This window comes from Nocardia sp. NRRL S-836 (genome assembly GCF_001279525.1).
Taxonomy (GTDB): Bacteria; Actinomycetota; Actinomycetes; order Mycobacteriales; family Pseudonocardiaceae; genus Lentzea.
This window is the reverse complement of the sequence record NZ_LGDY01000089.1, coordinates 1-56,866: the sequence shown is the minus strand read 5'-3', so window position 1 is coordinate 56,866 and position 56,866 is coordinate 1. Positions and strand designations below refer to the sequence as shown.

The window sequence follows — 56,866 nt, the reverse complement described above, 5'->3', positions numbered from 1 at the left end:
CTGCCGCGCGCCGAGGTGGACGTGGACGCGGTGCTGCATCAGGTGCGCCCGATCGTGGCGGCGGTGGCCGAGCGCGGCGTCGAGGCCGTGCAGGAGTACACCGAGAAGTTCGACCGCGTTCGTCTCAGTGCTGTCCGCGTGCCCGCTTCCGAACTTTCGTCCGCTTTGTCGTCTCTGGACCCGGCCGTGCGCGAGGCGCTGGAGGAGTGCATCACGCGCGCCCGCCGCGTGCACTCCACGCAGCGGCGCGAGGACAAGACCGTCGAGGTCGTGCCGGGTGGCACGGTCACCGAGCGGTGGGTCCCGGTCGCGCGCGTCGGCCTGTACGTGCCCGGCGGCCTGGCGGTGTACCCGTCGTCGGTCGTGATGAACGTGGTGCCCGCCCAGATCGCCGGTGTCGAGTCGCTGGTGGTGTGCTCGCCGCCGCAGGCCGAGTTCGGTGGCCTGCCGCACCCGGTGATCCTCGCCGCCGCCGCGCTGCTGGAGGTCGAGGAGGTCTGGGCCGCGGGTGGCGCGCAGGCCGTGGCGCTGCTGGCGCACGGCGGCGTGGACACCGACGGCGCCGAGCTCGCACCGGTCGACATCGTGACCGGGCCGGGCAACGTCTACGTGGCCGCCGCCAAGCGCCTGCTGCGCGGGCTCGTCGCCATCGACGCCGAGGCGGGCCCGACCGAGATCGCGATCCTCGCCGACGAGACCGCCGACCCGGTGCACGTGGCCGCCGACCTGATCTCCCAGGCCGAGCACGACCCGCTGGCCGCCTCGGTGCTCGTGACCACCTCGGCCGAACTGGCTGACGCCGTGGACGTCGAGCTCGCCCGCCAGGTCGACGCGACCAAGCACCACGAGCGGGTGCGCACGGCGCTGGGCGGCAAGCAGTCCGGCGTCGTCCTGGTGTCCTCCGTGGACGAGGGCGTGCGGGTCGTCGACGCCTACGCCGCCGAGCACCTGGAGATCCAGACCGCCGACGCCCGCGCCGTGGCCGCGCGGATCCGGTCCGCCGGAGCGATCTTCGTCGGCGCGCACTCGCCGGTGTCGCTGGGCGACTACTGCGCGGGCTCCAACCACGTCCTGCCGACCGGTGGCTGCGCGCGGCACTCGTCCGGGCTGTCCGTGCAGACGTTCCTGCGCGGCATCCACGTGGTCGACTACTCCGAGGAAGCCCTGCGCGAGGTCGCAGACAAGGTCGTCGTCCTGGCCAACGCCGAGGACCTGCCCGCGCACGGTCAGGCCGTGACGGCGAGGTTCCCCCGATGAAGCCCGTCGTCGGCGCACGCGTGGAGCTGTCCGACCTGCCTCTGCGCGAGGACCTCCGCGGCCGCACGCCCTACGGCGCGCCGCAGCTCGACGTGCCGTACCGCCTGAACACCAACGAGAACCCGTACGCGCCCACGGACGCCCTCGCGGCCGACGTCGTCGCGGCCGTCGCGGAGATCGCCGGTGAGCTGCACCGCTACCCCGACCGCGACGCCGTGGCGTTGCGCGAGGACCTGGCCGCCTACCTGACCGAGGCGACGTCGGTGACGCTGACGTCGGAGAACGTCTGGGCGGCCAACGGGTCGAACGAGATCCTCCAGCAGGTCCTGCAGGCGTTCGGCGGCCCCGGACGGGTGGCACTCGGCTTCGAGCCGTCGTACTCGATGCACCCGATCATCGCGGCCGGCACGCGCACCGAGTGGTCGCCGACGCCGCGCCGCCCGGACTTCTCGCTGGACGTGGAGAAGGCCGCGGCGGTGATCGCCGAGCTGCGGCCGGACGTCACGTTCGTGACCTCGCCGAACAACCCGACCGGCCAGTCGATCCCGCTGGAGGACCTGCGCCTGCTGATCGCGTCGGCGCCCGGCATGGTCGTCGTGGACGAGGCCTACGCGGAGTTCTCCTCGCAGGAGAGCGCGATCGGCCTGCTCGACGAGTACGGCTCGCGGCTGATCGTCTCGCGCACGATGTCGAAGGCCTTCGCGTTCGCCGGCGGCCGGCTGGGCTACCTCGCGGCCGCCCCCGCCGTCGTGGACGCGCTGCAGCTGGTGCGCCTGCCGTACCACCTGTCGCAGCTGACGCAGGCCGCCGCACGGGCCTCGCTGCGGCACGCCGCGGAGACGCTGGGCTCGGTGGCGCTGCTGGCCGCGGAACGCGAGCGCGTGATGGCCGCGTTGACGGAGCTGGGTTTCCAGGTCGTGCCGTCGGACGCGAACTTCGTGCTGTTCGGCTGGTTCTCCGACGCCCGGTCGACGTGGCGGTCCTACCTCGACCACGGCGTGCTGATCAGGGACGTCGGAATCACCGGTCACCTGCGGGTGACCATCGGAACGCCCGAGGAGAACGACGCCTTCCTCGCGGCCAGCAAGGAGGTCAGCCGGTGAGTCGCGTTGGCAAGGTCGAGCGCACGACCAGGGAGTCGTCGGTCTACGTCGAAATCGACCTGGACGGCACCGGCCAGGTGGAGATCAGCACCGGCGTGCCGTTCTACGACCACATGCTCACCGCGTTCGGTGTGCACGGCTGCTTCGACCTGATCGTCCGCGCCACCGGTGACACGCACATCGACGCCCACCACTCGGTCGAGGACATCGCGATCGTGCTCGGCCAGGCACTGCGCGAAGCGCTGGGGGACAAGAAGGGCATCCGCCGCTTCGGCGACTGTTGGATCCCGATGGACGAAACCCTCGCGCACGCGGCGGTCGACGTGTCGGGCCGCCCGTACACCGTGCACCGCGGCGAACCGGAGCAGTTCAACAGCTTCGTGATCGGCGGCAACTACCCGTTCGTGCTGAACCGGCACGTGTTCGAGTCGCTGGCGTTCCACGCGCAGATCGCGCTGCACGTGCGCGTCGAGTACGGCCGCGACCCGCACCACATCGCCGAAGCCGAGTACAAGGCCATCGCCCGCGCACTGCGCGCGGCCGTGGAACCCGACCCGCGCGTCGGCGGCGTCCCGTCGACCAAGGGCGTGCTCTGATGCCGAAGGAGGTCGTCGTCATCGGCCTGCTGGCGTTGGCGGGCTTCCTGGGCGGTGGCGTCTACTCGACGTGGAAGACGGCGCGGTTCCTGGCCGTGGTGCTCCTGGTGCTGGCCGTGGTGGCGGTCGGCGGCGCGGTGCTCTGGCTGATCTAGGGCCGAGTTCGGGTTCGGGGTGGGTCGTGCGGGCTGTCCGCTGGTTGCGGCTCGTGCGGTGGTTGCGGCTCGCGCTGTCCACTTCGCTCTTTCACGCCTGCCGTTCCTTCACGCCTGCCGGAGGTAGTCGGCCGGTACGTGCCGCGTGAGCCACACCCCGTTCGCGCTGACCCGGAACTCGTGGCCGTCCTCGTGCATCCTCTTGGCGTCCACCACGAGGATCAACGGCCGTCCGCGGCGCGCCCCGACCCTGCGGGCGGTCTCCCGGTCGGGCGACAGGTGCACGTCGTGCCGCGACATCGGCCGTAGCCCGTCGCGCTCGATGTCGTCCAGGTACCGCTGGACCGTGCCGTGGAACAGCTCGTCCGGCGGTGCGGTGGGCTCCAGGGCCAGGTCGATCTCGACGCTGTGGCCCTGGTTGGCGCGGATGCGGTCCTCGTCGATCGTGAAGCGCTGCTTGTCGTTGCGGCGGACGACCTCTTCGAGGTCCTCGCGGGTGATGCCGAGTGCGGCGAGGAGGTCGGCTGTCCTCACCCAGCCCTGCGGGTCGAGGGTGAGGCCGACGCGTTCCGGCTGGTGCCGGAGGGCCTTCGACATCCGCTTCGACAGGCGGATCATTCTTTCTTCTTCCATGGACCTCAGGAAAGCACAGGGGGTCGAGCGGTTTTCTCTGCTTCCCCGGGCTTGGGGCTTGCGGGGTGTCTGCCCAGGTGGGGGCGGTGTGGGTCAGTCGGATGGGTGAAGCTTGTCCGGATCCGCGGGTGGCGGCGTCTTGTACATGTGGGTCGATCGCACATGTCCGGAACACATGGTCATCTTCGCCCCGGAAATAGGAAACGCGGGAGGGCGGACCTCGGTGGGCACGGGCTGGGGCGGTGGGAGGGCGGTCTGCGGAGTGAAGTGGGGATGGGAGGAGAGGCGGGCGGAGGCCCTGAGAGCGGAGGCCCTGAGAGTGGCGGCCCTGAGAACGGCGGAGGACGTCCGCAGACAGGAGGGAGTGTGTGGACATCGCGGTCGAACGGAACCGCGGCCGGACGAAACCGGCGAGCGGAGCCGCCGAGCGGAACCGGTGAGCGGAACCGGTGAGCGGAACCGGTGAGCGGAACCGGTGCACGGAATCGCGGCCGCACGGAGCCGCCGCACGAAACCGCCGAATGCCACCGCTGCAAGGAATCGCGGCCGAACGGAACCGCCGGCCGAACCTCGCCCGCCCGAACCTCGCCCGCCCGAACCACGTGCGGTCAATCCGAAGCCCCCTAAGCAGACCCACCCTCCAGCACGGGCTTCAGCCGCGGCGCGCCGGGCCCGAGCTCGGCCTGCTCGTCGTCGATGTTCTGCAGCGCGCAGCTGCGCAGCGAGAGGCAGCCGCAACCGATGCAGCCGGTCAGGCGGTCGCGGAGGCGGTGGAGGGCGTCGATGCGGGCGTCGAGCTCGGTTTTCCAGGAGCGGGAGAGGCGTTCCCAGTCGGATTTCGTGGGGGTGCGGTTGTCGGGGAGTTGGGCGAGGGCGGCGCGGACGTCTTCGAGGGTGAGGCCGACGCGTTGGGCGGTGCGGATGAAGGCGAGGCGGCGCAGGACTGAGCGTTGGTAGCGGCGTTGGTTGCCGGCGGTGCGCACGGAGCCGATGAGGCCGCGGTCCTCGTAGAAGCGCAGTGCGGTGTGGGGGACGCCGCTGCGTTCGGCGACCTGGCCGATGGTCAGCAGTTCGGGCAGCTTGCTCACCCGATCATCGTAGCCGCTTGACCTCCAGCATGGTCGAGGTTGGAGAGTTGGTGGCATGCAGCGGATACCAGGGCTCTTCGCGAGGATGACCGGGGACGAGAAGCACGGGTGGGCGGCGGCCTCCACGATCGACGTGCTCTGGGTCCTCTACGACCGGGTGCTGAACGTGACGCCCGCGACCGTCGACGATCCCGGCCGGGACCGGTTCCTGTTGTCCAAGGGGCACGGGCCGATGGCCTACTACGCGGTGCTCGCGGAGAAGGGGTTCATCGACGAGTCCACTTTGGACGACTGGACGTCGTGGGACAGCCCGCTCGGGCAGCACCCGGACCGCGTGCTCGTCAACGGGGTCGAGATCAGCAGCGGGTCGCTCGGGCACGGGTTGCCGATCGCCGTGGGGACGGCGGTCGGGCAGCGGATCGCCAAGAGCGCGGGGCGGACGTTCGTGCTGGTGGGCGACGGGGAGTTGGACGAGGGCAGCAACCACGAGGCCATCGCGGTCGCGGCGCGGCTGGGGCTCGGCAACCTCACCGCGATCGTGATCGACAACCAGTCCGCGTGGTACGGCTGGCCCGGCGGGATCGCGCGGCGGTTCGAGGTCGAGGGATGGGCGGCGGCCACCGTCGACGGGCGTGACCACGAGGCCATCTTCGAGGCGTTGACCGCGCGGCACGACGGGCCGGGCGTCGTGGTGGCCAGGACGGAGAAGAGCTACTGATGACCATGCGCGAGGCGTTCATCAAGACGGTCAACGAGGCGTTGCGGAACGACCCGAGGGTCGCCGTCGTGACCGCGGTGATCTCGGCGGCCAACTTCCCGCAGGACCACGAACGGGTCGTGGACGTCGGCATCCGCGAACAGACGATGGTCGGCGTAGCGGGTGGGTTGGCGCTCACGGGGTTGCGGCCGGTCGTGCACAGCTACGCGCCGTTCCTGGTCGAACGGCCGTACGAGCAGATCAAGCTCGACATCGGCCATCAGGACGTGGGTGCGGTGTTCGTGAGTATCGGTGCCTCGTATGACGATCCGGTGTGGGGGCGCACGCACCAGTCGCCTGGGGACATCGCGTTGTTCGACACGTTGCCGGGATGGGAGGTGCACGTACCCGGTCATCCGGAGGAGGTCACGCCACTGCTCGAACAGGCCCTCAGGAAGGACAACCGGGTCTACATGAGGCTTTCGCTGCACGAGAACGCACGGGCGTATCCGGTGGGTGAGGGGTTCACCGCGCTGCGTCACGGAAAACGCGGTGTCGTGCTGGCCGTGGGGCCGGTGCTCGACCGCGTGCTGCGGGCGGTCGAGGCGGAGAACGCCGACGTCACCGTGTTGTACGCGTCGACCATCCGACCGTTCGACTCGGACGGTCTGCGCAGGGCGGTGGCGGACACCGACCACGCGGACGTCATGGTCGTGGAACCGTACCTGGAGGGAACTTCGGCCCATCTGGTTTCCGAAACCTTGCAACAAATCCCGCACCGCATTCGTTCTACGGGTGTCAAACGACACGCAGAGCTCCGCAACTACGGCACGGCCGAGGACCACGACGCTGCGCACGACCTCGACGTGGTGGGGCTGGGGAGCGCTGTGCGGAGTTTCTTCAGGGGGTGAAGGAACATGTTCGCAGTCATGGGGGATGACTGGACCGGCGCGCCTTCTCGCGCCGTTTAGCGGGAACGGGGGGCACGATCGGGCCAGATGCCCGGTCGTGCACACCCCTCGTGTGGTCACCTGGACCACAGCAGACGCGGAGTCGACACGAACGGTGCTCAACCGGCGCGGCGCCCGGCCCAGGTTGCCGGTACCCGTGCCGCACGGCACCTTCGTGCTCGGCCCCGCGCCGCACCCGTCCGTGTGGGACGACCTGCGGCTGCTCCGCATCCAGGGCAGCGCCGCCACCGGTCTGCTGTGGACGGACACCACCGCGTGGCTCGTCCACTTCGACGGCAGGCTGCGCGGCTGGCGGTTCGGACCGGACACCTCGTTCGAGCCCGCACGGCCGGACCGGCTGCCCGAGGGGCTCGGCTGGCTCACCGAAGCCGTTGCGGCCGCTGAACAACAGGGCCTCACCGCGCTCGAAGGAGCCGGGTTCCACGCGGAAGCCGCCGCCGTGCGCGGGATCGACGCCGGCGAGACCGACGACGCCGTGCCGCACCACGAGAAGAAGTGGTGGGAGGCGGTGGCCGGCGAACGGCGCGGCGCGGCCGAGGCGCCCGGCCGGCCCTTCGCCGCGGGCAACCAGGCCGTCCTGGGCATGTCGGCCTGGGCTCGCGCGGCCGAGGAGGAATGATGGCGCGCGTGAGAATGCTGATCTGGACCCCGTTGAACGCCGCCGAGCTGCAGTTGTCCATGCACGGCGCCAGCCTCGGCCCCGCGGCGCTCATCCCGGTGCAGTCCGGCACCGTGCTCCTGTTCTCCCCGAGGTCCCGTCAGCTCGACGCGCTCGGCGTGGTGGTGAAGGTGTGCAAGACCGCCGGCACGCGTGCGGTGGCGGCCGTGTGGAACTCCGACGCCGCGATCGTCTACCCCGCCGTCGGCCGGGTCTCGCGGGCCTGGACGTGGGGAACCGCGGAGCAGGTGCGGCGGCTCGGCGTCGACGCGAACCAGCACGGGTGGTTCGGCCGCTGGTTCCAGCGCGCGTTCGGCCGGTTCTTCGACCACCGTGGCCAGGAGAAGGCCCGTGCCGTCTACCTGGAGCGGTTCGCGGAGGCCGCGCCGCAGGTCGACCGCGACGCGGTGGCGGCGCTGCTGCGCGACCACCACGACGGCGTGGAGGTGGTTCCGAGGGTGTTCGCCGCGCTCGGGCTGCCGGAGGTGGCCCAGGTCTGCGAGCTCGTCGACGAGGGCAGGGCGGACACCCGCCTGGAGCAGCTCGCCCCGCCGCGGCTGCCCTGGTGGCTCGAACGCGGCTACCTCTGGTTCTGCCTGCTCGCGCTGGTCGTCCTGGTGGTGGTGACCACGCCGCTGTGGGTGAAGCTCGTGCTGCTGGCGCTGCTGCTGTCGTTCTTCGCGGTGGGTGCGGCGATGCGGCGCGTCGTCGTGGGCCGCAAACCGGTCAACACCGTGCTCCCGGTCATCCCGGTGACGCAGGGCGCGGCTCCGACCGACTAACCTGGACGGCGTGGCACGTGTCGTCGTACTTGACTATGGCTCCGGCAACCTGCGCTCGGCCGAGCGCGCGCTCCAGCGAGTCGGCGCCCAGGTCGAGGTGACCGCGGACGCGGACGCCGCGCGCAACGCCGACGGGCTGGTCGTGCCCGGCGTGGGCGCGTACGCGGCGTGCATGGAGGGTCTCAACTCGGTGCGGGGTGCGCGGATCATCGGCGAACGCCTCGCGGGCGGCCGGCCGGTGCTGGGCATCTGCGTGGGCATGCAGATCCTCTTCGAACGCGGCATCGAGCACGGCGTGCTGACCGAGGGCTGCGGTGAGTGGCCGGGCACCGTCGAGCGGCTGGAAGCGCCGATCGTGCCGCACATGGGCTGGAACACGGTCCGCACGCCCGAGGGCTCGAAGCTCTTCGCGGGCCTGGACGAGGACACCCGGTTCTACTTCGTGCACTCCTACGGCGTGCGCAGGTGGGAGCTGGAGGCCGCCGACCACATCCGGCCGCCGCTGGTGACGTGGGCCGACCACGCCGGCGACGAGTTCGTGGCCGCCGTCGAGAACGGGCCGCTGTGGGCGACCCAGTTCCACCCGGAGAAGTCCGGCGACGCCGGGGCGCACCTGCTGCGGAACTGGTTGACCTCCCTCTCGTGACCACGCGACCGCTGACGGTCACCGGGAGCGAGAACCGCTGAGCGTGTCCGATCAGGGCACGGTCCTCAGGTTTCCGTTGCGCACCAACGGAGTCGTGCCGCTCTGCGAGTCGGGCCGCGGCTCGGCACCGCGCTGTCACGGGCACTTCGGCGCACCCCCGACGACCGCAGTCCGGCGCCGGCGAACGACGGCGGCGCCGTGCCGCCCGGCACGTCCGTTCCGTCCGGGTTCTCGCGGGTGGCCGACGCGCAGGAGCGCGTGGCCGGTCTCGTGCCGGGGGACGCTAGGCTGAGCGGGTGACCTTCACACTCCTCCCCGCTGTCGACGTGGCCGACGGTCGTGCCGTCCGCCTCGTGCAGGGCGAAGCCGGTACCGAGACGAACTACGGCGAGCCGCTGGACGCGGCCCTGCAGTGGCAGCGCGACGGGGCGGAGTGGGTGCACCTGGTCGACCTGGACGCCGCCTTCGGGCGCGGCTCGAACCGCGAGCTGCTGGCGCGGGTGGTCGGCGAGCTGGACGTGCAGGTGGAGCTGTCCGGCGGCATCCGCGACGACGCGTCGCTGGAGGCCGCGCTGGCCACCGGCTGCGCCCGCGTGAACCTGGGCACCGCCGCGCTGGAGGATCCGGCGTGGTGCGCGAAGGTCATCGCACAGTACGGCGAGAAGATCGCCGTGGGCCTGGACGTCCGCATCACCGAGCAGGGCCACCGGGTCAAGGGCCGCGGCTGGACCTCCGACGGCGGCGACCTCTGGGAGGTCCTCGACCGCCTCGACCGCGACGGCTGCTCGCGCTACGTGGTCACCGACGTGTCGAAGGACGGCACGCTGAAGGGCCCGAACGTGGAGCTGCTGGCCGAGGTCTGCGCCCGCACCGACGCGCCGGTCATCGCCTCCGGCGGGGTGTCCAGTGTGGACGACCTGGTCGCGCTGGCGAAGCTGACCCGCGACGGCGTGGAGGGCGCGATCATCGGCAAGGCCCTGTACGCCGGTGCCTTCACGCTCCCGGAAGCGCTTGCGGCGGTCCGCTGACGACGCTCTCGACGTGGCGGGCCGCTGCCGCGTGCGTGACGCCGGTGGCGTTGAGCACGGCGGCCGCGGTCCCGCCTTCGGCGAGCAGCACGCCGAGCAGGATGTGCTCGGTGCCGATGAACATGTGCCCCATCCGCAGGGCTTCGCGCACCGCCAGCTCCAGCGACTTCTTGCAGTGCGTCGAGTAGGGCTGCTTGTCGGGACGTTGCCTGGGTTCCGCGTCCAGCCGGTGCAGCACCGCCAGCCGCGTGCTGCCGTCACCCGACTCCAGCTTCGCGATCGTCTTGGCGGCCAGGCCGCCCGACTCGTCGAGCAGGCCCAGCAGCAGGTGCTCGGTGCCGATCCGCTCGCTGAACCGCGCGTGGTGGCGGGCCAGCGCGATGACCCGCCGCGACCGCTGGGTGTAGCGGTCCATCGACGGCTTGGTCAGCTCCGGCGACTCCTTCGGCACGAACCGCTTCTGCGCCGCCTGCTTCGTCACGCCGAGGCTCTCGCCGATCTCCGCCCAGCTCGCCCCGCCGCGCCGCGCCTCGTCCACGAAGTGCCCGACCAGGTGGTCGCCCAGCTCGCTCAGCTGCCCGCTCAGCTCGACGGCCCTGGTCAGCCGGACGAGCACGTCGTCGGCCTCACCGGCCACGGTGGCGATCAGGTCGGTCAACTGGATCACGGCGTCAACTCTAGGTTGACGACGTAGAAGGGGTCAACCTCGGGTTGACGGTGCGGCTGGTCAGGGCGCCGTGATCTCGATGCCGACCGTGCCGGTGCGGCCGCGCCGCAGCTTGCTGCCGAACACCGTCAGCCAGCCGGCGATGCCGTACTTCTTCGCGATCCTCGCCCGGACCGCGTCGCTGGCGTCGTCGTCCAGCAGGCGTGCGCGCGCCTTGACCGACGCGCCCTGCGGGTTGCCGCGGAAGTCGCAGGCGCCGACCTCGACGTCACCGCTGCGCCGGATCCGCTTCACCTTGCCGGTGTCACGGGCGCTCCAGGCGTGGATGACCCCGTTCCCGCCCGGCACGACCCAGACCGGCGTCGGCACCGCGGTGCCGTCCTTGCGGAACGTCGTCAGCAGCAGGTACTTACCCTCGCCGAGTTCGGTGATCATGGTGTCCAGCGTAGTCGGGAAAGGGCTGCTTGTAGGCTTTCGCGCATGTCGGTCGCGGTCCGTGTCATCCCCTGTCTCGACGTCGACCGGGGCCGGGTGGTGAAGGGCGTCAACTTCACCAACCTCGTCGACGCGGGCGATCCCGTCGAGCTCGCCAGGGCCTACGACGCCGAGGGCGCGGACGAGCTGACGTTCCTCGACGTCACCGCGTCGAGCGGCGACCGCGAGACGACCTTCGACGTGGTGCGCCGGACGGCCGAGCAGGTGTTCATCCCGCTCACGGTCGGCGGCGGCGTGCGCAGCCCGGAGGACGTGAACCGGCTGCTGCGGGCCGGCGCGGACAAGGTCAGCCTCAACACGGCGGCGATCGCGCGGCCGGAGCTGCTGCGCGAGTGCTCGCAACGCTACGGCGCGCAGTGCGTCGTGCTGTCGGTCGACGCGCGGCGGGTGCCCGGCGGCACCGGGTTCGAGGTCACGACGCACGGCGGGCGCACCGGCACCGGCATCGACGCGGTGCGGTGGGCGGCGCAGGGCCAGGAGCTGGGCGTCGGCGAGATCCTGCTGAACTCGATGGACGCCGACGGCACCAAGGCCGGGTTCGACCTGGAGCTGATCGAGCTGGTGCGCCGCGAGGTCGACGTGCCGCTGATCGCCAGCGGCGGCGCCGGTGCGGTCGACCACTTCCCGTCGGCGGTCGCGGCCGGTGCGGACGCCGTGCTGGCGGCGAGCGTGTTCCACTTCGGACAGCTGCGCATCGGTGAGGTGAAGGACGGCCTGCGCCACGCGGGCGTGGTCGTGCGATGACCACCCGCCGCAGGTCGCCGGAGGTGCTGGTCTGCTCGGCGGTGGCGTTCGGTGGCGCACTGGTGTTCTTCGCCGTCGGACTGGTGCTGTGGCGCACGAGCGGGGACGCGGACGTGCTGAAGCTGCCGTCGTTCGTGGCGCTGGTCGAGCTGCCGGTCGCGGCCTGCCTGCTGCTGGGGCTGCGGTTCGTGCACTACCCGGCGATGGTCGTGTTCGTGCTCGTCGCCCTGCTGCACCTGGTGATCGTGCTGGCCGACGGCCCGGTGTGGGCCCGTGTCGCGTCCGGCATGCTGTCCGCCGTGCACATCTACGGAGTGGTCCTGCTCAACACCGGACCCGCTCGTGAACGACTGGGAGGCCCCCGTTGAGCAGTCCCCTCGACCCCGCCGTCGCGGCCCGCCTCAAGCGCACCGCCGACGGCCTCGTCTGCGCGGTCGCCCAGCAGCGCGGCACCGGCGAGGTGCTGATGGTGGCGTGGATGGACGACGAGGCGCTGCACCGCACGCTGACCACCCGCCGCGCGACCTACTACTCGCGCAGCCGCCGGCAGCTGTGGGTGAAGGGTGAGACGTCCGGGCACACCCAGTACGTGCACGAGGTGCGGCTCGACTGCGACGGCGACACGCTGCTGCTCGTCGTCGACCAGGTCGGCGCGGCCTGCCACACCGGCGACCGCACCTGCTTCGACGCCACGGTCCTGCTCGCCGACGCCTGACCGCCGCCCCGCCCGGCCGCCGGCTCAGGGCGCGCTCAGGTCACCCGTCAGGTACCGCTGCATGTTCGGCCCGATGGCGCTGACGACGGTCTCCAGGTCGGTCGACGCCAGCGGCTCGAACCGCACGACGTACCGGACGATGCCGAGCCCGACCATCTGCGTGGCGGCCAGGGTGGCGCGCAGGTCGCGGTCCCGCGCGCCGATCTCGGTGAGCAGCTTCTTGAAGATCGCGTTGATGAAGAACGACTTCAGCGCGTTCGCGACCTCCTGGTGGCTGGTGACGCTGCGGATCAGCGCGGCGAAGGTGCCGCCGCCGGTGGCGTCCCAGACGGTGACGAAGGTGCGGATGATGCGTTCGCCGGCTTCCTCGACGGGGCCGTCGAGCAGGCGTTTGAGGATCTCGGCGGGGTCGAAGGGGAGCTGCAGCACGGACTGGGCGAAGAGGCCCTCCTTGCCGCCGAACCAGTGGTTGACCATGGCCGCGTCCACGCCCGCGCGGGCGGCGATCGCGCGGACCGTGGCGCCGTCGTAGCCCTTCTCGACGAACGTCTCGCGGGCGGCGGCGAGCAGAGCGGCCCGCGTGTCCTCGCCCGCGGCGCGGCGGCCTCGCCGTTTCTGGTTCACTTGCTCCACGGGAGCCATAGTTCAACAGTTGTTGAATTTATGCAACAATTGCGGCATGGTGAGCGTCATCGGGGCTGTGGCCGCCGCTGGTCTGGGGGCCGTGAGCCCCACGCGTGAGGAGTTCCGCGAGCTGGCGGTCAACCGCCGGGTCGTGCCGGTCGTGCGCAGGCTGCTGGCGGACGCGGAGACGCCCGTCGGTCTGTACCGCAAGCTCGGGGCCGACCGGCCGGGCACGTTCCTCCTCGAGTCCGCGGAGAACGGGCGGTCGTGGTCGCAGTGGTCGTTCATCGGCGTGCGGTCCACGGCGGCGCTGACGGCGACCGGTGGCGACGCGTTCTGGACCGGCACGCGGCCGGTCGGGCTGCCCGACGGCGGTGACCCGCTGCAGGCGTTGCGCGAGACCATCGAGGTGCTGCGCACGGACCCGTTGCCCGGCATGCCCCCGCTGACCGGCGGCATGGTCGGCTACATCGGCTACGACGCGGTGCGCAGGCTGGAACGGCTGCCCACCATCGCCGAGGACGACCTCAAGCTGCCCGAGCTGGTCATGCTGCTCGCGACCGACCTCGCGGCGCTCGACCACCACGAGGGCACCGTCACGCTCATCGCGAACGCGATCAACTGGGACAACTCGCCGGAGAACGTCGACGCCGCCTACGACGACGCGGTGCGGCGGCTGGACGAGATGACCGAGGCGCTGCACATGCCCGCGCCGCCGACCACCGCGGTGTTCTCCCGGCCCAAGCCGGAGTTCCGCCGCCGCCGCTCGCAGGCCGAGCACTTCGCCGCCGTCGAGAAGGCCAAGGAGGCCATCCGCGCGGGCGAGGCGTTCCAGGTCGTGGTGTCGCAGCGGTTCGAGATCGACACCGACGCCGACGCGCTCGACATCTACCGGGTGCTGCGCACGACGAACCCCAGCCCGTACATGTACCTGCTGCGCCTCGACGGCTTCGACATCGTGGGCTGCAGCCCCGAGGCGCTGGTCACGGTGCGCGACGGCAAGGCGACCACTCACCCGATCGCGGGCACCCGCTGGCGCAGCGAGGACCCGGAGGAGGACGCCCTGCTGGAGAAGGACCTCCTCGCCGACCACAAGGAACGCGCCGAGCACCTGATGCTCGTCGACCTCGGCCGCAACGACCTGGGCCGGGTCTGCAAGCCGGGTTCGGTGCACGTCGTCGACTTCTTCAAGGTCGAGCGGTACAGCCACGTCATGCACATCGTGTCGACCGTGACCGGTGAGCTGGCCGAGGGCAAGACCGCCTACGACGCGGTGGCGGCCTGCTTCCCGGCCGGCACGCTGTCCGGTGCGCCCAAGCCGCGCGCGATGGAGCTGATCGAGGAGCTGGAGCCCACCCGGCGCGGCCTCTACGGCGGCGTGGTCGGCTACTTCGACTTCGCCGGCGACGCGGACACCGCCATCGCCATCCGGACCGCCCTGCTGCGCGACGGCGTGGCGTACGTGCAGGCCGGTGGCGGCATCGTGGCCGACTCCGACCCGCTGGCCGAGGACAACGAGACCCTGAACAAGGCGGGCGCGGTGCTGGCCGCGATCGCCACCGCGCAGACGATGAAGCCCGCCGTTGAGGGGTAACCGTCCACTGTGGATCGCCGCGCTCCTGCTGGTGGGCGCGGCGGGGGCGTTCTGGGGTGCCGGTCTGGTGCCGGTCGCGCTGCTGGGTCTCGCCGCCGTGGCCGCGGTCGTCGCGGTGAGCGGGGTGGCCCGGCGCGTGCTCGGGGTGGTGCTGGTCGTCGTGGGTGTCGCGGCGGCGTTCGGCGGTCACTGGCTCGCGGTCGCCGGCGGCGTGCTCGTGGCGGCCTCCGGTGCGGTCCAGGTGGCCTTCGGCGCCCGCATGCCGAAGATCGGGATGGGCGGGCAGAAGACCCGCGCCGAGGATCCCGAGAAGGACATGTGGCGCGCGCTGGAACGCGGCGACGACCCGACCGACGGTCCCGGCACCGGTGACAGCCCGGCGCGGGCTGACACCGACGAGTGAAGATCATTCATCGGCATTCGTGCATGTGACAGGCGAACGACCACGCCTAGCTGCGTGGACGAGGAACCCCCGGTGGCCGGGGCGTTACTCCGGCGGGGTTAGCATCCCCACAGCGGGAAGGGGAGCAAGACTGTGACGGTTCTCGAATCGATCCTCGAAGGTGTCCGTGAGGATCTCGCCGCTCGCGAGGCGCAGTTGTCCTTCGACGTCGTGAAGGAGCGCGCGGCCAAGGCTGCTCCTCCGCTCGATGTGATGTCGGTGCTGCGTGGTCCGAACGTCGGCGTCATCGCCGAGGTCAAGCGCAGGAGCCCGTCGAAGGGCGCGCTGGCGGAGATCCCGGAGCCGGCCGAGCTCGCGGCGTCGTACGAGGCCGGTGGCGCCTCGGTGATCAGCGTGCTGACCGAGCAGCGGCGCTTCGGCGGGTCGCTCGCCGACTTCGACGCGGTGCGCAGAGTGGTGAAGATCCCCATGCTGCGCAAGGACTTCATCGTGTCGCCCTACCAGGTGCACGAGGCCCGCATGCACGGCGCGGACCTGGTGCTGCTGATCGTGGCCGCGCTGGAGCAGAACGCGCTGGTGTCGTTGCTCGACCGGGTGGAGTCGCTCGGCATGACGGCGCTGGTCGAGGTGCACACGGCCGAGGAGGCCGACCGCGCGCTGGAGGCGGGTTCGTCGGTCATCGGCGTCAACGCGCGCAACCTCCACACGCTGGAGGTCGACAAAGACGTTTTCGGGCGGATCGCTCCGGGACTACCCTTCGAGACGATCAAGATCGCCGAGTCGGGCGTGACCGGGCCCGGCGACCTGATGGCCTACGCCGGAGCGGGCGCCGACGCGGTGCTCGTCGGCGAAAGCCTGGTGACCAGCGGCGACCCCAAGGCCGCCGTGAACAAGCTCGTGACCGCCGGTTCACACCCGGCGTGCCCGAGGCCGAGCCGGTAAGGCAGCTGCAGGAGGAACTCGATGGGCCAGTTCACGCCCACGCCGCACGATCCCGACGACCGTGGCCACTTCGGTCCGTGGGGCGGCCGGTTCGTCCCGGAGGCCCTGATCGCGGCGGTGGACGAGCTGGCCGCCGAGTACGACAAGGCGCGCATCGACCCGGAGTTCGTGAACGAGTTCCAGCGCCTGCTGCGGGACTTCGCGGGCCGCCCGTCGCTGCTGACGGAGGCGCCGAAGTTCGCCGAGCACGCCGGTACCCGCGTGTTCCTCAAGCGCGAGGACCTGAACCACACCGGCTCCCACAAGATCAACAACGTGCTCGGCCAGGCGCTGCTCACCAAGCGCATGGGCAAGAAGCGCGTGATCGCCGAGACCGGCGCCGGCCAGCACGGCGTGGCCACCGCGACGGCGTGCGCGCTGCTCGGCCTCGACTGCGTCGTCTACATGGGCGAGGTCGACACCGAGCGGCAGGCGCTCAACGTGGCCCGCATGCGGCTGCTGGGCGCCGAGGTCATCCCGGTGAAGTCCGGCTCCCGCACCCTCAAGGACGCGATCAACGAGGCGCTGCGCGACTGGGTCGCCAACGTCGACGAGACCCACTACCTGCTCGGCACGGCCGCGGGCCCGCACCCGTTCCCGCTGCTCGTGCGCGACTTCCACCGCGTCATCGGCATCGAGGCCCGTGAGCAGATCCTCCAGAAGGCCGGCCGGCTGCCCGACGCGGTCGTCGCCTGCGTCGGTGGCGGCTCGAACGCGATCGGCATCTTCCACGGCTTCATCGACGACGCGGACGTGCGCCTGGTCGGCGTGGAGCCCGGCGGCTCCGGCCTGGACAGCGGCAGCCACGGCGCGACGCTGACCGCAGGCACGCGCGGCTCGCTGCACGGCGCGATGTCGTACGTGATGCAGGACGAGGACGGCCAGATCACCGAGGCCCACTCGATCTCCGCCGGTCTCGACTACCCCGGCGTCGGCCCCGAGCACTCGCACCTCAAGGACATCGGCCGCGCCGAGTACTTCCCGGTGACCGACGCCGAGGCCATGGAGGCCTTCGCGCTGCTGTCGCGCACCGAGGGCATCATCCCGGCGATCGAGTCGTCGCACGCGCTCGCCGGCGCGCTCAAGCTGGGCAAGGAGCTCGGTCCGGAGGGTTTGCTGGTCGTGAACCTCTCCGGCCGCGGCGACAAGGACATGGACACGGCCGTGGAGTACTTCGGCCTCGCGGACGGGGGACAGGCCTGATGTCGTTGTCCGAGGTTTTCGCCACCGCCCGTGCCGAGTCGCGTGCGGCACTGGTCGGGTACCTGCCCGCCGGCTTCCCGACGGTCGAGGGCTCCAAGTCCCACCTGCGCGCCATGATCGAGTCCGGCTGCGACCTGGTCGAGGTCGGCCTGCCGTTCTCCGACCCGGTGATCGACGGCCCGACCATCCAGGCCGCGGCCGAGCAGGCGCTGTCCGCCGGTTTCCGGGTGCGGGACCTGTTCGACGTGGTGTCGGCCGTGGCCGAGTCCGGTGGGCGCGCGGTCGTGATGTCGTACTGGAACCCGGTGCTGAAGTACGGCGTGGACGCGTTCGCGCGTGACCTCGCGGCCGCCGGTGGCCTCGGCCTGATCACGCCGGACCTCGTGCCGGACGAGGCCGACGACTGGATGGCCGCCTCGCAGGAGCACGGGCTCGACCGGATCTTCCTGGTCGCGCCGTCGTCGACCGAGGACCGCATCGCGATGACCGCGCGGGCCTCCTCCGGCTTCCTCTACGCGACCGCCGTCATGGGCGTCACCGGCGCCCGCGACGTGGTGTCGTCGGCCGCTCCCGCGCTGGTCGCGCGGGTCCGTGAGCACACCTCGATCCCGGTCGGTGTCGGGCTGGGCGTGCGGTCCGGTGCGCAGGCCGCGGAGATCGCCGGGTTCGCAGACGGCGTGATCGTCGGGTCGGCGTTCGTGTCGGCGGCGGTCGCCGACGGCGAGGCCGGGCTGCGCGCGCTGGCCGAAGACCTCGCCCAAGGCGTGCGATCGGCCGCTGCCACCGTCTGAGGCTCTACCCGAGGCTTGGAATTCGCCCAATCGGTTGGTCTCATTCGAACGCCTGATCGATCGAGTGAACTCGGGTCGCAGAGGCCCGGATCTTCCTCATACTGTCGGTCTGACCTGCGATCGTGGCCGCATGCACAAGCCAACTACTCGTCCGGCATGCCACACTGGTGTGCGTCGGGCGGTTCTCGGAGGTGATGCCCAGTGGCGGCTCCAGTCGAAGTGGCGGCGACCGACTACCTGTTGCCCAGGCACGTCGGTCCGTGGACGCTCGACGACGTCCTCTCACTGCCGGAGGACGGCAGTCAGCGCGTCGAGCTCGTCGACGGGATGCTGCTCGTGAGCCCGCTGGGGTCCTACCGCCACCAGCAGCTGGTGTTCGACATCGCTGCGAGCCTGCGTGCGGCCTGCCCGGACCACTTCGAGGCCACGATCGAGCTGAACGTCCTGCTGTCCAGCGGCCGGTTGGTCATCCCGGACTTCACGGTCGTCAAGCCGCGCGAAGCGGGCGTCATGTTCCCCGTCTCGGACGTGGTCCTGGTCGGCGAGGTGTTGTCGCCGAGCACGCGGCTGAACGACGAGGGGCTCAAGCGCGCCCTCTACGCGAAGGCGGGCATCCCGTACTACCTGATGGTCGACCCGGCCGGGGCGGTGGTCGAGGCGACGCTGCTCGAACGCCAGGGCACCGAGTACGTCGAGATCGCCCGCAGCCGGAACGGCCAGTTGGAGCTGACCAAGCCGTTCCCGGTCACCATCAGGTTCTGACGCCGTACAGCCAGTCCAGCCGGTCGTGCAGGTCAGCCGTGCTCCACGACGCGAACAGCGCGTCACGGGCCTCGGCCGCCGCGCCCGCCGGGTGGTAGACCTCCCGTCCCATCAACCGTGAAACGTGGTGGACGCGCGCTGTTCGCTCTCGACGCAGGGCGACATATCGCGCAAAAGAGCCATCCACGTCACGGGGGTCGAACGCCGAGGCCAGGCAGACGGCGTCCTCCAGCGCCTGGCAGGCGCCCTGGGCGGCGTACTGCAGCACGGGGTGGGCGGCATCGCCGAGCAGCACCACGCGCGAGTCCTGCCAGTTCGGCGTCGGCGCGCGGTCGCACAGCACCCAGGCACGCCATTCGTCGGCGAGTTCCATGACCCGGGCCGCGTCCGGGCACAGCGGCGTGAAGTGCTTCATGACGTCGGCGTGCTCCACGGGCACGCCGGACAGGGGTTCACGCGCGTCGTTGTCCGTGGTGGCGACGAGGTTGACGTACCGCCCGCCGGCGATGACGTACCAGACGACGTGGTAGCGCGGGCCGGCCCACAGCGTGACGACGTTCTCCCGCAGCCGCGCGGGCACGGCCGCCGCCGGGATGACCGCGCGGAACGAGGTGTGGCCGGACACCACCGGGTCGCCGTCGCCGGTGAGCTGACGACGAACGGCGGACCGCAGCCCGTCGGCGCCGACCAGGGCGGACCCGCGGACCACGGCACCCGAGCGCAGCACCGCCGTCACCCCTTCGCCGTCCTGTGCGTACGAGACGACACCGCTGTCCGGGCGCAGGTCGACCAGCTCGTGCGCCCGGCACGCGTCGAGCAACGGCCGCAGCACGTCGTCGCGGTGCACCACGGCGTACGTGCCGAACCGCGCGTGGAAGACGTCGTCCACCGGCAGCGCCGCCAGCACCCGCCCGGAGACGCCGCACCGCAGCCGCAGCTCGTCGACGTGCACCGCCCGTGACCGCACCGCGGGGCCGACGCCCAGCGCGTCGAGCGCGCGGAAGCCGTTCGGGCCGACCTGGATCCCGGCGCCGATCTCCTCGAACGCGGCCGCCGCCTCCAGCACCGCGACGCGGTGGCCGGCCCGTGCGAGGCCCAGTGCCGCCGCCAAGCCGCCGATACCGCCGCCGACCACCAGGACCGTCATCGCAGACCCTTCCCCCGAGGCGTCACCGAGCGCGTCCGAGTATCCCGGCCAGGTGGTCCCGGATGGGCGGGGTTGACCTCGACGAGGTAACGATCGAGCGTCCCCACGGGGGGCTCACGGCCTCACCGGTACGGTGGGCGGCGTGTTGAACGGGTTGAACTCCGTCGTGCTGGCCACGATCCCGAGCCCTGACCGCGGTGTGTGGTACCTCGGTCCGCTCCCTCTCAGGGCCTACGCGCTGTGCATCATCGCGGGCATCATCATCGCCATCTGGTGGGGTGAGCGCCGCTGGGCCGAGCGCGGTGGCATCAAGGGCGAGGTGACCGACATCGCCGTGTGGGCGGTGCCGTTCGGTCTCGTGGGTGGCCGGCTCTACCACGTCATCACGGACCACCAGAAGTACTTCGGGCCCGGCAAGAACCCGCTGGCGGCGCTGGAGATCTGGAACGGCGGCCTCGGCATCTGGGGCGCGATCGCGCTCGGCGCGGTGGGTGCCTGGATCGGCTGCCGGCGCAAGGGCATCCCGCTGCCCGCGATGGCGGACGCGCTGGCGCCCGGCATCGTCGTGGCGCAGGCCGTCGGACGGCTCGGCAACTACTTCAACCAGGAGCTCTTCGGCGGCGACACGACGCTGCCGTGGGGCCTGGAGATCTACCGCCGGGTGACGCCGGACGGTCGCGAGGACATGCTCGCCGGTGTGGCGATCGACCACACGCCGATCCAGGTCGTGCACCCGACGTTCCTCTACGAGCTGCTGTGGAACCTCGGTGTCGCCGCGCTGATCGTGTGGGCCGACCGCAGGTTCCGCCTGGGCCACGGCCGGGTGTTCGCGCTGTACGTCGCTGGCTACACGGCCGGGCGGTTCTGGATCGAGCTGATGCGCACCGACGAGGCGACGCTGGTGTTCGGGCAGCGCGTGAACGTGTGGGTGTCGGTGCTGGTCTTCCTCGGCGCGGTCGCCTACTTCGTGATCGCGAGGTCGCGCGGCCCGCGGGAGGACGTCGCGGCGCTGCGGGGCACCGGTGAGCCGGCGGCCGTGGATGACGGCACCGAGGCCGCGGACACCGCGGCACCCGCGGCGGAGCCGGTCGAGGTCGCGGCGGACAAGGACAAGAGCAACTCCCAGGCGGAGTCAGTCAAACCGGAGTGACCGAGTGCGCGTGCTCGTCGTCGAGGATGACGACCGGGTGGCCAGGGGCCTGCTGACCGCGTTGCGGCACGCCGGCTACGAGGTGCACCGGGTGGCCACGGCCGCCGACGCCCTGAAGGCCGCGCCCGCGGACGTGGTGCTGCTCGACCTCGGCCTGCCCGACGGTGACGGCCTCGACGTGCTGCGCGAGCTGCGGCACCGCCCCGGCACCGCCGTGATCACGGTGACGGCGCGCGGCGAGGAACGGGAACGCGTCCTCGGCCTGCGCGCGGGCGCCGACGACTACGTGGTGAAGCCGTTCGGCACGTCCGAGCTGCTCGCCCGCATCGAGGCGGTGCTGCGCCGCACCCGCGCCCACCGCGCCGGTCCGGAGGCGGAGGGCCCGGTCCGGATCGGCGCGCTCAGCATCTCGGTGCCCACCAGGGTCGTGACCCTCGACGGCGTGCAGCTGTCGTTGACCCGCAAGGAGTTCGACCTCCTCGCCCTGCTCGCGACCCGGGCGGGCGAGGTGGTCAGCCGCGACTTCATCGTCGACCAGGTGTGGCAGGCGCACTGGGAGGCACCGTCCCGCACGCTCGACACGCACATCGCGGCGCTGCGGGGCAAGCTCGGCGCGGACGTGAAGATCGAGACGGTGCGCGGCGTCGGCTACCGGCTCGCCACCTGAGACCCGGTCATCGGGTCGCCACCGAGCGTGACTTCGGGAACAGGACCTGCGCGTCGTACCGGCTCTGCCGGATGATGAACGCCGTGAGGTGCCCGACCCGACTGACCCGTGACGGCGGCTGATGCTGCGCCGACTCCTGGTCATCACCGTTCCGCTGCTCGTCGCACTCGTCGCCGCGCTCGGCATCCCGCTCGCCTCCGCGGTGGTGCAGCGCGAGACCCAGTCCACCTACCTCGACCGCCTCGGTGACGCCAGCCGGTTCGCCTCGCTCGCCGAGAGCGCGCTCCAGTCGGACCGCACGGAGCTGCTGCGTGACGAGTTCGACCGCTACGACGACGTCTACGGCATCACGGTCGCGCTGGTCAGCGCCGACCGCAGCGTGCTGATCACCTCGCGCAACGGCTTCGACCCGCGTGACGACCTGGTCGAGGGCGGCCTCAGCGCGGCGCTCAGCGGCTACTCGCCGCCGGCCGGGTACTCGGGCTGGCCGTGGCGGGCCGGCCCGATGGTCGTGGTCGAGCCGGTCGGGCGGGACAGCGAGGTGGTGGCGGCGGTCGTCACGATCTCGCCGACGGGGGCGTTGCGCGGTGAGGTGCTGCGGCAGTGGGGGCTGCTGGCGCTGGCCGGGCTCGCGCCGATGCTGGCGGTGGTCGCGGCGGCGTGGCCGATGTCGCGGTGGGTGCTGCGGCCGGTGCGGCGGCTGGACGAGGCCACGGCGGCGGTCGCGCAGGGCAACCTGGAGGTGCGGGCGGACGAGGTCGGCGGCCCGCCGGAGCTGCGCAGGCTCGCCCGCAGCTTCAACACCATGGTCGACGTCGTCGGCAGGGCGCTGACCAGGCAGAAGGCGTTCGTCGCCGACGCGTCGCACCAGCTGCGCAACCCGCTGGCCAGCCTGCGGCTCGCCGTCGACAACCTGGAACCGCACGTGGCGGGGGAGCACGCGAGAGAGGCGCACCAGATCGCCGTCGACGAGGCCGAGGAGATGGGCCGGGTGCTCGACACGCTGCTCGCCGCGACCCGCCTCGACAGCGCCCGCGACACCGAACCCGTCGAGATCGACCAGCTGCTCGCCACGCACCGGGCCGGCTGGCAGGCGCTCGCCCACCGGGCCGGCGTCGAGCTCAAGGTCACCGTGCCGCCGGGCCTCACCATGCAGGAACCGCCCGGCGGGCTCGGCAGCGTGCTGGACGAGCTGGTCAGCAACGCCATCCGCCTCGCCAACGCGACCGAGGTCGTCGTCACCGGCTCGGAGGGGGAGCTGCACGTGATCGACAACGGCGACGGGCTCAGCCCCGGTGAACGCGAACAGGCGCTGCAACGGTTCTGGCGCGCCACCAAGCACCAGAACGTGCCCGGCACCGGCATGGGGCTCGCCATCTGCGCCGAGCTGATCGAGTCGGCCGGCGGGTCGCTCACGCTGCACGACGCCGGACCCGGCCTGGACGTGCGGGTCCGCCTCAGCGCTTGACCGACTGGAACCAGCGCAGCGCACCGTCGTGCAACGGCACCTGACCGGTCGCGATGCCGGTGCGCACGTTGATCCGCGACGCCTCCGGGTGCCCCTCCACGATCCGCGCCGTCTCGGTGAACACCGTCCGCGTGACGACCTCGACCACGTCCGCGCTCAGCGACCCGTGCGCGAGCAGCAGGTTCGGCACCGCGAACGTGTGGCACGCCGGGATCGGGTTGTACACCGACTGCGGGATGGTCGCCGGGATGTACGGGCCGCGGAACTCGCGGTAGAGCCGCACCGCCTCGGACTGCAGGTTGATCAGCCGCACCTGGTCCTTGATGTTGTAGACCGCGTCGGTGGGGATGCCGGTCAGCGCGAGCAACGCGTCCAGCGAGCCCTCCGCGAGCCGCCGCGACGCCACCGCGTGGGCCATCCGTTCGTCCACAGCGGACGGTCCGTCGAGGTACTGCAACAGCCGCCTGCCGGTGAACTCCGTGCCGGACCCCACCGGCCCCAGCGAGATCCGCCTGCCCGCGAGGTCGGCCAGCGACTGGATCGGCGACTCCTTGCGCACCGCGATCTGCATGAAGCTGTCGTAGAGCCGGCCCACCGCGCGCACGCTCTCCGGCCGTTCGATCGCGTCCAAAGAGGACAGGGCGAGGTCGGCCTTCCCGGCGGCGAGCAGGGTGAGGTTCTCCACCGACGCGCCGGTGGGCTGCGCGACGACCTCGGTGTCCGGCAGCTGCTCCGCGAGCACCCGCGCGAGCGCCGCCCCGATCTCGCGGAACACCGCCCCGTCCGGGCCGGTGGCCAGCACGAGCCGCGGAGGTGCCTCGACCTTCTGCCGGGTGCACCCCGTGAGGACGAGCGCACCCCCTAGCAGAAGAGTGCGACGGCTGAGCGACATCGGGGAAGACTAACCGTTACGTCAGGGCTGTCTGAAGTTTCCGGTTCCCGCCTTGTCGCTGTGCGTGGCGCGGCTCACCCTCCTACCCAACGCGAAGTGTTCGAGGAGGAACAGTGGCGACCACCACCACAGGCCGCAAACCGATCTACAGGCACCTCTACTTCTGGGTGCTGGTCTCCATCGTGCTGGGCGCTGCGGTCGGGTTCCTGTTCCCGAAGCAGGCGTCCGAGATGAAGTGGCTCGCCGACCTGTTCGTCAACCTGGTCAAGGTGGTGATCGCCCCGACCATCTTCGCGACGATCATCGTCGGCATCGCCGGGCTCGGGAACCTGGCCAAGGCCGGCGGTCTGGCACTGCGGACGATCCTGTACTTCACCGCGATGACCACGGTGGCGCTGGCCATCGGCCTGATCGTCGTGAACATCGTGCAGCCGGGCCACCACGGCGGTGAGATCGCGCTGAACGCCAGCGCCGCGGACAAGACGCTGAAGGACGCGTCGAGCGCGGAGACCGGGGTCACCGGCTTCATCCTGAGCCTGGTGCCGAAGTCGTTCGTCAGCGCGTTCACCGACGGTCAGCTGATCCAGGTCCTCGTGGTCGCCATCCTGGTGGCCGTCGCGGTGGCCGGCATGGGTGAGCGCGGCGCCAGGGTCGTGTCCGCGATGGACACGCTCGCCAAGGTCATGTTCGGCATCATCAAGATCGTCATGTACGCCGCCCCGATCGGTGCCTTCGGCGGCATCGCCTACACCGTCGGCAAGTTCGGCGGCGGCATCCTCGGCAAGCTGCTGTGGCTGATGGGCTCGTTCTACGTCACGTGCCTGCTGTTCGTCGTCGTGGTGCTCGGCATCGTCGCGAAGGTCGCGGGCTTCAGCCTGCTGAAGTTCCTGCGCTACATCAAGGACGAGATCCTCATCGTGCTCGGCACGTCGTCCTCGGAGTCGGTGCTGCCGCGCATGATGGTCAAGCTGGAGGCGGCGGGCGCGCAGAAGTCGGTCGTCGGCCTCACCATCCCGACCGGCTACTCGTTCAACCTCGACGGCACCTGCATCTACCTGACCATGGGCGCGATCTTCATCGCCCAGGCCACCGGCCACGACGTGTCGATCGGCGTGCAGATCGGCCTGCTGCTGTTCATGCTCATCGCGTCGAAGGGCGCCGCGGGCGTCACCGGTGCGGGCCTGGTCACGCTGGCCGCGTCGCTGCAGGCGTTCGAGGCCCACAGCGCCATCCCGGCCGTCGGCATCGCGCTCATCGTCGGCATCGACCGGTTCATGTCCGAGGCGCGCGCCATCACCAACGTCATCGGCAACGGTGTCGGCTCGCTCGTCGTCGCGGCCTGGCAGAAGGGCCTCGACAAGGAGCGCCTGACCGAGGTGCTGAACAACCCCGACCTGGTCGACGTGGACGACCTGCTGCAGAAGCAGCACGCGGCGGACGAGGCGGAGAAGACCGCCGCGGTGGCGCGCTGAAGCTCCGTGGCCGGAGGCGCCTCTCTCCCGCTTCCGGCCACGTGACCAGACCGGCCCGCTGACCCGCGCGGCCCCTGGAAACGCCAAGGTCCCGGCCCTCCCGCACGCAGCGGGAAGGCCGGGACCTCGGTCTTTTGACCGTGAACAACCACGTCCGCCTGCGGTGGACGAACTGGCGTGAGCGTCCGCTAACTGAGACGATGAGCCGCTGAGCAGCAAAAACAGCGGGTTACCCAGCTGATCTCCTGCCAACACCGGAATGTTGTGCAACTCTCATCGGACTGGCGGTAGTTGAACGTTCGGTTACGCTAACTCAGCCGTAACGAGGTTCGACGTTCGCTGCAATGTCGCTCAGCGCTGGGAAATCGTTACGCTTCCATGACCTAGATCACCCATTCGAGGGTGTCCCTGGGTTTCGCGGCTGTTAAAGTCGCGTCAACACGCGGGCCATCGTCGTCCCGTGCTCCCACCTGTTGGTACGAGGTCTGAGCACGAGGACTAGTTCTTCAGCGAGGACGACGAAGGAGGTCTGCGCAGTGATCTTCTCCGCCATCCCCGGCCCCCAGGGTCTCTACGACCCGGCTGATGAGCGCGACGCCTGTGGCGTCGCCATGGTGGCCGACATCCAGGGCCGGCGTTCCCACGGCATCGTGAGCGACGCGCTCACCGCCCTGGCCAACCTGGAACACCGTGGCGCCGCCGGAGCGGAGCCCACATCGGGCGACGGTGCCGGGATCCTGTTGCAGCTGCCGGACGAGTTCCTGCGCGCTGTGGTGGAGTTCGACCTGCCCGAACGGGGCGGGTACGCGGCGGGGATCGCCTTCCTGCCGTTTGAAGCCGAAGAACGTGAAGCGGCGCGTCAGCAGATCGAGCGCATCGCGGTCGAGGAGAGCCTCGAGGTCCTCGGCTGGCGCGAGGTGCCGGTCGATCCCGAGAAGGCGAACGTCGGCCCGACAGCGCTGTCCGTGGCACCGCACTTCGCGCAGCTGTTCGTGAAGGGCACCCGCGGCGAGACCGGCATCGAGCTGGACCGCCTGACGTTCTGCCTGCGCAAGCGGGTCGAGCACGAGGGCAGCGTGTACTTCCCGTCGCTGTCGTCGCGCACGATCGTCTACAAGGGAATGCTGACGACCGAGCAGCTGCCGGCGTTCTTCCCCGACCTGCACGACGAGCGGCTGTACACCGCGATCGCGCTGGTGCACAGCCGGTTCTCGACGAACACGTTCCCGTCGTGGCCGCTGGCGCACCCGTTCCGGTTCGTCGCCCACAACGGTGAGATCAACACCGTGCGCGGCAACCGCAACCGCATGCGCGCCCGTGAGGCGTTGCTGGACAGCGACCTCATCCCCGGCGACCTCGCGCGGCTGTTCCCGATCTGCGACCCGGACGGGTCGGACTCCGCCTCGTTCGACGAGGTGCTGGAGCTGCTGCACCTCGGCGGCCGCAGCCTGCCGCACGCGGTGCTGATGATGATCCCGGAGGCGTGGGAGAACCACGCCACGATGGACCCGAAGCGCCGTGCGTTCTACCAGTTCCACGCCTCGCTGATGGAGCCGTGGGACGGCCCGGCGTGCGTCACGTTCACCGACGGCGAGCTCGTCGGCGCGGTCCTGGACCGCAACGGCCTGCGTCCCGCCCGCTGGTGGCAGACCGCCGACGGCCGCGTCGTGCTCGCCTCCGAGTCCGGTGTGCTGGACGTGCCGTCCGACCAGGTCGTCGCCAAGGGCCGGCTCCAGCCGGGCCGCATGTTCCTGGTGGACACCACGCAGGGCCGCATCGTCGACGACGAGGAGTTCAAGTCGGGGCTCGCCACCGAGCAGCCCTACGACGAGTGGCTGCACGCCGGCCTGCTCGACCTCGCCGACCTGTCCGACCGCGAGCACGTCGTGCAGAGCCACGAGTCCGTCGTGCGCCGCCAGCTCACCTTCGGCTACACCGAGGAGGAGCTGCGGATCCTGCTCACGCCCATGTCGGTCGCCGGCATGGAGCCGCTGGCCTCGATGGGCACGGACACGCCGGTCGCCGCGCTGTCGCAGCGTTCCCGGCTGCTCTATGACTACTTCGTGCAGAACTTCGCGCAGGTGACGAACCCGCCGCTGGACGCGATCCGCGAGGAGATCGTCACCTCCGTCAAGCGCGTCATGGGCCCCGAGCAGAACTTGCTCGACCCCGGCCCGGTCTCGTGCCGGCACGTCACGCTCGACTACCCGGTGATCGACAACGACGAGCTCGCCAAGCTCATCCACATCAACGACGACGGCGACCTGCCCGGCTTCGCGTGCACCGTCCTGTCCGGACTGTACGAGGTGGACGGTGGCGGTGAGGCGCTCACGGCGGCGATCGAGCGGGTGCGCCGCGAGGCGTCGGAGGCCATCGCGAACGGTGCCCGCACGCTGGTGCTGAGCGACCGCGACTCCGACCACCGGATGGCGCCGATCCCGTCGCTGCTGCTGGTCTCCGCGGTGCACCACCACCTGGTGCGCACCAAGGAACGCCTGCGCGTCGCGCTCGTCGTCGAGTCCGGTGACTGCCGCGAGGTCCACCACGTCGCCGCGCTGCTGAGCTACGGCGCCGCCGCGGTGAACCCGTACCTCGCGTTCGAGACGATCGAGGACCTGATCAGCCAGGGCGCCATCACCGGCGTGCCCGCGCACAAGGCGATCCGCAACTACGTCAAGGCGCTCGTCAAGGGCGTCCTGAAGATCATGTCGAAGATGGGCATCTCGACCGTCGGCGCCTACACCGCGGCGCAGATCTTCGAGGCGGTCGGCCTGTCGAACGACCTGCTGGACGAGTACTTCACCGGCACGCAGTCCAAGCTCGGCGGCGTCGGCCTGGACGTGCTGGCCGAGGAGGTGGCGCTGCGCCACCGCCGCGCCTACCCGGACAACCCCACCGACCGCGCGCACCGCAGGCTCGAGGTCGGCGGCGAGTACTCCTACCGCCGCGAGGGCGAGCTGCACCTGTTCACGCCGGAGACGGTGTTCCTGTTGCAGCACGCCACGAAGACGCGCAAGGAGGACGTCTTCCGCCAGTACACGGCGGAGGTCGAGCGCATCTCCCGGCAGGGCGGCACGCTGCGCGGGCTGTTCAAGTTCCGCACCGGGGGCCGCACGCCGATCCCGATCGACGAGGTCGAACCGGTGAGCTCGATCGTCAAGCGCTTCAACACCGGCGCCATGTCCTACGGCTCGATCTCGGCCGAGGCGCACGAGACCCTCGCCATCGCGATGAACCGCCTCGGCGGCCGGTCGAACTCCGGTGAGGGCGGCGAGGACCGCGAGCGCCTCTACGACCCGCAGCGGCGTTCCGCGGTCAAGCAGGTCGCGAGTGGACGGTTCGGCGTCACGAGCGAGTACCTCGTGAACTCCACGGACATCCAGATCAAGATGGCGCAGGGCGCGAAGCCCGGCGAGGGCGGCCAGCTGCCCGGCTTCAAGGTCTACCCGTGGGTCGCGCGCACCCGGCACTCCACGCCGGGCGTCGGCCTCATCTCGCCGCCGCCGCACCACGACATCTACTCGATCGAGGACCTGGCGCAGCTCATCCACGACCTGAAGAACGCGAACGAGCAGGCACGGGTGCACGTGAAGCTCGTCTCGTCGATCGGTGTCGGCACGGTCGCGGCGGGTGTCGCCAAGGCCCACGCGGACGTCGTGCTGATCTCCGGCTACGACGGCGGCACCGGTGCCTCGCCGATGAACTCGCTCAAGCACGCCGGGACGCCGTGGGAGATCGGCCTCGCCGAGACCCAGCAGACGTTGCTGCTCAACGGTCTGCGCGACCGCATCACCGTCCAGGTGGACGGCGCGATGCGCACCGGCCGTGACGTCGTCGTCGCCGCGCTGCTGGGTGCGGAGGAGTTCGGCTTCGCCACCGCGCCGCTGATCGTCGCGGGCTGCGTGATGATGCGCGTCTGCCACCTCGACACCTGCCCGGTCGGCGTCGCCACGCAGAACCCCGACCTGCGCGCCCGCTACACCGGCCAGGCCGACCACGTCGTGAACTTCTTCGAGTTCATCGCGCAGGAGGTCCGCGAACTGCTGGCGGAGCTGGGTTTCCGCACGATCGACGAGGCCGTCGGGCACGCGGAGCTGCTCGACAAGGACGAGGCGATCGAGCACTGGAAGACCGCGGGCCTGAACCTGGACCCGGTGTTCGAGGTGCCGGACACCCCGTACCCGACGGCGAAGCGCCGGGTCCGCGACCAGGACCACGGCCTGGACAAGGCACTGGACCGCACGCTGATCCAGCTCGCGGAGGCGGCGCTGGAGGACGCGCACCAGGTGACCCTGGAGCTGCCGGTCCGCAACGTCAACCGCACGGTCGGCACGCTGCTCGGCGCCGAGGTCACCCGCCGCTACGGCGGCGAGGGCCTGGAGGACGACACGATCCGGGTGAAGCTCACCGGGTCGGCCGGCCAGTCGCTCGGCGCGTTCCTGCCGCGCGGCATCACGCTGGAGATGGTCGGCGACGCCAACGACTACGTCGGCAAGGGCCTGTCCGGCGGGCGGATCATCGTCCGGCCGCACGACGACGCGCCGTTCCGCGCCGAGGACCAGGTGATCGCGGGCAACGTGATCGGCTACGGCGCCACGTCCGGTGAGATCTTCCTGCGCGGCCGGGTCGGCGAACGCTTCTGCGTCCGCAACTCCGGTGCGACGCTGGTGGCGGAAGGCGTGGGCGACCACGCGTTCGAGTACATGACCGGGGGCCGTGCCGTCGTGCTCGGCCCGACCGGGCGCAACGTCGCGGCCGGCATGTCCGGTGGCATCGCGTACGTGCTCGACCTGGACCCGTTGTCGGTGAACCAGGAGATGGTGCAACTGCAGCGCCTCAGCGCCGAGGACCTGCGTTGGCTCAAGGACGTCGTCACCAGGCACCACGAGCTGACGGGGTCCGCGGTCGCGGCCTCGCTGCTCGGTGACTGGACGCGTCGGGCCGGTGCGTTCACGAAGGTCATGCCCGGCGACTACCAGCGCGTTCTCGAGGCCATGCGCCTCGCCCGCGCCGAGGGCCGGGACGTTGACGCGGCTGTCATGGAGGCGTCTCGTGGCTGATCCACAGGGTTTTCTCAAGCACTCCCGCTCCGACGCGCCCAAGCGCCCGAAGCCGGACCGGTTGCAGGACTGGAACGAGGTGTACCTGCAGCAGGACCCGGCCGAGCGCAACGACGCCGTCCGCACGCAGGCCACGCGCTGCATGGACTGCGGCATCCCGTTCTGCCACAGCGGAACCGCGGGCTGCCCGCTCGGCAACCTGATCCCCGAGTGGAACGACCTGGTCCGCCGCGGTGACTGGGAGCTGGCCTCCGATCGCCTGCACGCCACCAACAACTTCCCGGAGTTCACCGGCCGGTTGTGCCCGGCGCCGTGCGAGGCCGCCTGCGTGCTGGCGATCTCCCACGACGCCGGTGGTGCCGTGGCGATCAAGCGGGTCGAGGAGACCATCGCGGAGATGTCCTGGGAGAACGGCTACGTGCAGCCGGCCCAGGCGACCGTGTCCTCCGGCAAGCGCGTCGCGGTCGTCGGCTCCGGTCCCGCCGGTCTCGCCGCCGCGCAGCAGCTGACCCGCGCGGGCCACGAGGTCGTCGTGTACGAACGTGACGACCGCCTCGGCGGCCTGCTGCGCTACGGCATCCCCGAGTTCAAGATGGAGAAGAAGGTCCTCGACCGGCGGCTGGCCCAGCTGCGCCGCGAGGGCACCAGGTTCGTGACCGGCTGCGAGGTCGGCGTCGACGTCACGGTCGAGCAGCTGCGGTCGGACTTCGACGCCGTGGTGCTCGCCGTCGGCGCGCTGCGCGGCCGTGACGACAAGACCACCCCCGGCCGCCACCTCGACGGCATCCACCTCGCGATGGACCACCTGGTCCCCGCGAACCGCTCCTGCGAGGGCGACGGCCCGCCGGCGATCTCGGCCGAGGGCAAGCACGTCATCGTCATCGGTGGCGGCGACACCGGCGCCGACTGCTACGGCACCGCGACCCGCCAGGGTGCGCTGTCCGTGACGCAGCTCGACCAGTACCCGATGCCGCCGGCCGTCCGCGACGACGAGCGTTCGCCGTGGCCGGTGTGGCCGCACATCCTGCGCACCTACCCGGCCCACGAGGAAGCCGGCGAACGCCGCTTCACCGTGGCGGTGCGCCGCTTCGTCGGCGACGACGACGGCCACGTGCGGTTCATCGAACTGCAGCAGGTGCGCGTGGAGAAGGACTCGTCCGGCCGCCGCACCGTCGTGCCGCTGTCCGACGAGGTCGAGCTCCTGCCCGCCGACCTGGTGCTGCTCGCCATCGGTTTCGAGGGCGTCGAACACATGAGGGTCCTCGACGACCTCGGGATCTCCCTCTCGACGCGCGGCACCATCTCGTGCGGCTCCGACTGGCAGACGACCGCCCCCGGCGTCTTCGTCTGCGGCGACGCGCACCGCGGCGCGTCGCTGGTGGTGTGGGCGATCGCGGAGGGCCGGTCCGTGGCGCACGCCGTGGACAAGTTCCTCACCGGCTCGTCCAACCTGCCCACGCCCGTGATCCCCAACCTGCTTCCGCTCGCTGTGGTCTGACAACGGCGTCCGGCCAGCGGCAGGCAGTATGGCGCCCCGTTCCGACAACGACGTCGGAACGGGGCGTTCGCCGTTCAACGGGTCGTCGTACCCGTTTCGCGACCGATCCCACCTGTTGTGCGCGATTTCCCGGCCCATCTCGCCCGGATATGCGCTGTCACGCATATCCGGATGCGCGCAAGTGGTTTCTGTCACAAACTGATGCTGTTCCTCGTGCCGAGGAATGGTTCCGCTCCGTGAAACCCGAAGATCCTTTCGGGTGAATCTCGCGCTTGGGCCGGTGAAACCGATCCCCCGTTAACCTATTCGTCACTCCGTCCGGTAAAACTGGACAAAGCAGATCAACTCGGTCGGGGGTGAGCCATGCGCAGCGTTCTGCTCGCGGTCGTGGTCGCCCTGTGCGCCGTGCTGGCCCCTGCGGTGTCGACCGCGTCGATCGGTGCGCCGCCGCCCAAGTCGAAGACGTCCACTCCCAAGGAGGAAGCGCCCCGCGAGGAGCGCGAGCCGAGCCGGTTGCGCACGGTGGCGGCCGCGGTGGAACGCACGGCGACGATCACCAGGCCCCGGCCCGTGGCGACCGCGGCGCGCAGTGAGGTCGCCGAAACCGAGCCCATGTCCGCGGCCGAGCCGATAGCGGTTTGGCGCACACCGCCCGCACTGCAGGTGTTCCGGAACTGATCCGGCGCGAGCCGGATCGAACTGAACACTTTTCACATCAAGCAGTGAGGGATTCCCGTGGACTTCCACCGCTTTGTTCAGCATGCCCGCGCACACGCCAAGTCGCGGTCGCTGGGCATTGGCAAGCAGCTGGCCCAAGGGCAAAAGCCCACGACCATGTTCATCACGTGCGCCGACTCGCGCATCGTCACGGCGGCCATCACCGGCGCGGAGCCGGGCGCGTTGTTCGAGCTCCGGACCGCGGGCAACGTCATTCCCGCCTACGAGCTGCACCGGCCGACCAGTGAGATGGCGACGATCGAGTTCGCCGTCGTGCAGCTCGGGGTCAGCGAGATCGTGGTGTGCGGGCATTCGCACTGCGGTGCGGTGATGGCGCTCAACGGCGCGGCGATCGACCACCTGCCCGCCATGCGCGGGTGGCTGGGCGAGCAGCGGCCCCGGCCGGCGGAGAGCGACCCGGCGCTGCGCGCGGAAGGGCAGGAGCACGTGCGCGCGCAGCTGGAGAGGCTCCTCGCGTACCCGTTCGTCGCCGAGCGTGTCGAACGGGGCGAGCTGCGCGTGCACGGGTGGTTCTACGACATCGAGACCGGTGCGGTCTCCGCGTGCGACGAGCACGCGTTCCTGCCGCTGTAGGGGTTCGCGACCATGAAGAGGTATTGGGCCGATCTCGGCGCTTCGGTCGTGGTGTTCCTGGTGGCGCTGCCGTTGTGCGTGGGTGTGGCGGTGGCGTCGGGGGTGCCGGCCGAGCTCGGGATCGTGACGGGTGTGGTCGGCGGGCTCGTCGTCGGGTTGTTGCCGGGTAGCTCGCTGCAGGTGAGCGGGCCGGCGGCCGGGTTGACCGTGCTGGTGGCGGATGCGGTCGGCCGGCACGGCATCCAGGCGCTCGGGGTGATCGTGCTGGGCGCCGGGCTGGTGCAGGTGCTGCTGGGCTTGGCGCGGTGCGGGCGGTGGTTCCGCGCGATCTCGCCGTCGGTGGTGCAGGGCATGCTCGCCGGCATCGGGCTGGTGCTGGTGCTCGGGCAGCTCTACCCGCTGGTCGGTGCGCAGGCGCCGGCCACGACCGGGGCGAAGATCGCCGGGCTGGTGGACCTCGCGGTGTCGCCGGTGGCGGTGGCGCTGGGGGTGCTCACCATCGTGATCATGCTGGTGTGGCAGCGGACCCCGCTGCGCGTGGTGCCCGGTGTGCTGGTGGGGGTGGTGGTCACGACCGCGCTGGCCGTGGGGTTCGCCCTGCCGGTGGCGCGGATCGAGGTCGGCGAGCTGTCGGCGGACGTGCACCTGCCGGACCTGTCGTTGCTGGACACCGGGGTCATCGGCACGGCGGTGGTGTTCGCGCTGGTGGCGTCGGCGGAGAGCCTGTTCAGCGCGGCGGCGGTGGACCGGATGCACAACGGGCCGCGGACGCGGTACAACCGCGAGCTGGTCGCCCAGGGCATCGGCAACGGGTTGTGCGGGCTGCTCGGCGCGCTGCCGATGACCGCGGTGATCGTGCGCAGCTCGGCGAACGTCCAGGCGGGTGCCAGGACCAAGCTCTCGCGGGTGCTGCACGGTGTGTGGCTGCTGCTGTTCGTGGTGGCGTTGCCGGGGCTCATCGCGCTGATCCCGGTGGCGGTGCTGGCCGCGGTGCTCGTGCACGCCGGGTGGAAGCTGCTCGGCATCGGCCAGGTCGTCGCCCTGTGGCGCACCGACCGGGCGGAAGGCGCGGTCCTGATGCTCACGGCCGGGCTCATCGTGGCCACGGACCTGCTGACCGGCACGCTGGCCGGTCTGCTCGCCGCGGTCGTGAAGACCGCGTGGGACGTGTCGCGGCTGTCGGTCGTCGTCACCGCTGACGGGGTCGCGCTCAAGGGCAACGCCACGTTCCTGCGGCTGCCGCGGCTGCTCGACGTGCTCGACGGCGTCGACCGCGAGCACGTGCGGATGGACCTCAGCGGCGTCCGGCACCTCGACCAGGCCTGCGGTCAGGCCATCGACCAGTGGGTCGACCAGTCGCGCCGCGCCGGCCGTACCGTGGAACTGGTCGGCAGGTAGGCGAACGGCGCCGCGGCCCGTCGTGGCCGCGGCGCCGTTCCGCGGTGTGAACCGGGCGGGAAGAACCGGTGAACACTGGGCCGTTCGGGTGCATCCGGCTAACGGTCCCCGGTGCCGTGCCGACCCTGGAGATGAACCAACAGGGGGCGACACATGACCAGCACAGCGGTGCAAACCGGCTTCGACACCGGGTTCCTCGGCACCGGGGCGGGGATCCCGGTGCTCACCGAGGCCGGCGCGCGGGACGCGGTCGAGCTGAACGGCTCGACCACCATCGACTACACGCACTTCTCGCTCGCACTGAGCAAGTCGCGCAGGTTCGCGACGTGGGTGGCGTGGAACATCGACGGCGGCTCGATGAAGGCGTTGAGCCGCAGCAACATCCCGTTCGTCAAGGATCCGAGGATCCCGGCCGAGTTCCAGACCGGCGACGAGCTCTACCGCGACAACCGGCTCGACCGCGGCCACCTCGCCCGGCGCGCCGACCTGTGCTGGGGCCCGGCGGCGGAGGCGAAGAAGGCCAACCGGGACTCGTTCTTCTTCACGAACATCACGCCGCAGATGGACGACTTCAACCAGAGCACCAAGCAGGGGCTCTGGGGGCGGCTGGAGGACGCGGTGCTCGCCGACGTCGACGTGGACGACCTCAAGGTCAGCGTCTACGGCGGACCGGTCTTCAACGCCGACGACCGCCTGTTCCGCGGCGTGGCGATCCCGCGCGAGTTCTACAAGGCGATCGCGTTCGTGGTGGACGGCGTGCTGCGCTGCAGCGCGTTCCTGCTCACCCAGAACCTCGTGCTGGCCGAGGCGCTCGACCTCGACGAGTTCCGGGTGTTCCAGGTGTCGCTGACCGAGCTGGAGCAGCGGGTCAGCTTCACGTTCCCGGCCGAGCTGCACACCGCGGACACGTCCTCGGTGCAGCTGCAGGACGTCTCCGAACGCAAGCCGCTGGACAACCTCGCCGACATCCGGTGGTGACGCTCAGGTCGTGACCCGCACGCCGGGCAGCCGCCCGCGCAGCTCCGCCAGCAGCGCCGGTGACTCCGGCTGGTGCACGACCAGGTGCTCCAGGGCGGGCAGCACGCGCAGCTCGTCCGCCGCGGGCACCCCGAACACCTCCAGCGTCGTGATGGTCGGCCACCGCTCCAGCCCCGCCAGCGGGTAGGGCGGGCGGTGGTCGACCGCGAGCTCGCGCAGCCGCGGCAACGCGGGCAGCGCCGCCAGGCCGTCGTCGATGCCCTGGTCGCGGATCCGCAGCCGCCGCACCGACCCGCCCTCCAGCGACGCCAGGTCGACCCGGCTGAAGTGCAGGTGCAGCTCGTCCAGGCCGCGCACCGGTGACAGGTCGATCCGCCCGAGCGGGCGGCAGCGGCTCAGGTGCAGCTCCCGCAACGACCGCGACAGCGCCAGCGGCGCCAGGTCGCGCATGACCTCGTTCTGCCACAGCTCCAGCCGGTGCAGCGACGGCATGGCGCCCAGCGGGTCGAGCGGGTTGATGTTGCCGATGCACCGCACGTACCGCAGTTTCGCCAGGTGCGCGATGAACTGGATGCGGTGCCAGCCGCGGACGTCCACCCGCCGGTCACGGAAGTCCACTTTGGACAGAACGGTCTTCGCGTAGTTCTCGGCGTCGGGCGTGTTCCGCCACGCCCGCAGCAGCTCGTCGATGACCATCGTGTGGTCCACGTCCACGAACTCCGCGATCCGCTCCCACGCGCCCTCGCCGCCGATGTTCGCGAGCGTCCGCACGACGTACGCGGCCGCCGCCGAGTCACCGGCCGCCTCCGGTCCCGGCAGCAGGTCCACCACGAACGACCCGGCCTCGGACAGCGCGTCGGCGTGCGCGAAGCTCGTCGGCGGGATCAGCGCGGCGGCCGCCGCCGTCACCTGCGTGCGCGCCGACTCCGGCTCGATCACGTCCGCCTGCTCCAGGCACGCCAGCGCCAGCAGCCGCAGCCGGTCCCGGCCGCGGTCGTCCTTGCGCGTGTCGTCGTTGCCCGCCAGCAGGTCCATCAGCACCCGCGCCCGTTCCCGCGGCCGGGCGTGCGCGACGGCCATGACCACCACGTCGTGCCACTCGTCCAGGTGTGCCCTGTCCACCAGCAGGTTCAGGTCGCCCGCGTCCACGACCTCCTTGGCCGCCAGGTAGTCGCGGAACGTCCGGTGCACGAACTGCACCCGGTCCGTGCCGACCTCGCGCAGCAGCCCGGCCCGTTCCAGCAGCCGCTGCATCGCGTCGTCCGGGTCGATGTCGTGCGAACGCAGGCCGCGCATGGCGTTCCCGAGCCGGTGCACGGCCTCCTCGCGCGGCACCGTCAGCTCCCGGTTGCGCACCAGCGAGTACGCGAACCGCTGCAGCAGGACGAGCTGCTCCTCCTTGGAGAACGACGGCAGCGCCAGTCCGCGGTCCTCGTCCCACCGCACCAGCAGCAGGTCCAGCGCGGCCTCGTACAACGACCGCCGGTCGCGCGGCAGGTGCATGTTCCGGTCCTGGTGCAACGCGCACAGCAGCCCCGCCAGCAACGGGCTCGACGCCAGCCGCCGCAGGTCCGTCCGCTTCGCGAGCGTCGTGACCAGCCGCGTCTCGCACTCGGCGAGCCACACCCGCACGTCCCGCGGCAGCCCCGGCTCGTCGCGCGCGGCCGTGTGCCAGGCCTCGACGAAGTCGCGCACCCCCTTGTCGCTCAACGGCAACAGGTCGAACGCCGCGAAGTCGCAGTCCTCCAGCCAGTCCTCCGGCACCGCCGCCGGCCGCGTCGTGACCGCGTACCGGGCCTTCGGGTAGGCCGCCACGAGCTGCGCGAGCCACTGCCGCGCCTCGGCCCGCCGCTCCCACACCAGCTCGTCCACGCCGTCGACCAGCACCAGCGCGCGGCCTTCGCGCAGCCGTGCCGTGACCCACCCGGACGGCTTCTCCTCCTCGATCATCGAGGCGGTCGAGGAGATGAACTCCTCCGGCTTCGGCAACGCCGCGAACTGCCGCAACGGCACGAAGAACGGCACCAGCCCGAGCCACTCGTTGCCCGACGTGCGCGTCTCGCCCAGCGCGTTCATCGCGAGCCAGCGCAGGAACGTCGTCTTGCCCGCGCCCGCGCCACCGCGGATCAGCACCCGCGGCGTGTCCGTCAGCGCCGCCGCCACCGGCAGCCCGGCCCCGGTCAGCTCGTCGGTGTCCCCGACCCGTGCCACCGCCAGCGACACGTACGAGCTGTCGAACGAGTGCCGCCGCGGTGCCCGGCCGCGGGTGAGGCCGAACAGCTCCAGGCCGCCCAGCGCGTGCGCGACCTGCTCGGCGTAGCGGTCCTCGAAGTCCCGATGCGCGGCGACCAGTGCCTTGTGCTGCTGTTCCGGCAGCCGTGCCACGGCGTCGGCGGTCTGGCGGCTGACCTGGAACATCGCCACGGCCAGCCGCCGCGCGTACTCCGGTTGCGACCACACCAGCTCGACGATCGCCACGCACACCCGCGCGACCAGCGCGTCGTACACCGCCGCGGCGGCGTCCGAGAGCCCCGCCGCCCGCCGGATCCCCTCGGACCTGGCCAGCACGTGCGCGCGCAGCGCCTCCGGCGTCAGCATGACCTGCAGCGCCTCGTCCTCGCGCAACGGCAGCGCGGCCTCGACGGACTCGCGCACCGCGGCGACGGCGGCCTCCCACTCGTGCTCGGCCACCCCGCTGAGCTCACCGCGCGCCAGCTCGGTGCTGATCCGCTCGACCAGCGGCCCCGGCCTGGTCAGCTCCCGCTGGCGCTTCTTGTTCCTGGCGCCCTTGTGCGCCACGTCGAAGAGACCGAGCAGGAAGCGCTCCAGCACGGTCTCGAGCACCATCAGCAGTCCGGCGGAGATCGGGTCAGGCACGGTTCCAGTATCCGCACGTGATCACCGGGGCCACCGCGACTTCACCAGGTGTTCATCCGCCCGGCGCGCGCACCGCCCGCACGTGCTCGATGTGGAACTCCCTGCTGGCACCGCCCTCGCAGTCCGCGGTCAGCACCCCGTCGAGGTGCTTGACCGGGGTGATCAGGACCGTCTCCGTCTGCCGCGGCCCGCTCGCGTACCCGATCCGCACCGGCCGCCCGTCGACCAGCGCGGAGGCGAGCCGCTGCACCTCCTCGTCGCGCAGGAAGACGTTCTGGTCGCGCAACATCCGCGCCGCGTTCGTCCGCGGCGTGCCCCGGCCGACCACCTGCCGCTCCTGCTCCACCAGCCGCACCGCGAGCTGCGCCAGCTCCACGTCGTCCAGCACGGGCCTGCGCCGGTCCTGCCCGCGCTCGCCGCGCGGGGCCGCCCGTTCCGGCCGCGTGCGCTCCACAATGGACCGGTCGCCGCCGTCGACGCCCTTCGGCGCGTACCCGGCCCTGCGCAACGCCGCCAGCGTCTCGGTCATCGGCGCCACGGAGGCCAGCACGGTCGGCGCGAGGAACCGCAGCCCCAGCGGGTGCAACGCGCGGGTCCTGGCGATCTCCTGCAGCAGCGCCGGGTCCTCCGCCCGCACGCAGCACGCCACCTCGGTCACCGTCAGCTGCCCGTGCCGCCGCGCCACGTCCTGCACCTGGTACTCGACCGCCTGCGGTAACGGCCCCTCCGCCACCACACCCAGCCGCAGCAGCACCTCGTCGGCCGACAGCCCGGCGTCGAGGGCCCGCCGGATCGAGCCCGCCGACAGCCGCCACACCCGCGCCGTGTCGTCGTTCTCCAGGTCGGCCACCAGGTTCAGCGTCGAGCTCAGTGCCGTCGACGGCAGCCCGTCCACCACCGCCGTCAGGTCCGCCTGGAACACCGCCCGCTCGGTCGCGGCCGGCATCAGCCGCACCGCGGCCGCCTCGACGTCACCGCCGTGCAGCACCGCATGTCCCAGCGGCGTCAGCGCGCCGTCCGCGACCAGCGCGAGCGCCTCCAGCTCCGCGACCACCGCCGCCGTGACCCGCGCCTCGTGCACGGCCGGGCGGGCCCACACCAGCTCGTCGACCAGCTCACCGACGTCGACGACGGCGTGGTCCGCGCTGAACGCGGCCAGCGTGGACCGGCGCAGCTCGGCGCCGGCCTGCCCGGCGTAGTCGCGCAACGCTGCCCGTGCCTGCTCGGGATCGGGCCGCCAGTCCATCCGCTGCCACGCCGCGACCAGCGCCGTGAGCCGCACGCCGGGATGCGCGTCGAGCCACGCGTCCGCGTGCCTGGTCGGCCGCAGGTGGCCGCGTTCCAGCCCGAGCAGCTGCGCCTCGACCGCCAGCTCCAGCCGCAGCCGCAGCACGGCGTCGGTGACCCGCAGCAGCCGCGCCACCCGCCGGATCTCCGGCGTCGCGACCCCGCCGGTGTAGCGGGCGTCGAAGTTCTCCCGCTCGCAGTGGGCCAGCAGCCGCGCCACACCATCCACAGTGGACATGGCAGGTCCGGCCGGTGAGGCGGGCGAGGCGGGTCGCCGCCGTGCCGCCGGCGGCCGCGGCGTGAGCCGGGGCCGGGCGTGCGCGGCCCGCACCGAGTTGACCTCCCTGAGCGTGGCACCCTCCGGCCAGGCCAGCGCCCGCTTCGTGAGCTCGCCGAACGCCCGGCCGAACTCCTGCGACGAACAGCCCAGGTCGGCGCACACCGCGTCCACGCCCGCCCTGGCGCCCAGCCGGATGATCGCGCCGAGCACGTCCACCGCGCCCTGGTCGAGCTCGTCCTCCGCGTGGTGCACCGAGTCGGGGTCGGTGAGCTGGTAGGCGAGGTCCTTCAGCGATCTCAGCAGCCGGTCGCCCACGTCCCCGCGGTGGGTCAGGATCACCGCCACCTCGCCCTGGTCGAGTCGCTGGAGCCAGGTCGCGAGCGCGTTGGTACGGCGTGGCATTCGTCCGAGTATGGCCCTGACTGTCTCCACCCAAACGATTTTTCACGCATTTGGGCGGTCGGCCTAGGCTGACTCGGTGACGTTCGACGGTTTCGGCGAGTACGCCATCGACTTCTACGACGGTCTGGTCCTGGACAACTCGAAGGCGTACTGGGACGACAACAAGGAGACCTACCTGCGCGACGTGCGCGCACCGATGGAGGCGCTGCTGCTCGCGCTGGAGAAGGAGTTCGGCGAGGGCAAGGTGTTCCGCCCGTACCGCGACGTGCGGTTCGCCAAGGACAAGACGCCGTACAAGGACCACTGCGGCGGCGTGATCGAGCGGGGCCGCGGCGGCGGCGCGTACTACGTGCAGCTCAGCCCGGAGGGGCTGATGGTCGGCGGCGGCTCGTTCCACATGGCCTCCGACCAGCTCGCCCGCTACCGCGCCTCGGTCGACGCGCACGGCGTGCTGCTGCGCAAGATCGTCGACAAGCTCGTCAAGCAGGGCTGGACCGTCGCGGGCGACGTGATGAGGTCGAGGCCGCGCGGGTTCGCCGAGGACCACCCGCACCTCGACCTGCTCAAGCACCGGTCGCTCTACGTGCGCAAGGTGTGGGAGCCCGACGACGTGCTGCACGAGCCGGGGTGCCTCGACCGGGTGCGCAAGGCGTGGCGGCAGCTCAGGGAGCTGAACGAGTGGTGCCAGGACCACGTCGGCGTGAGCGAACTGCCGCGGCGATAGCCCAGCCCAGGCCGATCCCGGCCACGTCCACGAGCGCGTCGAGGACGTCCCCGCTGCGGTGCAGCGGCGTGATCAGCTCCTGCAGCACCTCCGAAACACCTGCGTACGCCACCAGCGCCAGCAGAACGTGAGAAATCTTCGCGTACAGGCCGGTGAAGGCGAGCAGGGCGAAGAGCAGCGTGTGCACGACCTTGTCCGTTCCCGGCGGCGAGGAGGGCACACCTGACTCGGGGGTGAACAACACGACGACACTGAGCAACGCCGCGAACACGAACGGGAACACTCGACCCATTGTCAGAACATTACCGAGGAGTAGTTCGGGATCGGTCCAGGAACGGGGACTACTCTCTCTACACGTGAGTCGACGCGCAAAGATCGTCTGTACCCTCGGTCCCGCCACTGGCACGCCCGAAAAGGTCCGTGACCTGGTAGCGGCCGGTATGGACGTGGCCAGGATGAACTTCAGCCACGGCAGCCATGCCGACCACAAGCAGGTCTACGACATGGTCCGCGCCGCAGCGGACGAGTCCGGTCGCGCCGTGGGCATCCTCGCCGACCTCCAGGGCCCCAAGATCCGGCTCGGCCGGTTCGCGGCCGGTCCTGTCGACTGGAACAACGGCGACATCGTCCGCATCACCGTCGAGGACGTCCAGGGCACGCACGACCGCGTGTCGACGACGTACAAGGAGCTCGCGAAGGACGCCAAGGTCGGCGACCGCCTGCTCGTGGACGACGGCAAGGTCGGCCTCGTGGTCGTCGACGTCGAAGGTTCCGACGTCGTGTGCGAGGTCACCGAGGGCGGTCCGGTCAGCAACAACAAGGGCCTGTCGCTGCCCGGCATGGACGTCTCCGTGCCGGCGCTGTCCGAGAAGGACATCGAGGACCTGGAGTTCGCGCTCTCGCTGGGTGTGGACTTCATCGCACTGTCGTTCGTCCGCTCCCCGGCCGACATCGACCTCGTCCACCAGGTCATGGACCGCTCCGGCGGCAAGCGCCTCCCGGTGATCGCGAAGATCGAGAAGCCGGAGGCCGTGGACAACCTCGAAGCGATCGTCCTGGCCTTCGACGGCGTCATGGTCGCCCGCGGTGACCTGGGCGTCGAGCTGCCGCTCGAGCACGTGCCGCTGGTGCAGAAGCGCGCGATCCAGATCGCCCGCGAGAACGCCAAGCCGGTCATCGTCGCGACCCAGATGCTCGACTCGATGATCACCAACTCCCGCCCGACCCGCGCCGAGACGTCCGACGTCGCGAACGCGGTGCTCGACGGCGCGGACGCGCTGATGCTGTCCGGCGAGACCTCGGTCGGCCGCTACGCCATCGAGTCCGTGAAGACCATGGGCCGCATCATCGAGGCCGTCGAGACCGAGTCGGTCGTCGTGCCGCCGCTGACCCACGTCCCGCGCACCAAGCGCGGTGTGATCTCCTACGCGGCCCGCGACATCGGCGAGCGCCTCAACGCCAAGGCCCTGGTCGCGTTCACGCAGTCCGGTGACACGGTCCGCCGCCTGGCCCGCCTGCACACGCACCTGCCGCTGCTGGCGTTCACGCCGGAGCCCGCGGTGCGCTCGCAGCTGTCGCTGACGTGGGGCACCGAGACGTTCCTGGTGCCGAAGGTGGAGTCCACCGACGAGATGGTCCGCCAGGTCGACGTCGCCATGCTGGAGATCGGCCGCTACCAGGCCGGTGACCTCATGGTGGTGGTCGCCGGATCGCCGCCTGGCACCATTGGGTCGACGAACCTCATCCGGGTGCACCGGCTGGGGGAGGACGACCACGCGTAGGAGTGCTTGACCGTGACTGAGGCCGCCCGTGCCGCTGCTGAGCGCCCATCGGGCCTGAGCGGACAATCCGCAGTGGACGACCTGGTCGCGTTGCTCGACCTGGAACGCATCGAGGAGAACATCTTCCGCGGTGTGTCACCCGCCGAGTCGCCGGTGCGCGTCTTCGGCGGGCAGGTGGCCGGGCAGGCGCTGGTGGCCGCGGGTCGGACCGTGCCGGTGGAACGCCGGGTGCACTCGCTGCACTCGTACTTCATCCGGCCCGGCGACCCGCGGGTGCCGATCGTGTACGAGGTGGACCGCATCCGCGACGGCCGCTCGTTCACCACCCGCCGCGTCGTGGCCGTGCAGCACGGCAAGGCCATCTTCGCCCTCTCCGCCTCGTTCCAGCTGGAGGAGCAGGGCATCGAGCACTCGGCGGCGATGCCCGCCGTGCCGGACCCGGAGACGTTGCCCACGTGGGCCGAGCAGGCGGAGGGCTACCTCCTGCACTCCTCGAAGTTCCCGCGGCCGATCGACGTGCGCTACGTCACCGAGCCGCCGTGGGAGTCGCGTGAGGACGGTCCCGGCGAACCCGCGTCCCGCGTGTGGATGAAGGCCGACGGCAAGCTGCCGGACGACCCGATGCTGCACATCTGCGTGATGACCTACGCCTCGGACATGACGCTGCTGGACGGGGTGCTGGCCAAGCACGGCGTGTACTGGGGCCTGGACAAGGTGCTGGGCGCCTCGCTGGACCACGCGATGTGGTTCCACCGGCCGTTCCGCGCCGACGAGTGGCTGCTGTACGACACCGCCTCGCCGTCGTCGTCCGGCAACCGCGGGCTGGCGACCGGGCAGTTCTTCACGCAGGACGGCCAGCTGGTGGCGACCGTCGTGCAGGAGGGCCTGATCCGGGTGCTCAAGTCGTCACCCGATGGGGAGTGAGCCGGCACATCAGTTCGAACCACGCTGGTGAGTGATCGCGTGGAGGACGTCCAACGCCGACACTGGAAGTAGCTGGTGGCGGGAGACTCCATGGCGAGTGGGACGCGATGCCAGAGGACCTGTGTCGTCGTCGTTGATGGGGTTGTGCAAGTGATCGCCTCTTCCGTCCCTTTGCACCAGCGGGTTGCTCGCAATCTCGCCAACCGGCTGGACGAGCAGCTACCGGACGGCCTGGTCGCCGAGTGCGATGTGGAGGTCGTGCTCCAGCCGGGCGCGCGGGCGACCGTGTGCAGGCCGGATGTCGTGGTCACCTCGGCCGGGAGCTACGGCGATGGGTGTCATCGCCTTGACGCCGCGGACGTTCTGCTCGCGGTCGAGGTCGTGCCGCCGGGATCGAAGCGCGCGGACCGCGTGACGAAGCCGATGCTGTACGCCAAAGCCGGCATCGCCCGCTACTGGGTCGTCGACCTCGGCGAGCCGGTCAGCCTGGCGGCCTTCGAGCTGGTCGGTGACCTCTACAAGCTGGTCGAGGAAGGCGTGGGCCGGGTCGAGCTCACCTGGCCGACGGGGTTCTCGGTCGACCTCGACCGGCTGACTCGCCGCCGTTAGCCGGTGCGTCATCCCATGGAGTGGTTCCCGGCACGCATGACTGCGAACGCGGGGCGTGATCACCTGGTGAGCCTGGACGAGTGGGACGCGATGCCCGAGGACAAGAACCTCGAGCTCGTAGATGGAGTCCTGCACCTGGTATCTGCTGCTCTTCCCCCACACCGGAAGGCGCAGAACCGCCTGGCCCACTGGTTCGACGAACAACTGCCCGACGGTCTCACGGCCTACGCCGACGTCGACGTGGTGCTCGACGCTTCGAGCCGGCCGACTGTGCGCAAACCCGATGTCGTCGTCGTGTCGGTCGAGGCGGCGCGCCGCGCGCCGAAGCGGTTCGCCGCAGCGGATGTGCTGCTCGCGGTGGAGATCGTGTCGCCGGGTTCGGAGCGCGTGGACCGAGTCACGAAACCCACTCAGTACGCCAAAGCGGGAATCGCGCACTACTGGCTGGTCGAGCTCGACGAGCCGGTGAGTCTGACGACCTTCGAACTGGTTGACGGCGTGTACAAACTGGCTGAGGACGGCACCGGCGAGGTGAAGCTGAGCAAGCCCGCTCCACTGGTGATCGACCTCGACCGGCTGACCGCGCTTCGTTAGTCCGTGCGCCGCCGCCGGTGCGTCGGCCGCAGGTTCGCCGGCGGTGTCAGCGCCCGTGTCTCCACCCGTTCCAGCACCACCGACGACGTCAGGTTCCGCACCTCCGTCCGTGACGCGATCTTGTCCATCAGGAACGCCTGCAGGTGCGTCGAGCCGGCCACCGCGATGTGGATCAGGAAGTCCGCCTGCCCGGAGACGTGGAAGATCGACCGGGTTTCCGGCTGCGCCATCACGAACGCGCGGAACGCCGCCACGACCGGACGGGTGTGCGGTCGCACGTTCACCGACACCACGGCCTCCAGCGGCAGGCCCGTCGTGGCCGGGTCGACCACGGCGTGGCACCCGGTGATCACGCCCAGTTCGCGCAGCCGCCGGACCCGTTGCAGGCAGGACGACGGCGCCAGCCCGACGATCTCCGCCAGGGTCCGGTTCGGCAGGGTCGCGTCGTTCTGCAACTCCTCCAGGATGTGCCAGTCGACCGAATCCAGTTCGGCTTGTTCGCGCATAAGCGAACATCGTACTGACCAGGTGGAATGTGCTCGAACGAGTGGCGGACGATCCCGCCCATGCACATCGCGTGGACGTCTTTCCTGCTGGCCCTCGTGGTGATCACGGTCGTGCCCGGTCCGGACTTCGTCCTGATCATGGGCAACGCGGTGCGCAGCCTCCGCTTGGGCGTCATGGCCGCGCTGGGGGTCGTCACCGGCCTGCTCGTGCACGCCACCCTCGCGACCCTCGGCCTGTCCGCGCTCGTGGTGGCGGCGCCGGCGGCGTTGTTCGTCGTCAAGGCGGTCGGCGCGCTCTACCTGGCCTACCTCGGGTTCATGACGTTCCGGTCGGCCGGTGGGCAGGCGGCCGAGCAGCCGCGCGGCAACGGCAACGTCTTCCTGCGCGGCGTGCTCTGCGACCTGTTGAACCCCAAGGTGATGCTCACGTTCCTGAGCCTCATCCCGCAGGCGATGGACCCGGCCGCCCCGCCGCTGCCGCAGGCCGCGCTGCTCAGCGCCGTGACGGTCGGGGTGTTCGCGGGCTTCTGGGTGGTGGTGGTCCCGCTGGCTCGTCAGCTGGGCACGGTGCTGAGCAAGCCGAAGGTCCGCGCTCCGTTCGAGCGGGTCTGTGGTACCGCTCTCATCGCGATGGCGGCGTCAGTTCTCGCTGCCTGAGTCCGACCAGGTCACGGTCAGCTCGTCGCGGGTGCCGAACCGCACCAGGTGCCGTTCCACGACGTCGCGCAGCCGTTCCACGCCCTCCTCGGAGTCGGCCTCGACCCGCAGCCGCAGGGCGTCCGGTGCGGCGGTGAAGGACGCCAGACCGGCGGAGAACCGCACGAAACCGCGTCCGTCCTCCCAGGACCCTTCCAGGTCCTTGTGCGTGAAGTGCTTGACCAGCTGGGATCCGTAGCGCTCGGCGCGGTCGGTGGCCGAGGTGCCCTCGCTCACAAACGTCATGAAACCCAACTTACGCCTAGCCCTACGTATCCCGGCGTGACGCGGTTCACCTGGCGAAACAGAGGCTGAGAAGACGCTGTGACGTCTCGCGCAAAGGCGCAGAACACGGCAGGCTGTCGCCTATGACTGAAGGCAAAGCACGTATCGCGGTCACCGGTCTTGCCACCATGGGCAGCAACCTCGCGCGCAACCTCGCGCGGCACGGTTTCACAGTCGCCGTGCACAACCGGACGCCCGCGAAGATGAAGTCGCTGCTCGAAGAGCACGGCCACGAAGGCGACTTCGTCGGCGCCGAGACGCTGGAGGAGCTCGTGCAGAGCCTCCAGACGCCGCGCCAGATCATCATCATGGTGAAGGCCGGTGGGCCGACCGACGCCGTCATCGACGAGCTGAGCGGGCTGCTGGAGCCCGGCGACATGGTCATCGACGGCGGCAACGCCCATTACGCCGACACGCGCCGCCGGGAGGCCGCGCTCAAGGAGAAGGGCCTGCTGTTCGTCGGCGCCGGCATCTCCGGCGGCGAGGAGGGCGCGCTCAACGGCCCCAGCATCATGCCGGGCGGCCCCGCCGAGTCCTACCGGCACGTCGGCCCGGTCTTCGAGGAGATCGCCGCCAAGGTGGACGGCCAGCCGTGCTGCGTGCACGTCGGCCCGGACGGCGCAGGGCACTTCGTGAAGATGGTGCACAACGGCATCGAGTACGCCGACATGCAGCTGATCGCCGAGGCGTTCGACCTGCTCTCCCGCGTCGGCGGCCAGACGCCCGCCGAGATCTCCGAGGTTTTCACGCAGTGGAACTCGGGTGACCTGGAGTCGTACCTGGTCGAGATCACCGCGGAGGTGCTCAAGCACGTCGACGCGGACGGCACGCCGCTCGTGCAGGTCATCGAGGACGCGGCGGAGCAGAAGGGCACCGGCCGCTGGACCGTGCAGGAGGCGCTGGAGCTGGGCGTGCCGGTCACCGGCATCGCCGAGGCCGTGTTCGCGCGCTCGTTGTCGGGCCACACCGACCAGCGCAAGGCCGTCCGCGAGGCGTTCGGTGCCAGCGAGGTCGTCGCGAAGCCGGACCCCGAGCTGGTCGACGACGTGCGCCAGGCGCTGTACGCGTCGAAGGTCGTGGCGTACGCGCAGGGCTTCGACATGATGCGCGAGGCGTCGAAGAACTTCGACTGGAACATCGACCTCGGTGCGATGGCGACGATCTGGCGTGGCGGCTGCATCATCCGCGCCCGGTTCCTCAACCGCATCCGCGAGGCCTACGACGCGAACCCCGACCTCGCGTCCCTGTTGGTGGACAACTACTTCCGCGACGCCGTGCAGAACGCTGAGGCCGCTTGGCGGCGCGTTGTCGTCCGTGCGGTCGAATCCGGCGTCCCGACTCCTGGCTTCGTGTCCGCTTTGGCCTACTACGACGGCCTTCGCTCCGAACGCCTGCCGGCCGCGCTCGTCCAGGGACAGCGCGACTTCTTCGGCGCTCACACTTATCGCCGCACCGACCGGACCGGTAGCTTCCACACGTTGTGGTCCGGCGACAGGTCTGAGGTGGAAGCGTGAAATTTCGTGCACTGGGGGCGGTCGTCGTTGCGGTGGCGGGGTTGACCCTGACATCGAGCGGCGGCGCCGGCGCGGCCGGCAACGAGGCACTTACCGCCGACCTCGACGCGATCCTCGCCGACCCGGGGCTCAAGGGCGCCGACGTCGGCATCACCGTGCGGGACGCGAACTCCGGCGAGGTCCTCTACACGAGGTCGGGCGGCCGGCGTTCGCAGGTCGCGTCGAACCTGAAGGTGCTCACGACGGCCGCGGCGCTCGACCTGCTCGGGCCGGACTTCCGGTGGAAGACCGAGCTGCGGTCGGCGGGCACCCGCTCGGGCGCGACGCTGAACGGCGACCTGGTCTTGCGCGGCACCGGCGACCCGACCATGTCCGCCCCGCGCTACCAGGCGCTCGCGGACACGTTGAAGAACAGCGGTGTCACGCAGGTCACCGGCGCGCTCGTGCTGGACGACACGGCGTTCGACACCCAGCCGTACGGCAGCGGCTGGGCGTGGGACGACGAGCCGTACTCCTACAGCGCGGAGACGTCGGCGCTCACGCTGTCGCCGGACGCGAAGTACAGCGCCGGCACGGTGGTCGTGCGCGTGCGGCCGGGTGCCGCGACCGGTGACCCGGTGCAGGTGAGCGTCGAGCCCGAGAACGACGTGGTGCAGATCCAGAACACCGCGACGACCAACGGCGACGAGGGCATCACCGTCGAACGCGAGCACGGCACCAACGTGATCAAGGTCAGCGGTTCGACCTGGGTCGAGACGACGGCGCTCTCCACCGTCAAGGACCCGACCGGCCTGGTCTCGTCGGTGTTCGGCAAGGCGTTGCAGCGCAACGGGATCCAGGTGCTGGGCGGGGTGAGGCGCGCCCAGGCCCCGCAGGGTGCCGCGGTGCTCGCCTCCGAGGAGTCGATCACGCTGGCCCAGCTCGTCACGCCGTTGCTGAAGAACAGCAACAACATGCTGGCGGAGGTGCTGGTCAAGTCCGCGGGCGGCTCGTTCCCCAACGGCGTCAACCAGCTCAGCCGCAAGTGGGCCGGCCTCGGCGTCGACCCGAACTGGATCGAGGTCTTCGACGGCTCCGGCATGTCGCGGCTCGACCAGATGTCACCGGACGACCTGAGCTCGGTCCTGGTCAAGGCGAAGACGAAGCCGTGGTTCAGCACGTGGCAGGCGTCGCTGCCGGTCGCGGGCCGCGACGGCACGCTGGTCAACCGCATGAAGGGCACCAAGGCGGAGGGCAACGTGCAGGCCAAGACCGGCTCGCTGTCCGGTGTCTCGGCGCTGTCCGGCTACGTCACCACGCAGACCGGCCGCCAGCTGGTGTTCTCGCTCGTGCAGAACAACGTGGTGCTGTGGGTCAGCCCCAAGACGGTCGAGGACAGGGTCGCCGTGCGGCTGGCGAACGACGGTGCGCCCCAGTTCACCCAGCAGAAGGCCGAGCCGGTGCCGCAGCAGCGGAAGGCACCGGCGCAGGAGCGCACCAAGGTTCCGGCCAAGGAGCGCTTCGACGTCGAGTGCTCGTGGATCGGCACCTGCTGATCGACGTGCGAAACATCGGAGCCGCCCCGCGAAACCGGGGCGGCTCCAGTGTTTCCTAGGCCGGTGACGGCACGGGTTCGAGGCCGTTGCGGTCCGGGTCGACCAGGTACACGCGGGCGTTGGAGATGTCGAAGTACATGCCCTTCAACGTGAGCGCGCCCGCCGCGACCGCCTCCCGCACGCTCGGGTGGCCGAGCAGGTTGTCCAGCTGCTGCGCGACGTTCGCGACGGCGAGCCGGTCGCCCACCGGCAGCTCCGCGCACCCCGGCGCGGTCGGCGCGTGGAAGCGGATCAGCGACGGTTCGGCGTTGCGCAGCCAGGAGTGCAGGTGCGAGCCGGGTGCCGCGCCACCGCGCACCAACGCCTTCATCGCGCCGCAGTCGGAGTGCCCGCACACGACGATGGTGCTGACGTTGAGGATCTCGACCGCGTACTCGACCGCGGCACCGACCGACCGGTCCTCCGCGTCGTGCATCGGCACCAGGTTGCCGATGTTGCGCACGCAGAACAGGTCACCCGGCCCGGACGTGGTGATCAGGTTCGGCACCACGCGCGAGTCGGAACAGGTGATGAACAGCTGCCGCGGCCGTTGCCCGCGCAGCGCCAGCTCGTGCAGGAACGGGCGGACCAGCGGCGCCGACCGGCGTTCGAACTCGTGCATGCCCAGCAGCATGGGATCGCTCTCCGGCGCCGCCCGCTGGGCCGGGAGCACCGGCACAGCGGAGCCCTGCCAGTGCGACCACGGCGCGAACCAGCGCGGCAGCGGGCCGGGCAACGTCTTGCGCCGCCCCGGTTTGCCCTGGTTCGCCCGGTCGTACCAGGTGTCGTGCACCTCGTCGACCCGCACCCGGCCGCCGAGCCGCTCGTAGCCCTCGCGCCAGTCGTTGATCGCCTCGTAGGACGCGTGGTCCAGGTAGTCGACGTGCAGCTCCAGCACCACCGTGCGGCCCAGCGGCAGCCGGCGCAGCTCGCGCACCAGCCGCCCGACCCCGAGGAACACCAGCGACCCGTGCACGCACACCCGGTCGCCCTCGACCCGCACCGAGCAGTGCGTCAGCCGGTACAGCGCGCGCAGCAACGCGATCGCGAGCCCCGCGACCACGCCTTCGAGCAGTCCGAACAGGACGACGCCGAGCACCGTCGCCGAGTAGACGAGGAACTCCTCGTGCCGCAGCAGGTTGCGCATCCGCTCGACCGACACGAGCCGGAGACCGACGATCAGCAGCACGCCCGCGAGCGCCGCCAGCGGGATCAGCTCCAGTGCGGGAGCGAACGCGAGCACCGCCACCGCGATCCACACGCCCTGCAAGATCGCGGCGTACCGGGTCCTCGCACCGGACGCGACGTTCGTGGAGCTGCGCGCCAGGCCACCGCTGATCGGGAACCCGCCCAGCGCCCCCGCGAGCACGTTGCCGGTGCCCTGCGCGATCAGCTCCTTGTCCAGCCGGGCCCGCGGCCCGTCGTGCAGCCGGTCCACGGCCACCGCCGACAGCAGCGACTCCATGCTCGCCACCAGCGCGACCGTGACGACGGCCGTGACGACCGCGCCGGTGCTGCCCTGCGGCACCGCGGGGAACACCAGCTCGTGGCTGTCCGGCAGGTCGACCCGCGCGACGTCGAGGCGCAGCAGGAACGCGAGCCCGGTCGCGGCGGCGACGGCCACCAGCGGCGCCGGCACCAGCGAGGCGCGCGGCACCCTGGGCCACAGCAGCAGGACCGCGACCGCGGTCGCACCGGCGAGCACCGACCCGAGGTGCAGGCCGATCAGCTGACCGGGCAGCTGCGCGAGGTTCGCGGGCACCGTCGACGCCGCCGTGCCGCCGAGCACCACCACGACCTGGCCGGCCGCGATCGAGATGCCGATGCCCGCCAGCATGCCGTGCACCACGGCGGGGGACAGCGACATCACCAGCCGGCTGATGCCGGTGAGCCCCAGCGCCAGCTGCAGCACGCCGGCGCCCAGCGTGATCGCCGCGGTGGCGGCCCAGCCGAACTGCGCCACCAGCCCGGCGACGATCACCACGAGCCCGGTGCCCGGTCCGCTGATCTGCAACGGCGCCCCGCTGATCGCACCGACCACCACGCCGCCGACCACGGCCGAGATGAGCCCGGCCATCAGCGGCGCGCCGGTGGCGTGGGCGATGCCGAGCGAGAGCGGGATGGAGATCAGGAACAGCACGAAGCTCGCGGGCAGGTCGTGCCGCAGGACCAGGCGCGGACCGCCCGGTGGACCGTGCGGGGTGTGCTCGCCGGCGTTGGACCGCGGGAGGTGGTTCACGTTCTTGCCTTTCGTGGAATGGCCGCATAGCCCTGTGCGAGGGCACAGGGCGAGGGGAAGGGGAGTGCGCGAGGGGAGCGCTAACGGCGCTCTAAGGGCAGCATGCGGCGCGGCCGGACGGCTGCGAGCGCGTCGGCGCGGTCATGCGGGGTCGGCACGGGAACACCTCCGTGTCGGCACAGGCATCGGATCGAGATCAGGCCGCGTCACCACCAATGATGGCTGCGGAACCGGCGCTGTGACAGGTGTGTCAACCGGTCGTGTTGATCTTCGCGGGTGATCGTCACGCGAGGTGATGACAGAGCAGGGCCGGCTCCGGTCGGGGGGTGCGGAGCCGGCCCAGGTCAGGACGGAGCTGAAGAACTATCGAGTTCCGCGGTTCAGCCCACCGGGCGCAGGTGCTTGCCGTGCGCAGTCTCCTGCCCCACCACGGTCAGGATCAGCTGCGCCGACAGGTATGCCCGGCACGGTGCGGGCATCCGCCGGGAGAACCAGCCGCGCTTGCACGTGGCACAACGGCCGTGCTCATCGGGCTGGTGCTCGTCGAGCAACGCCTTGACGACCGCGACCACCCTCGGCAGCTCTACCCTGGCGAGCACGAGGGCCGTCTGGTCGTCACCGCGCTGGGCGAGCTCGCTGAGCGTGGCCAGATGGGAGTGCAGCGACCTGTCCAGTTGGCTGAACACCGTGACGGCCATCAGGCTCAGAGCTCCAGTCCGTGCGTGAGCAACCCATGCAGACTGGCCTGCCCCCGATGCGGACTGCAAGTTGCAGTACACGAATGGATGACGTCCCTTTGCGGGGGTGTTCTTTGCTCTCAAACTAGAGCCCGACCAGGAGGTGTGGATGGCACGGGGTAGCAGCCCGACGCTGCGCAAGCGCCGGCTCGTGAGCGAGCTGAGGCGGTTGCGCGAAGCGGCCGAGCTGACGATCGAGGAGGTCGGCGAGCGCCTGGAGTGCTCGGCCTCCAAGATCAGCCGCATCGAGACCGGGAGGGTGGGGGTGAGCCCGCGCGACGTGCGGGACATGCTCACCGCCTACGGTGCGGACGCCGCCACACTGGAAGAACTGGTCCAGCTGGCCAGGGAGGCGCGCCGCAAGGCGTGGTGGGACGAGTTCGGCGACATCGTGCCCGGTCGCTACGTCGGGTACGAGGCCGACGCCGACTCCATCAGGACCTACCAGGGCCTGATGATCCCCGGCCTGCTGCAGTGCGAGGCGTACACGAGGTCGTTGATCTCCCAGGTGCTGCCGGACGCGAGCACCGCGGAGATCGACCGGCGGGTCCGGTTGCGCAAGGCTCGGCAGGCACTGCTGAGCGAGGACGACCCGTTGCGCCTGCACGTCGTGATCGACGAGGCCGCCCTGCGCAGGCTCGTCGGCGGCACCGGGGTGATGCGCACCCAGATGGTGCGTCTCCTCGAGGTCGGTGCGTTGCCGAACGTCACGATGCAGGTCGTGCCGTTCAGCGCCGGTGGTTACGCTGCGATGGACGGGCCGTTCGTCGTCCTGAGCTTTCCTGAGCAGCTCGACCCCGACGTGGTGTACATCGAAACCACTAGGAGCGGCGTCTACTTGGAGCAGTCGAGTGACGTCAGTTGGTACGCCGAGGTGTTCGAGCGTCTGGTGAGAACCGCCCTCAGGCCGGCGGAGTCCGCATCCCTGATCACGGAAGTCGCTCGCACTCTCGCGTGACTGCAGACCGGGAGTGAACAGACAGTGGAAACCTTGCGTTGGCGCAAGAGCAGCCGGTCGTCCGCCAGCGGGCCCGACTGCGTGGAGATCGCGCTCGTCCCGGCCGGTGCGGCCGTGCGTGACAGCAAGAACGCGGACGGGGCGCAGCTGCGGTTCCGTTCCGCGGGGTGGGAGAACTTCCTGACCGCCGCGAGGTCCGGCACGTTCGCCGGTTGATCCGACACAGAGCAGAAGGCCCGGCCGGGTGCACCGGCCGGGCCTTCGCGCGTAGGGGGACGTGGGCCGGCCGGCGTTCCGCCGCCGCGGGCTGGATGCCCCTTGCACGCCGGCCGACCCACGTCGATCATGGGGAGCAGCGGGTGTTCCGCTGTCCGGTCCAACTCCTTCGACTGCGCGATCTTCCGGTTTCCGTTGATCTCGCGGTCTGTGGTTGGTTGGACACGCTAAGCGTAAGAATGCCTTCTACAGCACGACTGGAGCCCGACTGAAGTGATCTTCAAGCTCCAGGTGGCCACCAGGCGAAGGACAGATCGGTGACACTCGGCGAGGAGCCCCCGCGGTTCGAGGTTCTCGGCCTTCTCCGGGTCGTTCGCGCAGGTCACGAGGTGGATCTCGGCGCGGCCAAGCAACGCGCCGTGCTCGCCGTGCTGCTGTTGTCGCGCAACACCCCCGTGAGCCGGGGCATGATCATCGAGGCCGTCTGGGGCGACAACGTGCCCTCGAGTGCGGTCAACCTCGTGCAGACCTACGTCGCCGGGCTGCGCCGCGCACTGGAACCGACGCGGGCGCGCCGGGCGCCCGCCGAGCTGCTCACGTCGGTCGGCGACGGCTACCTGCTGCGGGTCGAGCCGGGCGCGCTGGACCTCGACGTGTTCGAACGCCAGGTGTCGCTCGCCAACCGCCTGCGCGTGGCGGGCGACCTCGCCGGGGCGGCGGTGGAGCTGGACGACGCGCTGGCGTTGTTCCGCGCCGAGCCGCTGGGCGGGGTGTCGGGGCTCTTCGCCGACGTCGAGCGCGGTCGTCTCGTGGAACGCCGCCTCGCCGTGGTCGAGGAACGCGCCGAGCTCGGACTCGCGATCGGGCAGGGCCCCGAGCTGGTCTCGCAGCTGACCTCCCTCGTCGCCGAACACCCGTTGCGCGAGCGTGGCCACGGGCTGCTGATGCGTGCCCTGGTCCAGGCCGGGCGGCAGGCGGAGGCGCTGGCCGCCTACCGGGAGGCGCGCCGGGTGCTGATCGACGAGCTCGGTGTGGAGCCGGGACCGGAGCTGCGCCGCGTGCACCAGGCCGTGCTGGCGGGGGAGAGCCCCGAGCCGGAACGCGCGCCGGTCATGGTGCCCGCGCAGGCCGCCCCCGAGCCGGTCGTGACCGTGCCCGCGCAGCTGCCGCGTGCGCCCGTCGCGTTGATCGGGCGAGACGCGGAGCTGGCGCTGATGGACTCGCTGCTGAGCGCCCACGACGGTCCCGTGCTGCTGGTGACCGGTCCGGCGGGGGTGGGCAAGACGGCGCTGGCGCTGCACTGGGCGCACCGGGTGCGCGACGAGTTCCCGGACGGCCAGCTGTACGTCGACGTGCACGGCTACGACCCGAACCGGGAGCCGCTGGAGATCGGCGAGGTGCTGAACCGGTTCCTGCGCGCGCTCGGCGTCCCGGCCGGTGACACCCCGGTGTCGGTCGACGAGCGGTCCGCGCTGCTGCGCACGCGGCTGGCCGACCGCAGGATGCTCGTGATGCTCGACAACGTCCGCGGCTCCGGCGACCTGCTGCCGCTGCTGCCGGGCGCGCCGTCGTGCGTGGTCGTGACGTCACGCCGCCGCCTGGTCGGCCTCGTCGCCCAGGTCGAGGCGAAGCTGATCGAGCTGGACATGCTCACCCCCGACGCCGCCGTGGACGTGCTGGGCCGCATCGCCGGTCGCGCCGACGTGGAGGCCGCCGCGCTGCGTTCGCTGGCGGAGCTGTGCGACGGCCTGCCGCTGGCGCTGCGCATCGCCGCGGCCCGCCTGGCCGTGTCACCGAAGCTGAGCGTCGCCGAGCTCGTCGAGGAGCTGCAGGACGAACACGGCCGCCTGGCCGCTCTCGGCCTGGAGGACGGCGAGGGCCCGGTGCGCGCCGCCCTCGACGCCTCCCGCCGCGCACTGCCCCCGGTCCCGGCCCGCCTGCTGCCGATCATCGGCCTGCACCCCGGCGCCGACCTGACCCCGCACGTCGTGGCGGCGATGGGCGAAATCCCGCTGCTGGACGCCCAGCGAGCACTGGACGCACTGGCCGCCGCGAACCTGCTGTCCGTCTCCGAACCGGGCCGCCTGGTGGCCCACGACATGGTCCGCGTGTACACGAAGACGCTGGCGGGGGAGCTGTCCGAACCGGAACGCCGCGCCGCCACCGGCCGCATGCTGGACTACTACCTGCACTGCGCCGACCTGGCCGACGGCCTGCTCCCGATCAACCGCGGCAGCGTCCTGGTGGCCCCGCAGCACCGCCCCACCGCCGTCCCGTCCCTGACCGGCCCGTCCGACGCCATGGCCTGGTTCGACGCGGAACGCGCCAACCTGATCGCCGCCACCGACCACGCCGCGGCCTCCGGCTGGCACGTCCACGCGTGGCAACTGCCCTACACCCTGTCCCGCTACCTGTGGCTCCGCACCGAACGCGAAACCTCCCTCCGCATCACCCAGGCCGCCCTCGCCGCCGCCAACGCCCTGGGCGACGACGACGCCCGCTTCGTGATGCAGTTCAACCTCGGCGTGGCCCTCCTCCAGGTGGAACGCAAGGAGGAGGCCCTGACCGCCCACCGCGGCGCCCTGGAGGTGGCCCGCCACAAAGCCGACGTCCACCAGCAGGCCCGCGCCCTCACCACCGTCGCCGGCACCCTGATGGACCTCGGCCGCTCGGCGGAAGCCGAAGCCCACTACCGCGAGGCCATGGAGGTCTCCCGCACCGCGGGCTCCCGGTGGGCGGAAGCCAACGCCCACCACCACCTCGGCCTCCTCTACCTCGCCACCCAGCGCTACGACGACGCCAAACCGTGGCTCCGCGTGGCCCTGCGCATGTACCACGAGGTCGGCGAACAATGCGGCGAGGCCGCCTGCCACGTCGACCTCTCGACCGCACTGCTGGAAACCGACGACACCGAGGCCGCCCTCTCCTCGGCCCGCACCGCCCTGGCCGTGGCCTGCGACGCCGTCTCGCCTTACCACCAGGCCCTGGCCCACGACCGCCTGGCAGCAGTGTTCGACCGCCTCGGCGCC

Annotated in this window: 54 protein-coding genes (1 of these 54 cut by a window edge); 40 read left to right on the top strand and 14 right to left on the bottom strand. The window is 71.0% G+C overall.

From position 1 onward, the window contains the following. The 4 genes in view from hisD to ADL03_RS48310 are tightly spaced (each overlapping or abutting the next) and all read left to right on the top strand, a layout consistent with a single transcriptional unit that may run on beyond the window. A protein-coding gene (gene hisD, locus ADL03_RS09740) for a histidinol dehydrogenase (protein WP_053733108.1) crosses the window boundary here: on the top strand, positions 1-1,257 show its 3' portion. The gene continues 60 nt to the left of window position 1, outside the view; 1,257 of the gene's 1,317 nt are visible here — the last part of the coding sequence; its start codon lies off the left edge, out of view; the stop codon is at positions 1,255-1,257. Then, positions 1,254-2,360, top strand: coding sequence for a histidinol-phosphate transaminase (locus ADL03_RS09735; protein ID WP_053733047.1), 1,107 nt, complete (start codon positions 1,254-1,256; stop codon positions 2,358-2,360). Before hisD ends, ADL03_RS09735 begins: the two co-directional genes overlap by 4 nt. Then, a complete protein-coding gene (gene hisB, locus ADL03_RS09730) occupies positions 2,357-2,956 on the top strand; it encodes an imidazoleglycerol-phosphate dehydratase HisB (RefSeq protein WP_053733046.1) in 600 nt (199 codons plus the stop codon). The genes ADL03_RS09735 and hisB overlap by 4 nt, the downstream gene beginning before the upstream one ends. Further along, positions 2,956-3,111, top strand: coding sequence for a hypothetical protein (locus ADL03_RS48310; RefSeq protein WP_197288232.1), 156 nt, complete (start codon positions 2,956-2,958; stop codon positions 3,109-3,111). The genes hisB and ADL03_RS48310 overlap by 1 nt, the downstream gene beginning before the upstream one ends. A 108-nt stretch (positions 3,112-3,219) precedes the next feature. On the opposite strand, the gene ADL03_RS09725 is transcribed toward ADL03_RS48310, so the two are convergent. Together ADL03_RS09725 and soxR are read right to left on the bottom strand one after the other, a co-directional pair. Next, on the bottom strand, positions 3,220-3,744 hold the full coding sequence (locus tag ADL03_RS09725; protein ID WP_053733045.1) for an RNA 2'-phosphotransferase: 525 nt from the start codon (positions 3,742-3,744) through the stop codon (positions 3,220-3,222). 623 nt (positions 3,745-4,367) lie between these two features. Further along, the gene (soxR, locus tag ADL03_RS09720; RefSeq protein ID WP_053733044.1) at positions 4,368-4,832 is read right to left on the bottom strand and encodes a redox-sensitive transcriptional activator SoxR; all 465 of its coding nucleotides are present in this window, start codon (positions 4,830-4,832) and stop codon (positions 4,368-4,370) included. A gap of 55 nt (positions 4,833-4,887) precedes the next feature. On the opposite strand from soxR, the gene ADL03_RS09715 reads away from it, so the two are divergent. The 6 genes from ADL03_RS09715 (at position 4,888) to priA (ending at position 9,614) form a co-directional block, all read left to right on the top strand. Then, positions 4,888-5,550 carry a thiamine pyrophosphate-dependent enzyme gene (locus tag ADL03_RS09715; protein ID WP_053733043.1) on the top strand — a complete coding sequence of 221 codons (663 nt, stop codon included), beginning with the start codon at positions 4,888-4,890 and terminating at the stop codon, positions 5,548-5,550. Then, entirely contained in the window at positions 5,550-6,440 is an 891-nt protein-coding gene (locus ADL03_RS09710) for a transketolase family protein (protein ID WP_157528419.1), read from the top strand. Before ADL03_RS09715 ends, ADL03_RS09710 begins: the two co-directional genes overlap by 1 nt. Before the next feature lie 97 nt (positions 6,441-6,537). Next, positions 6,538-7,119 carry a hypothetical protein gene (locus ADL03_RS09705; RefSeq protein ID WP_157528417.1) on the top strand — a complete coding sequence of 194 codons (582 nt, stop codon included), beginning with the start codon at positions 6,538-6,540 and terminating at the stop codon, positions 7,117-7,119. A gap of 8 nt (positions 7,120-7,127) precedes the next feature. Continuing rightward, positions 7,128-7,940 (top strand): hypothetical protein, encoded by an 813-nt coding sequence (locus ADL03_RS09700; protein ID WP_157528415.1) that lies wholly within the window; start codon positions 7,128-7,130, stop codon positions 7,938-7,940. Positions 7,941-7,950: 10 nt separating this feature from the next. Continuing rightward, a complete protein-coding gene (gene hisH, locus ADL03_RS09695) occupies positions 7,951-8,586 on the top strand; it encodes an imidazole glycerol phosphate synthase subunit HisH (RefSeq protein ID WP_053733040.1) in 636 nt (211 codons plus the stop codon). 296 nt (positions 8,587-8,882) lie between these two features. Then, positions 8,883-9,614, top strand: a complete 732-nt coding sequence (gene priA, locus ADL03_RS09690) for a bifunctional 1-(5-phosphoribosyl)-5-((5-phosphoribosylamino)methylideneamino)imidazole-4-carboxamide isomerase/phosphoribosylanthranilate isomerase PriA (RefSeq protein WP_053733039.1) — start codon at positions 8,883-8,885, stop codon at positions 9,612-9,614. Here priA and ADL03_RS09685 read toward each other — a convergent pair. Continuing rightward, on the bottom strand, positions 9,580-10,281 hold the full coding sequence (locus ADL03_RS09685; RefSeq protein ID WP_053733038.1) for a Clp protease N-terminal domain-containing protein: 702 nt from the start codon (positions 10,279-10,281) through the stop codon (positions 9,580-9,582). The two genes, priA and ADL03_RS09685, sit on opposite strands and share 35 nt — an antisense overlap. Before the next feature lie 60 nt (positions 10,282-10,341). Further along, positions 10,342-10,716 (bottom strand): PPOX class F420-dependent oxidoreductase, encoded by a 375-nt coding sequence (locus tag ADL03_RS09680; protein WP_053733037.1) that lies wholly within the window; start codon positions 10,714-10,716, stop codon positions 10,342-10,344. A 45-nt stretch (positions 10,717-10,761) separates the two neighbouring features. Between ADL03_RS09680 and hisF the strand changes: the two genes are divergently transcribed. From hisF to hisI, 3 genes are read left to right on the top strand one after another with little or no spacing between them, the layout of a single operon-like run. Further along, a complete protein-coding gene (gene hisF, locus ADL03_RS09675; protein WP_053733036.1) occupies positions 10,762-11,520 on the top strand; it encodes an imidazole glycerol phosphate synthase subunit HisF in 759 nt (252 codons plus the stop codon). Beyond that, on the top strand, positions 11,517-11,888 hold the full coding sequence (locus tag ADL03_RS09670) for a hypothetical protein (protein ID WP_053733035.1): 372 nt from the start codon (positions 11,517-11,519) through the stop codon (positions 11,886-11,888). Before hisF ends, ADL03_RS09670 begins: the two co-directional genes overlap by 4 nt. Next, a complete protein-coding gene (gene hisI / locus ADL03_RS09665; protein ID WP_053733034.1) occupies positions 11,885-12,235 on the top strand; it encodes a phosphoribosyl-AMP cyclohydrolase in 351 nt (116 codons plus the stop codon). Before ADL03_RS09670 ends, hisI begins: the two co-directional genes overlap by 4 nt. Before the next feature lie 24 nt (positions 12,236-12,259). Here the strand turns inward: hisI and ADL03_RS09660 are convergent, their stop codons facing one another. Then, positions 12,260-12,868 carry a TetR family transcriptional regulator gene (locus tag ADL03_RS09660; protein WP_197288230.1) on the bottom strand — a complete coding sequence of 203 codons (609 nt, stop codon included), beginning with the start codon at positions 12,866-12,868 and terminating at the stop codon, positions 12,260-12,262. Positions 12,869-12,887: 19 nt separating this feature from the next. Between ADL03_RS09660 and ADL03_RS09655 the strand changes: the two genes are divergently transcribed. From ADL03_RS09655 to ADL03_RS09630, 6 genes are all read left to right on the top strand, one after another. Beyond that, positions 12,888-14,453, top strand: coding sequence for an anthranilate synthase component I (locus tag ADL03_RS09655; RefSeq protein WP_369808959.1), 1,566 nt, complete (start codon positions 12,888-12,890; stop codon positions 14,451-14,453). Continuing rightward, positions 14,443-14,856, top strand: coding sequence for a Trp biosynthesis-associated membrane protein (locus ADL03_RS09650; protein WP_053733031.1), 414 nt, complete (start codon positions 14,443-14,445; stop codon positions 14,854-14,856). The genes ADL03_RS09655 and ADL03_RS09650 overlap by 11 nt, the downstream gene beginning before the upstream one ends. Positions 14,857-14,988: 132 nt before the next feature. Continuing rightward, positions 14,989-15,798 carry an indole-3-glycerol phosphate synthase TrpC gene (gene trpC / locus ADL03_RS09645; protein WP_053733030.1) on the top strand — a complete coding sequence of 270 codons (810 nt, stop codon included), beginning with the start codon at positions 14,989-14,991 and terminating at the stop codon, positions 15,796-15,798. Positions 15,799-15,819: 21 nt separating this feature from the next. After that, positions 15,820-17,040 (top strand): tryptophan synthase subunit beta, encoded by a 1,221-nt coding sequence (trpB, locus tag ADL03_RS09640; RefSeq protein ID WP_053733029.1) that lies wholly within the window; start codon positions 15,820-15,822, stop codon positions 17,038-17,040. Continuing rightward, the gene (gene trpA / locus ADL03_RS09635; RefSeq protein ID WP_053733028.1) at positions 17,040-17,831 is read left to right on the top strand and encodes a tryptophan synthase subunit alpha; all 792 of its coding nucleotides are present in this window, start codon (positions 17,040-17,042) and stop codon (positions 17,829-17,831) included. Before trpB ends, trpA begins: the two co-directional genes overlap by 1 nt. Positions 17,832-18,032: 201 nt before the next feature. Beyond that, entirely contained in the window at positions 18,033-18,593 is a 561-nt protein-coding gene (locus tag ADL03_RS09630) for a Uma2 family endonuclease (protein WP_063798525.1), read from the top strand. Here the strand turns inward: ADL03_RS09630 and ADL03_RS09625 are convergent. Beyond that, complete coding sequence (locus tag ADL03_RS09625; protein ID WP_053733026.1) at positions 18,583-19,740, bottom strand: FAD-dependent monooxygenase; 1,158 nt, start codon at positions 19,738-19,740, stop codon at positions 18,583-18,585. The two genes, ADL03_RS09630 and ADL03_RS09625, sit on opposite strands and share 11 nt — an antisense overlap. Positions 19,741-19,882: 142 nt before the next feature. On the opposite strand from ADL03_RS09625, the gene lgt reads away from it, so the two are divergent. From lgt to ADL03_RS09610, 3 genes are all read left to right on the top strand, one after another. Next, the gene (lgt, locus tag ADL03_RS09620; protein ID WP_369808958.1) at positions 19,883-20,890 is read left to right on the top strand and encodes a prolipoprotein diacylglyceryl transferase; all 1,008 of its coding nucleotides are present in this window, start codon (positions 19,883-19,885) and stop codon (positions 20,888-20,890) included. Positions 20,891-20,900: 10 nt separating this feature from the next. After that, a complete protein-coding gene (locus ADL03_RS09615; RefSeq protein ID WP_231641705.1) occupies positions 20,901-21,557 on the top strand; it encodes a response regulator transcription factor in 657 nt (218 codons plus the stop codon). Positions 21,558-21,678: 121 nt separating this feature from the next. Further along, the gene (locus ADL03_RS09610; protein WP_053733024.1) at positions 21,679-23,025 is read left to right on the top strand and encodes a HAMP domain-containing sensor histidine kinase; all 1,347 of its coding nucleotides are present in this window, start codon (positions 21,679-21,681) and stop codon (positions 23,023-23,025) included. Here ADL03_RS09610 and ADL03_RS09605 read toward each other — a convergent pair. Then, positions 23,015-23,917 (bottom strand): TAXI family TRAP transporter solute-binding subunit, encoded by a 903-nt coding sequence (locus tag ADL03_RS09605; RefSeq protein ID WP_053733023.1) that lies wholly within the window; start codon positions 23,915-23,917, stop codon positions 23,015-23,017. The genes ADL03_RS09610 and ADL03_RS09605 overlap by 11 nt on opposite strands. A 113-nt stretch (positions 23,918-24,030) precedes the next feature. Between ADL03_RS09605 and dctA the strand changes: the two genes are divergently transcribed. The 7 genes from dctA (at position 24,031) to ADL03_RS09570 (ending at position 35,634) form a co-directional block, all read left to right on the top strand. Beyond that, the gene (gene dctA / locus ADL03_RS09600) at positions 24,031-25,389 is read left to right on the top strand and encodes a C4-dicarboxylate transporter DctA (RefSeq protein WP_053733022.1); all 1,359 of its coding nucleotides are present in this window, start codon (positions 24,031-24,033) and stop codon (positions 25,387-25,389) included. Positions 25,390-25,925: 536 nt separating this feature from the next. Beyond that, positions 25,926-30,449, top strand: coding sequence for a glutamate synthase large subunit (gene gltB / locus ADL03_RS09595; protein ID WP_053733021.1), 4,524 nt, complete (start codon positions 25,926-25,928; stop codon positions 30,447-30,449). After that, positions 30,442-31,947, top strand: a complete 1,506-nt coding sequence (locus ADL03_RS09590; protein WP_053733020.1) for a glutamate synthase subunit beta — start codon at positions 30,442-30,444, stop codon at positions 31,945-31,947. The genes gltB and ADL03_RS09590 overlap by 8 nt, the downstream gene beginning before the upstream one ends. A gap of 363 nt (positions 31,948-32,310) precedes the next feature. After that, positions 32,311-32,625 carry a hypothetical protein gene (locus ADL03_RS09585; RefSeq protein ID WP_053733019.1) on the top strand — a complete coding sequence of 105 codons (315 nt, stop codon included), beginning with the start codon at positions 32,311-32,313 and terminating at the stop codon, positions 32,623-32,625. Positions 32,626-32,781: 156 nt separating this feature from the next. Further along, positions 32,782-33,258, top strand: coding sequence for a carbonic anhydrase (locus tag ADL03_RS09580; protein WP_082373016.1), 477 nt, complete (start codon positions 32,782-32,784; stop codon positions 33,256-33,258). Positions 33,259-33,270: 12 nt separating this feature from the next. Further along, complete coding sequence (locus ADL03_RS09575; RefSeq protein ID WP_053733018.1) at positions 33,271-34,656, top strand: SulP family inorganic anion transporter; 1,386 nt, start codon at positions 33,271-33,273, stop codon at positions 34,654-34,656. A gap of 153 nt (positions 34,657-34,809) precedes the next feature. Next, complete coding sequence (locus ADL03_RS09570) at positions 34,810-35,634, top strand: DNA/RNA non-specific endonuclease (protein ID WP_053733017.1); 825 nt, start codon at positions 34,810-34,812, stop codon at positions 35,632-35,634. Between the two features lie 3 nt (positions 35,635-35,637). Here the strand turns inward: ADL03_RS09570 and ADL03_RS09565 are convergent, their stop codons facing one another. Both ADL03_RS09565 and ADL03_RS09560 read right to left on the bottom strand, forming a co-directional pair. Then, positions 35,638-38,511 (bottom strand): NACHT domain-containing NTPase, encoded by a 2,874-nt coding sequence (locus ADL03_RS09565; protein ID WP_053733016.1) that lies wholly within the window; start codon positions 38,509-38,511, stop codon positions 35,638-35,640. 52 nt (positions 38,512-38,563) lie between these two features. Next, complete coding sequence (locus ADL03_RS09560; RefSeq protein WP_053733015.1) at positions 38,564-40,480, bottom strand: helicase-associated domain-containing protein; 1,917 nt, start codon at positions 40,478-40,480, stop codon at positions 38,564-38,566. A gap of 76 nt (positions 40,481-40,556) precedes the next feature. Here ADL03_RS09560 and ADL03_RS09555 point away from each other — a divergent pair, with 76 nt between their 5' ends. Then, positions 40,557-41,204 (top strand): DUF2461 domain-containing protein, encoded by a 648-nt coding sequence (locus ADL03_RS09555; protein WP_053733014.1) that lies wholly within the window; start codon positions 40,557-40,559, stop codon positions 41,202-41,204. Here the strand turns inward: ADL03_RS09555 and ADL03_RS09550 are convergent. Continuing rightward, positions 41,143-41,496 carry a hypothetical protein gene (locus ADL03_RS09550; protein ID WP_082373015.1) on the bottom strand — a complete coding sequence of 118 codons (354 nt, stop codon included), beginning with the start codon at positions 41,494-41,496 and terminating at the stop codon, positions 41,143-41,145. The genes ADL03_RS09555 and ADL03_RS09550 overlap by 62 nt on opposite strands. Before the next feature lie 64 nt (positions 41,497-41,560). Here ADL03_RS09550 and pyk point away from each other — a divergent pair, with 64 nt between their 5' ends. From pyk to ADL03_RS09530, 4 genes are all read left to right on the top strand, one after another. Beyond that, positions 41,561-42,985, top strand: coding sequence for a pyruvate kinase (gene pyk, locus ADL03_RS09545; RefSeq protein WP_053733012.1), 1,425 nt, complete (start codon positions 41,561-41,563; stop codon positions 42,983-42,985). A 72-nt stretch (positions 42,986-43,057) separates the two neighbouring features. Then, positions 43,058-43,909 carry an acyl-CoA thioesterase II gene (tesB, locus tag ADL03_RS09540; RefSeq protein ID WP_231641704.1) on the top strand — a complete coding sequence of 284 codons (852 nt, stop codon included), beginning with the start codon at positions 43,058-43,060 and terminating at the stop codon, positions 43,907-43,909. A gap of 90 nt (positions 43,910-43,999) precedes the next feature. Continuing rightward, positions 44,000-44,518 carry a Uma2 family endonuclease gene (locus ADL03_RS09535; protein ID WP_157528413.1) on the top strand — a complete coding sequence of 173 codons (519 nt, stop codon included), beginning with the start codon at positions 44,000-44,002 and terminating at the stop codon, positions 44,516-44,518. 36 nt (positions 44,519-44,554) lie between these two features. After that, positions 44,555-45,112 (top strand): Uma2 family endonuclease, encoded by a 558-nt coding sequence (locus ADL03_RS09530; RefSeq protein WP_053733103.1) that lies wholly within the window; start codon positions 44,555-44,557, stop codon positions 45,110-45,112. Here ADL03_RS09530 and ADL03_RS09525 read toward each other — a convergent pair. Beyond that, positions 45,109-45,618, bottom strand: coding sequence for an Lrp/AsnC family transcriptional regulator (locus ADL03_RS09525; protein ID WP_053733010.1), 510 nt, complete (start codon positions 45,616-45,618; stop codon positions 45,109-45,111). The genes ADL03_RS09530 and ADL03_RS09525 overlap by 4 nt on opposite strands. Positions 45,619-45,678: 60 nt before the next feature. Here ADL03_RS09525 and ADL03_RS09520 point away from each other — a divergent pair, with 60 nt between their 5' ends. Next, complete coding sequence (locus tag ADL03_RS09520) at positions 45,679-46,275, top strand: LysE family translocator (protein WP_053733009.1); 597 nt, start codon at positions 45,679-45,681, stop codon at positions 46,273-46,275. Here the strand turns inward: ADL03_RS09520 and ADL03_RS09515 are convergent. Next, entirely contained in the window at positions 46,258-46,560 is a 303-nt protein-coding gene (locus ADL03_RS09515) for a DUF2218 domain-containing protein (protein WP_053733008.1), read from the bottom strand. The genes ADL03_RS09520 and ADL03_RS09515 overlap by 18 nt on opposite strands. Positions 46,561-46,682: 122 nt before the next feature. Here ADL03_RS09515 and gndA point away from each other — a divergent pair, with 122 nt between their 5' ends. Both gndA and dacB read left to right on the top strand, forming a co-directional pair. Then, positions 46,683-48,113 carry an NADP-dependent phosphogluconate dehydrogenase gene (gndA, locus tag ADL03_RS09510; protein ID WP_053733007.1) on the top strand — a complete coding sequence of 477 codons (1,431 nt, stop codon included), beginning with the start codon at positions 46,683-46,685 and terminating at the stop codon, positions 48,111-48,113. Further along, on the top strand, positions 48,110-49,648 hold the full coding sequence (gene dacB, locus ADL03_RS09505) for a D-alanyl-D-alanine carboxypeptidase/D-alanyl-D-alanine-endopeptidase (RefSeq protein ID WP_063798524.1): 1,539 nt from the start codon (positions 48,110-48,112) through the stop codon (positions 49,646-49,648). The genes gndA and dacB overlap by 4 nt, the downstream gene beginning before the upstream one ends. A 55-nt stretch (positions 49,649-49,703) precedes the next feature. Here dacB and ADL03_RS09500 read toward each other — a convergent pair whose 3' ends face one another. Beyond that, on the bottom strand, positions 49,704-51,926 hold the full coding sequence (locus tag ADL03_RS09500) for a SulP family inorganic anion transporter (protein WP_053733005.1): 2,223 nt from the start codon (positions 51,924-51,926) through the stop codon (positions 49,704-49,706). A 380-nt stretch (positions 51,927-52,306) separates the two neighbouring features. Beyond that, the gene (locus ADL03_RS09495; RefSeq protein WP_053733004.1) at positions 52,307-52,624 is read right to left on the bottom strand and encodes a hypothetical protein; all 318 of its coding nucleotides are present in this window, start codon (positions 52,622-52,624) and stop codon (positions 52,307-52,309) included. A 148-nt stretch (positions 52,625-52,772) separates the two neighbouring features. Here ADL03_RS09495 and ADL03_RS09490 point away from each other — a divergent pair, with 148 nt between their 5' ends. The 3 genes from ADL03_RS09490 to ADL03_RS09480 form a co-directional block, all read left to right on the top strand. Continuing rightward, positions 52,773-53,621, top strand: coding sequence for a helix-turn-helix transcriptional regulator (locus tag ADL03_RS09490; protein WP_053733003.1), 849 nt, complete (start codon positions 52,773-52,775; stop codon positions 53,619-53,621). Positions 53,622-53,654: 33 nt separating this feature from the next. After that, positions 53,655-53,837, top strand: coding sequence for a DUF397 domain-containing protein (locus ADL03_RS09485; protein WP_369808957.1), 183 nt, complete (start codon positions 53,655-53,657; stop codon positions 53,835-53,837). Between the two features lie 317 nt (positions 53,838-54,154). Beyond that, positions 54,155-56,866: AfsR/SARP family transcriptional regulator (locus tag ADL03_RS09480; RefSeq protein ID WP_053733001.1), on the top strand; the 2,712-nt coding region annotated here is incomplete at its 3' end.

Bases quoted from the DNA above. Each gene is read 5' to 3' on its own strand.
- ADL03_RS48310 (WP_197288232.1), top strand. From the start codon at position 2,956: ATGCCGAAGGAGGTCGTCGTCATCGGCCTGCTGGCGTTGGCGGGCTTC.
- ADL03_RS09610 (WP_053733024.1), top strand. From the start codon at position 21,679: ATGCTGCGCCGACTCCTGGTCATCACCGTTCCGCTGCTCGTCGCACTC.
- trpB (WP_053733029.1), top strand. From the start codon at position 15,820: ATGGGCCAGTTCACGCCCACGCCGCACGATCCCGACGACCGTGGCCAC.
- ADL03_RS09735 (WP_053733047.1), top strand. From the start codon at position 1,254: ATGAAGCCCGTCGTCGGCGCACGCGTGGAGCTGTCCGACCTGCCTCTG.
- hisF (WP_053733036.1), top strand. From the start codon at position 10,762: ATGTCGGTCGCGGTCCGTGTCATCCCCTGTCTCGACGTCGACCGGGGC.
- ADL03_RS09580 (WP_082373016.1), top strand. From the start codon at position 32,782: ATGTTCATCACGTGCGCCGACTCGCGCATCGTCACGGCGGCCATCACC.
- ADL03_RS09715 (WP_053733043.1), top strand. From the start codon at position 4,888: ATGCAGCGGATACCAGGGCTCTTCGCGAGGATGACCGGGGACGAGAAG.
- ADL03_RS09670 (WP_053733035.1), top strand. From the start codon at position 11,517: ATGACCACCCGCCGCAGGTCGCCGGAGGTGCTGGTCTGCTCGGCGGTG.
- ADL03_RS09725 (WP_053733045.1), bottom strand. From the start codon at position 3,744: ATGGAAGAAGAAAGAATGATCCGCCTGTCGAAGCGGATGTCGAAGGCC.
- ADL03_RS09525 (WP_053733010.1), bottom strand. From the start codon at position 45,618: ATGCGCGAACAAGCCGAACTGGATTCGGTCGACTGGCACATCCTGGAG.
- ADL03_RS09575 (WP_053733018.1), top strand. From the start codon at position 33,271: ATGAAGAGGTATTGGGCCGATCTCGGCGCTTCGGTCGTGGTGTTCCTG.
- ADL03_RS09560 (WP_053733015.1), bottom strand. From the start codon at position 40,480: ATGCCACGCCGTACCAACGCGCTCGCGACCTGGCTCCAGCGACTCGAC.
- ADL03_RS09520 (WP_053733009.1), top strand. From the start codon at position 45,679: ATGCACATCGCGTGGACGTCTTTCCTGCTGGCCCTCGTGGTGATCACG.
- ADL03_RS09625 (WP_053733026.1), bottom strand. From the start codon at position 19,740: ATGACGGTCCTGGTGGTCGGCGGCGGTATCGGCGGCTTGGCGGCGGCA.
- ADL03_RS09530 (WP_053733103.1), top strand. From the start codon at position 44,555: ATGACTGCGAACGCGGGGCGTGATCACCTGGTGAGCCTGGACGAGTGG.
- ADL03_RS09710 (WP_157528419.1), top strand. From the start codon at position 5,550: ATGACCATGCGCGAGGCGTTCATCAAGACGGTCAACGAGGCGTTGCGG.
- ADL03_RS09680 (WP_053733037.1), bottom strand. From the start codon at position 10,716: ATGATCACCGAACTCGGCGAGGGTAAGTACCTGCTGCTGACGACGTTC.
- trpA (WP_053733028.1), top strand. From the start codon at position 17,040: ATGTCGTTGTCCGAGGTTTTCGCCACCGCCCGTGCCGAGTCGCGTGCG.
- ADL03_RS09570 (WP_053733017.1), top strand. From the start codon at position 34,810: ATGACCAGCACAGCGGTGCAAACCGGCTTCGACACCGGGTTCCTCGGC.
- ADL03_RS09550 (WP_082373015.1), bottom strand. From the start codon at position 41,496: ATGGGTCGAGTGTTCCCGTTCGTGTTCGCGGCGTTGCTCAGTGTCGTC.
- gndA (WP_053733007.1), top strand. From the start codon at position 46,683: ATGACTGAAGGCAAAGCACGTATCGCGGTCACCGGTCTTGCCACCATG.
- ADL03_RS09535 (WP_157528413.1), top strand. From the start codon at position 44,000: ATGGCGAGTGGGACGCGATGCCAGAGGACCTGTGTCGTCGTCGTTGAT.
- ADL03_RS09495 (WP_053733004.1), bottom strand. From the start codon at position 52,624: ATGGCCGTCACGGTGTTCAGCCAACTGGACAGGTCGCTGCACTCCCAT.
- ADL03_RS09515 (WP_053733008.1), bottom strand. From the start codon at position 46,560: ATGACGTTTGTGAGCGAGGGCACCTCGGCCACCGACCGCGCCGAGCGC.
- ADL03_RS09605 (WP_053733023.1), bottom strand. From the start codon at position 23,917: ATGTCGCTCAGCCGTCGCACTCTTCTGCTAGGGGGTGCGCTCGTCCTC.
- ADL03_RS09585 (WP_053733019.1), top strand. From the start codon at position 32,311: ATGCGCAGCGTTCTGCTCGCGGTCGTGGTCGCCCTGTGCGCCGTGCTG.
- ADL03_RS09490 (WP_053733003.1), top strand. From the start codon at position 52,773: ATGGCACGGGGTAGCAGCCCGACGCTGCGCAAGCGCCGGCTCGTGAGC.